Origin of the sequence: Aeromonas sp. S12(2024), from assembly GCF_041402305.1 — a bacterium.
GTDB classification, from domain to species: Bacteria; Pseudomonadota; Gammaproteobacteria; order Enterobacterales; family Aeromonadaceae; genus Aeromonas; species Aeromonas veronii.
In genome coordinates this window covers 1-57,671 of the sequence record NZ_JBGLRB010000021.1, presented here as the reverse complement: position 1 = coordinate 57,671, position 57,671 = coordinate 1, and the positions used below count along the sequence as shown (strand labels likewise).

50 protein-coding genes (1 of these 50 running past the window's edge) are annotated in these 57,671 nt (G+C 60.6%); 27 read left to right on the top strand and 23 right to left on the bottom strand.

Annotation, left to right across the window (positions count from 1 at the left end):
* The 23 genes from ACB035_RS17965 to ACB035_RS17855 all read left to right on the top strand — a co-directional run.
* Window positions 1-650 carry the 3' portion of a flagellar motor protein MotB gene (locus tag ACB035_RS17965; protein ID WP_106844513.1) on the top strand. 226 nt of this gene lie to the left of the window's left edge, so the window shows 650 of its 876 coding nt (coding positions 227-876); its start codon lies beyond the left edge, outside the window; it ends in the stop codon at window positions 648-650.
* 163 nt (window positions 651-813) lie between these two features.
* Window positions 814-2,952, top strand: coding sequence for a TonB-dependent hemoglobin/transferrin/lactoferrin family receptor (locus tag ACB035_RS17960; protein WP_371167840.1), 2,139 nt, complete (start codon window positions 814-816; stop codon window positions 2,950-2,952).
* Window positions 2,952-4,958 (top strand): prolyl oligopeptidase family serine peptidase, encoded by a 2,007-nt coding sequence (locus ACB035_RS17955; RefSeq protein WP_371167839.1) that lies wholly within the window; start codon window positions 2,952-2,954, stop codon window positions 4,956-4,958. The genes ACB035_RS17960 and ACB035_RS17955 overlap by 1 nt, the downstream gene beginning before the upstream one ends.
* Window positions 4,955-7,402, top strand: coding sequence for a proprotein convertase P-domain-containing protein (locus ACB035_RS17950; RefSeq protein WP_371167838.1), 2,448 nt, complete (start codon window positions 4,955-4,957; stop codon window positions 7,400-7,402). The genes ACB035_RS17955 and ACB035_RS17950 overlap by 4 nt, the downstream gene beginning before the upstream one ends.
* Before the next feature lie 59 nt (window positions 7,403-7,461).
* Window positions 7,462-8,901, top strand: a complete 1,440-nt coding sequence (locus tag ACB035_RS17945; RefSeq protein WP_111899620.1) for a DUF1566 domain-containing protein — start codon at window positions 7,462-7,464, stop codon at window positions 8,899-8,901.
* Window positions 8,902-8,914: 13 nt separating this feature from the next.
* The gene (locus ACB035_RS17940; protein ID WP_371167837.1) at window positions 8,915-9,484 is read left to right on the top strand and encodes a DUF1566 domain-containing protein; all 570 of its coding nucleotides are present in this window, start codon (window positions 8,915-8,917) and stop codon (window positions 9,482-9,484) included.
* 41 nt (window positions 9,485-9,525) lie between these two features.
* Window positions 9,526-9,762 carry a hypothetical protein gene (locus ACB035_RS17935; protein WP_371167836.1) on the top strand — a complete coding sequence of 79 codons (237 nt, stop codon included), beginning with the start codon at window positions 9,526-9,528 and terminating at the stop codon, window positions 9,760-9,762.
* A gap of 100 nt (window positions 9,763-9,862) precedes the next feature.
* Window positions 9,863-10,267, top strand: coding sequence for an NADH-quinone oxidoreductase subunit A (locus ACB035_RS17930; protein WP_005344919.1), 405 nt, complete (start codon window positions 9,863-9,865; stop codon window positions 10,265-10,267).
* A 29-nt stretch (window positions 10,268-10,296) separates the two neighbouring features.
* Window positions 10,297-10,971, top strand: coding sequence for an NADH-quinone oxidoreductase subunit B family protein (locus ACB035_RS17925; protein ID WP_005344917.1), 675 nt, complete (start codon window positions 10,297-10,299; stop codon window positions 10,969-10,971).
* Window positions 10,972-10,973: 2 nt separating this feature from the next.
* Window positions 10,974-12,779, top strand: a complete 1,806-nt coding sequence (gene nuoC, locus ACB035_RS17920) for an NADH-quinone oxidoreductase subunit C/D (RefSeq protein ID WP_371167835.1) — start codon at window positions 10,974-10,976, stop codon at window positions 12,777-12,779.
* Between the two features lie 80 nt (window positions 12,780-12,859).
* Window positions 12,860-13,402 carry an NADH-quinone oxidoreductase subunit NuoE gene (gene nuoE, locus ACB035_RS17915; protein WP_371167834.1) on the top strand — a complete coding sequence of 181 codons (543 nt, stop codon included), beginning with the start codon at window positions 12,860-12,862 and terminating at the stop codon, window positions 13,400-13,402.
* Window positions 13,399-14,784, top strand: a complete 1,386-nt coding sequence (nuoF, locus tag ACB035_RS17910) for an NADH-quinone oxidoreductase subunit NuoF (protein ID WP_005351112.1) — start codon at window positions 13,399-13,401, stop codon at window positions 14,782-14,784. The genes nuoE and nuoF overlap by 4 nt, the downstream gene beginning before the upstream one ends.
* Before the next feature lie 41 nt (window positions 14,785-14,825).
* Window positions 14,826-17,582, top strand: a complete 2,757-nt coding sequence (gene nuoG / locus ACB035_RS17905; protein ID WP_371167833.1) for an NADH-quinone oxidoreductase subunit NuoG — start codon at window positions 14,826-14,828, stop codon at window positions 17,580-17,582.
* Window positions 17,579-18,547, top strand: a complete 969-nt coding sequence (gene nuoH, locus ACB035_RS17900; protein ID WP_193859416.1) for an NADH-quinone oxidoreductase subunit NuoH — start codon at window positions 17,579-17,581, stop codon at window positions 18,545-18,547. Before nuoG ends, nuoH begins: the two co-directional genes overlap by 4 nt.
* A 10-nt stretch (window positions 18,548-18,557) precedes the next feature.
* Window positions 18,558-19,100, top strand: a complete 543-nt coding sequence (gene nuoI / locus ACB035_RS17895) for an NADH-quinone oxidoreductase subunit NuoI (RefSeq protein WP_005351100.1) — start codon at window positions 18,558-18,560, stop codon at window positions 19,098-19,100.
* A 10-nt stretch (window positions 19,101-19,110) separates the two neighbouring features.
* Window positions 19,111-19,662: an NADH-quinone oxidoreductase subunit J gene (gene nuoJ, locus ACB035_RS17890; RefSeq protein ID WP_371167832.1), complete on the top strand. Its 552-nt coding sequence runs from the start codon at window positions 19,111-19,113 to the stop codon at window positions 19,660-19,662.
* Window positions 19,659-19,967 (top strand): NADH-quinone oxidoreductase subunit NuoK, encoded by a 309-nt coding sequence (gene nuoK / locus ACB035_RS17885; RefSeq protein ID WP_005337247.1) that lies wholly within the window; start codon window positions 19,659-19,661, stop codon window positions 19,965-19,967. The genes nuoJ and nuoK overlap by 4 nt, the downstream gene beginning before the upstream one ends.
* Window positions 19,964-21,811, top strand: coding sequence for an NADH-quinone oxidoreductase subunit L (gene nuoL / locus ACB035_RS17880; protein WP_371167831.1), 1,848 nt, complete (start codon window positions 19,964-19,966; stop codon window positions 21,809-21,811). Before nuoK ends, nuoL begins: the two co-directional genes overlap by 4 nt.
* Window positions 21,812-21,909: 98 nt before the next feature.
* On the top strand, window positions 21,910-23,454 hold the full coding sequence (gene nuoM / locus ACB035_RS17875) for an NADH-quinone oxidoreductase subunit M (protein ID WP_371167830.1): 1,545 nt from the start codon (window positions 21,910-21,912) through the stop codon (window positions 23,452-23,454).
* Window positions 23,451-24,914, top strand: coding sequence for an NADH-quinone oxidoreductase subunit NuoN (gene nuoN / locus ACB035_RS17870; RefSeq protein ID WP_100646131.1), 1,464 nt, complete (start codon window positions 23,451-23,453; stop codon window positions 24,912-24,914). Before nuoM ends, nuoN begins: the two co-directional genes overlap by 4 nt.
* A gap of 232 nt (window positions 24,915-25,146) precedes the next feature.
* A complete protein-coding gene (locus ACB035_RS17865; protein WP_371167829.1) occupies window positions 25,147-26,283 on the top strand; it encodes an FIST signal transduction protein in 1,137 nt (378 codons plus the stop codon).
* On the top strand, window positions 26,280-27,737 hold the full coding sequence (locus ACB035_RS17860; RefSeq protein WP_139436439.1) for an HD-GYP domain-containing protein: 1,458 nt from the start codon (window positions 26,280-26,282) through the stop codon (window positions 27,735-27,737). Before ACB035_RS17865 ends, ACB035_RS17860 begins: the two co-directional genes overlap by 4 nt.
* A gap of 1 nt (window position 27,738) precedes the next feature.
* Window positions 27,739-29,283, top strand: a complete 1,545-nt coding sequence (locus ACB035_RS17855) for an HD domain-containing phosphohydrolase (RefSeq protein WP_371167828.1) — start codon at window positions 27,739-27,741, stop codon at window positions 29,281-29,283.
* 64 nt (window positions 29,284-29,347) lie between these two features.
* Here the strand turns inward: ACB035_RS17855 and purL are convergent, their stop codons facing one another.
* Window positions 29,348-33,271 (bottom strand): phosphoribosylformylglycinamidine synthase, encoded by a 3,924-nt coding sequence (gene purL / locus ACB035_RS17850; protein ID WP_371167827.1) that lies wholly within the window; start codon window positions 33,269-33,271, stop codon window positions 29,348-29,350.
* Window positions 33,272-33,420: 149 nt separating this feature from the next.
* On the opposite strand from purL, the gene mltF reads away from it, so the two are divergent.
* On the top strand, window positions 33,421-34,905 hold the full coding sequence (gene mltF, locus ACB035_RS17845) for a membrane-bound lytic murein transglycosylase MltF (protein WP_042080131.1): 1,485 nt from the start codon (window positions 33,421-33,423) through the stop codon (window positions 34,903-34,905).
* 372 nt (window positions 34,906-35,277) lie between these two features.
* Here the strand turns inward: mltF and ACB035_RS17840 are convergent, their stop codons facing one another.
* The 20 genes from ACB035_RS17840 to trmJ form a co-directional block, all read right to left on the bottom strand.
* Window positions 35,278-35,502 (bottom strand): zinc ribbon domain-containing protein, encoded by a 225-nt coding sequence (locus tag ACB035_RS17840; RefSeq protein ID WP_031227524.1) that lies wholly within the window; start codon window positions 35,500-35,502, stop codon window positions 35,278-35,280.
* A 124-nt stretch (window positions 35,503-35,626) separates the two neighbouring features.
* A complete protein-coding gene (gene der, locus ACB035_RS17835; RefSeq protein ID WP_005333794.1) occupies window positions 35,627-37,123 on the bottom strand; it encodes a ribosome biogenesis GTPase Der in 1,497 nt (498 codons plus the stop codon).
* 74 nt (window positions 37,124-37,197) lie between these two features.
* The gene (bamB, locus tag ACB035_RS17830) at window positions 37,198-38,382 is read right to left on the bottom strand and encodes an outer membrane protein assembly factor BamB (protein ID WP_088869218.1); all 1,185 of its coding nucleotides are present in this window, start codon (window positions 38,380-38,382) and stop codon (window positions 37,198-37,200) included.
* On the bottom strand, window positions 38,375-39,025 hold the full coding sequence (locus ACB035_RS17825; protein ID WP_088869219.1) for a tetratricopeptide repeat protein: 651 nt from the start codon (window positions 39,023-39,025) through the stop codon (window positions 38,375-38,377). The genes bamB and ACB035_RS17825 overlap by 8 nt, the downstream gene beginning before the upstream one ends.
* 3 nt (window positions 39,026-39,028) lie before the next feature.
* Entirely contained in the window at window positions 39,029-40,306 is a 1,278-nt protein-coding gene (hisS, locus tag ACB035_RS17820; protein ID WP_005351051.1) for a histidine--tRNA ligase, read from the bottom strand.
* A 138-nt stretch (window positions 40,307-40,444) separates the two neighbouring features.
* Window positions 40,445-41,560 carry a flavodoxin-dependent (E)-4-hydroxy-3-methylbut-2-enyl-diphosphate synthase gene (gene ispG / locus ACB035_RS17815; protein WP_088869220.1) on the bottom strand — a complete coding sequence of 372 codons (1,116 nt, stop codon included), beginning with the start codon at window positions 41,558-41,560 and terminating at the stop codon, window positions 40,445-40,447.
* Window positions 41,561-41,570: 10 nt separating this feature from the next.
* Window positions 41,571-42,539, bottom strand: a complete 969-nt coding sequence (rodZ, locus tag ACB035_RS17810) for a cytoskeleton protein RodZ (protein WP_257701278.1) — start codon at window positions 42,537-42,539, stop codon at window positions 41,571-41,573.
* On the bottom strand, window positions 42,529-43,320 hold the full coding sequence (gene tapF, locus ACB035_RS17805) for a PilW family type IVa pilus biogenesis/stability lipoprotein TapF (protein ID WP_085943024.1): 792 nt from the start codon (window positions 43,318-43,320) through the stop codon (window positions 42,529-42,531). Before tapF ends, rodZ begins: the two co-directional genes overlap by 11 nt.
* 11 nt (window positions 43,321-43,331) lie before the next feature.
* Window positions 43,332-44,435 (bottom strand): bifunctional tRNA (adenosine(37)-C2)-methyltransferase TrmG/ribosomal RNA large subunit methyltransferase RlmN, encoded by a 1,104-nt coding sequence (locus ACB035_RS17800; protein ID WP_005344856.1) that lies wholly within the window; start codon window positions 44,433-44,435, stop codon window positions 43,332-43,334.
* 167 nt (window positions 44,436-44,602) lie between these two features.
* Complete coding sequence (ndk, locus tag ACB035_RS17795; RefSeq protein WP_005333805.1) at window positions 44,603-45,031, bottom strand: nucleoside-diphosphate kinase; 429 nt, start codon at window positions 45,029-45,031, stop codon at window positions 44,603-44,605.
* A 267-nt stretch (window positions 45,032-45,298) separates the two neighbouring features.
* Window positions 45,299-46,582 carry an aminopeptidase PepB gene (gene pepB / locus ACB035_RS17790; RefSeq protein ID WP_371167826.1) on the bottom strand — a complete coding sequence of 428 codons (1,284 nt, stop codon included), beginning with the start codon at window positions 46,580-46,582 and terminating at the stop codon, window positions 45,299-45,301.
* Window positions 46,579-47,883, bottom strand: coding sequence for an aminopeptidase PepB (pepB, locus tag ACB035_RS17785; protein WP_042056142.1), 1,305 nt, complete (start codon window positions 47,881-47,883; stop codon window positions 46,579-46,581). Before pepB (ACB035_RS17785) ends, pepB (ACB035_RS17790) begins: the two co-directional genes overlap by 4 nt.
* 173 nt (window positions 47,884-48,056) lie before the next feature.
* Window positions 48,057-48,395, bottom strand: a complete 339-nt coding sequence (gene fdx, locus ACB035_RS17780; protein WP_005333808.1) for an ISC system 2Fe-2S type ferredoxin — start codon at window positions 48,393-48,395, stop codon at window positions 48,057-48,059.
* A gap of 1 nt (window position 48,396) precedes the next feature.
* Window positions 48,397-50,244, bottom strand: coding sequence for a Fe-S protein assembly chaperone HscA (gene hscA / locus ACB035_RS17775; protein ID WP_371167825.1), 1,848 nt, complete (start codon window positions 50,242-50,244; stop codon window positions 48,397-48,399).
* Between the two features lie 28 nt (window positions 50,245-50,272).
* A complete protein-coding gene (gene hscB / locus ACB035_RS17770) occupies window positions 50,273-50,791 on the bottom strand; it encodes a co-chaperone HscB (protein ID WP_005351031.1) in 519 nt (172 codons plus the stop codon).
* Window positions 50,792-50,909: 118 nt separating this feature from the next.
* Window positions 50,910-51,233, bottom strand: a complete 324-nt coding sequence (gene iscA, locus ACB035_RS17765; RefSeq protein ID WP_005333812.1) for an iron-sulfur cluster assembly protein IscA — start codon at window positions 51,231-51,233, stop codon at window positions 50,910-50,912.
* A 15-nt stretch (window positions 51,234-51,248) separates the two neighbouring features.
* A complete protein-coding gene (gene iscU / locus ACB035_RS17760; RefSeq protein WP_005333813.1) occupies window positions 51,249-51,632 on the bottom strand; it encodes a Fe-S cluster assembly scaffold IscU in 384 nt (127 codons plus the stop codon).
* Between the two features lie 41 nt (window positions 51,633-51,673).
* Window positions 51,674-52,888, bottom strand: coding sequence for an IscS subfamily cysteine desulfurase (locus ACB035_RS17755; RefSeq protein WP_013723838.1), 1,215 nt, complete (start codon window positions 52,886-52,888; stop codon window positions 51,674-51,676).
* 53 nt (window positions 52,889-52,941) lie between these two features.
* Complete coding sequence (gene iscR / locus ACB035_RS17750; RefSeq protein ID WP_026035025.1) at window positions 52,942-53,445, bottom strand: Fe-S cluster assembly transcriptional regulator IscR; 504 nt, start codon at window positions 53,443-53,445, stop codon at window positions 52,942-52,944.
* Window positions 53,446-53,537: 92 nt separating this feature from the next.
* Window positions 53,538-54,260, bottom strand: coding sequence for a tRNA (cytosine(32)/uridine(32)-2'-O)-methyltransferase TrmJ (trmJ, locus tag ACB035_RS17745; protein WP_371167824.1), 723 nt, complete (start codon window positions 54,258-54,260; stop codon window positions 53,538-53,540).
* A gap of 187 nt (window positions 54,261-54,447) precedes the next feature.
* Here trmJ and ACB035_RS17740 point away from each other — a divergent pair, with 187 nt between their 5' ends.
* Window positions 54,448-54,864: a hypothetical protein gene (locus ACB035_RS17740; protein WP_005359788.1), complete on the top strand. Its 417-nt coding sequence runs from the start codon at window positions 54,448-54,450 to the stop codon at window positions 54,862-54,864.
* Here the strand turns inward: ACB035_RS17740 and ACB035_RS17735 are convergent.
* Complete coding sequence (locus ACB035_RS17735; protein ID WP_371167823.1) at window positions 54,817-55,350, bottom strand: SCP2 domain-containing protein; 534 nt, start codon at window positions 55,348-55,350, stop codon at window positions 54,817-54,819. The genes ACB035_RS17740 and ACB035_RS17735 overlap by 48 nt on opposite strands.
* A gap of 189 nt (window positions 55,351-55,539) precedes the next feature.
* On the opposite strand from ACB035_RS17735, the gene ACB035_RS17730 reads away from it, so the two are divergent.
* Together ACB035_RS17730 and ACB035_RS17725 are read left to right on the top strand one after the other, a co-directional pair.
* Window positions 55,540-56,535 carry a peptidase U32 family protein gene (locus tag ACB035_RS17730; protein WP_371167822.1) on the top strand — a complete coding sequence of 332 codons (996 nt, stop codon included), beginning with the start codon at window positions 55,540-55,542 and terminating at the stop codon, window positions 56,533-56,535.
* A gap of 11 nt (window positions 56,536-56,546) precedes the next feature.
* Window positions 56,547-57,419 (top strand): U32 family peptidase, encoded by an 873-nt coding sequence (locus ACB035_RS17725; protein WP_371167821.1) that lies wholly within the window; start codon window positions 56,547-56,549, stop codon window positions 57,417-57,419.
* Window positions 57,420-57,481: 62 nt separating this feature from the next.
* Here the strand turns inward: ACB035_RS17725 and ACB035_RS17720 are convergent.
* A partial coding sequence (locus tag ACB035_RS17720) for an integrase core domain-containing protein (protein ID WP_371167820.1) occupies window positions 57,482-57,671 on the bottom strand: 190 nt, incomplete at its 5' end.

Below are 57,671 nucleotides of genomic sequence, written 5' to 3'. Positions count from 1 at the left end.
GGATTCTCGAACCGGAATCGAAGACCACGCCGAGCAGCCCGAAAGAAGAGACTGTACTGGAGAAAGATGCCCCCATGGCGGCATCGGACCCCTTCAACGAGACCATAGGTGCCTCTGAAAAACCGAGCGCCACCGAAGCCTGGCCCCACAAGACCAAGGAGCAGGAGTGGGTGCAGGTGACCAAGCAGAAGCTTGAGCAACAGCTAAAGGCCCAGATCGAATCGAAGGACCTGGAGGTCGAGCAGCTTGGCAGTCAGCTGGTGATCCGCATCGGCGAGAAGGCGCTGTTTCCCTCCGATTCGGCGTTCCTGCAGCCCCAGTTCATCCCGCTGGTCAACAAGATCGCCGGTATTTTGGCCAACATCCCGGGGCAGGTAGTGGTCACCGGTCATACCGACAACTCCCAAGCGCCGGTGGAGCTCTATCGCAACAACTGGGAGCTCTCGGTGCTGCGAGCCTCCTCCATCGTGCAGACCATGCTGACCAACCCCCAGCTGGATGCCAGACGAGTCATCGCTCAGGGTGTTGCCGACACCCAACCCCGCTTTGCCAATGACACCCCCGAACATCGCCAGGCAAATCGCCGGGTCGATATCACCCTCTCTCAAGGCAAGGCCGCAGAAGAGTCGCTGCAACTGCTCAAGCCCTGATCACCCCGCTCCCGCTTCGCGCGGGAGCCTCTTTTTTAAAAACAAATAACTCAATAATATCAAAACCATAAGCTCTTAATGATAATGATTGCCATTTATTGTCAAGTGGTCAGGCCTCTGCAATAATGCCGCCCTTCAGGCTTAAATAAAAACAATTATCATTATGAACAAACTGCTTCAGGCATGGCCGGCACTCCTGTGTGCCTCCGCTGGCGCGGCCGATCTTCCCCCTGTGGAGAAGGCGCGCAGCGACGATACCATCATTGTCACCGGGCAACGGGTACAACAGAAACTCTCCGATGTCTCCGGCTCCATCACCGTCATCACCCAGGAAGAGCTGGACCGTCAGGTCGCCAGCGAGCTGACTCATGTGTTTCGCAAGATCCCCGGTGTCTCGGTCACCGGCTCTGCCGGGCGACCGCAAAACATCAGCGTGCGCGGCATCGGGGGCAACCGTATCCTGCTGATCAAGGATGGGGTGCGCGTCAGCGACGGCTTTGGCGCCGACAACATCAATGACAAGGTGGGTCGCTTCAACTTCGACCTTGATGACATCAAGCAGATTGAGGTGGCCAAGGGGGCCGGCTCCTCCCTGCATGGCTCCGATGCCATCGGCGGCACCGTGGTGATGAATACCAAGCAGCCGGAAGATTATCTGCAACAGCAAGATAGCTTTCTGGCGGCCAAGACCCTCTACGGTGGCGACAGCAACAAGAAGAAGCTCAGCATGACCAGCGCGGTGCGGGCACTGGAGAGCGAACATCTGTTGCGCCTCTCCGGCTGGCGTGGCAACGAAACCGCCAACTTTGAAGAGAACCGCATTCCGGCGGATCTGGATGGCATGAGCGCCTCCACCAGCAGCCGCCTCCCCCTCAATGCCCATCACGCTCTGCGGCTGGAGCTGGACTACTACGAGGATCACGCCAAACGCCAGATGGGGCCCAAAGCGGTGCCCCAACCCGATGGCAGCTGGGACGTGGTCGGTTTTCAGGAAGATGGCGATCAGCGCACCCAGGGCGGCAAGTTCAGCTGGGAAGCCAGCGATCTGGGCATGGTCGATACCCTCAACTGGAGCCTGTTTGGCAACCAGTCACGCAACGAAGCCAACCAGCGCCAGCTGCTGCGCAACGATGCCCTGAGCGGCTATCCCAGATATCGCAGCCAGCGCACCCTCTCCACATTCGAGGAGCTGCGCCTTGGCAGTGAGCTGGAGCTGCAGAGCAAGCTGAGCACCGGCTCGCTGGATCACACCTTCAGCTACGGTGTGGAGCTGGAGCAGGCCAACCACAAGCGGCCGGTCAGCAATCTGACCCTGGAAGATGGCATCACCACCCAGGGACAGAAAGCCCCCTTCAGCAAGGCCGAGACCCGCCGCGATGGCATCTGGCTGAGCGATGTGATCGATCTGGGCAACTGGCAGTTTACCCCGACCCTGCGCTTTGACCGCCAGCGCCTGCGCGCACCGGACAGCAATCTGGCCGAGAACCACAGCGACCACATCTCCCCCAGTGTGGCGGCCAGTTACCGCTTCAACGAAACATGGCGCAGCTGGCTCAGCTATGCCAACGGCTTCCGCGCCCCCGCTTACGATCAGGTTTACGGCAACATTCCTCACTACTTTGCCATGCCGCCGTTCGAGATCATTGCCAACCCCAACCTCAAGGAGGAGACCAGCCACAGTCTGGAGTGGGGAGTGAATGGCCAAAGCGACAACTGGAGCGTCAAACCGGCCATTTTCTACAACCGCTACTACAACTTCATCGACTGGCGCCAGACCGGTTTTCGCCTCGATGACGGTGTCTTCCTGCGCCAATATCGCAACGTTGCCAAAGCAGAAACCTGGGGCGCCGAGCTGGCCGCCAGCCTCTGGCTGAGCGACGAGTGGGAGCTTTCGACCAATCTGGCCTGGATGGATGGCAAGGATCACCGCGGTGAGCCGCTGCGCACCCAGACACCGCTGGAAGGCAACACCACCCTGCGCTGGCAACAGCTCGACTGGGGGGTTGAGCTCAGTGGCAACTATGCCGCCGCCATGACCAAGGTGCCCCAGTGCGCCAATGCGCAGACTGGCTACAACGGTGCCTGCCAGAGCAGCGCAGGCTGGTTCAGTCTGGATCTCACCGGCGACTGGCAGATCACCGAGGCGCTCAAGGTCAATGCCACCATCGGCAACCTGCTCGATACCCGCTATGTCCGCTATCAGGATGTGGCCGGACTCCCGGCTGGCAGCGACACCTCCCTCTACAGCCAGAGCGGCCGCTACCTGTCAGCCAGCCTCAGCTACCGTTTCGTGGGGATGTGATGAAGCATCATGCAATCATGGCGGCCCTGTTGGCCGCCCCGTTGTCGTGGGCGCAAGAGGCCCTGCCACCGCCCATCCCGGCCCAACCACACCTGATTTCAGGCAATCCCGTACGCCAGGATCCCTACTTCTGGTTGCGGGACGAGAGCCGTAGCAACCCGGCCATTCTCGCCCTGCTCAAGCAGCAAAATCGCTGGAGCGAGCAGCAACTCGCCGCGCAGCAGCCGCTGGAAGCAACCTTGCGCGCCGAATTTGCCCGCCATCCGGCGGGGGAATCTGTGCCAGAGAACTGGCTTGTCCGCGGCGATCAGGCATGGCAGCTGCGCCCGGATGGCTCACTCTGGCAACGCCACGGGGGCAAGGTGCTGCAGCGGCTTCCCGCCAGAGCGGGTGAGGGTTATTACGAAGCGGGCGGCTGGGCCCTGAGCCCGGATAACCTCACACTGGCCATCGCCGAAGACAGGCGCGGCGATCTCGACTATCAGGTCACCCTGCTCGATCTCCAGAGCGGCAAGGTGCTGGCCAGTTTGGTGCAGCGCAGCGCTGATCTCGCCTGGTCACAAGATGGTCGCACCCTCTACACCATCGCCAACGAGCGCGACACCCTGCGCCCCTGGCAGCTGCGCGGCTGGCAGGATGGCCAGGAGCAGACTCTCTATGAGGAGCAGGATCCCGCCTGGCTGCTCAGCCTCTATCGCACCACGGATGGCCAGCATCTGGTGTTGCAGGGCAACAACCACGATAGCTCGGAGCAATACCTGCTCGACTCGGGCAAGCCGCAGCAGGTCAAACCCCGCCAGTGCGGGGTGGAATACTATCTGGACAGCCAATCCGGCTGGGTGATCAAGAGCAACCGGGAGGGGGCATTTGCCCTCTACTCAGCCAGCACGCCGCTCGGTGAGTGGCAGCGCCTCTGGCCCAGCGCTGGGGAAGATCTCGGCGATCCCGATAAGTGGCGACTGTTTGATCGCCATCTGGTGGTGCAGTTTCGCCAGCAGGGGGAGGATTGGCTCGCCCTGCTCGATCGCAACGGCCATGAACGCCAGCGCCTGCCGCTGGCCAGTGGCGCCGGTACCGGCTGGCTGCAAGGAGAACATGACCCGGCCAGCGACCGCATTCTGGTGCGCAGTCAGGGCTTGAGCCAGCCCCCCGGCCAGCGCTGGCTGGAGTTGACCAGCGGCCACTGGATCAACGACCAGCACACCGCAGGCAATAAAGCATTGCCCTATCAGAGCGAGCGGCGCTGGATCACTTCTGCCGATGGCACCCGGGTGCCTGTCTCGCTGGTGTGGCGCAAGGATCTGGCCCCTCGCGCCGTACTGCTCTACGGCTATGGCGCCTATGGCACGCCGATGCGCCCCTACTACCAGAAAGAGCTGTTGAGCCTGCTGGATCGGGGCTTTGTCTACGCCATCGCCCATGTGCGCGGCGGCGGCATGCTGGGGGAGCAGTGGACCCGCGACGGACGGGGCATCAACAAGCAGAACGGCATCAGCGACTTTATCGCAGCCGGTCACACCCTGCGCCACTGGTCGCCCGACTCTGCTCCCCTGCCCCTGTTTGCCATGGGGGGCAGCGCGGGGGGCACGCTGGTTGCTGCGGCCCTCAACCAGCAACCGACACTCTTTAGCGGCGCCGTGTTGCAGGTTCCCTTCGTCGATATGCTCGGCACCATGAGCGATCCTGCCCTCCCCTTGACCCGTCAGGAGTATCAGGAGTGGGGCAATCCGGCCAAGCCCGCAGAGTATCAGGCGATGCGCCGCATCAGCCCCTACGACAACCTGCACCGCGCCCCCTACCCGCCCCTGCTGGTCACTACCGCCCTGCACGACAGCCAGGTCCCCTACTGGGAGCCGGTCAAGTGGCTGGCCCGCCTGCGGGAGCACAGCACGGGCTCCGGCCCCTACCTGCTGCTGACCGAACTGGAGGGAGGCCACCGCGCCGGTGGTGGCGATCGGGCTCGTGAATTTGCCTTCTTGTTGCATCTGGCGGGGATCAATCAATGACCCTGCCGCTGATTGGGAGTACCACTATGAAACCCCTGTTGCCCGCCCTCTTGCTGGGGCTGGCTGGCTTTTCCACTCAGGCCGCCGAACTGCGTTTTGTCGAACAGGACGCCCCGGCCGATACCCACCTCTGGCTCGAACAGCAGCTCGGCGTCACCCTGAGTGATGCCCCGGCCTATCAGCGCCAAGGCAAGCTGGGCCACTATCTGCATTATCGCCAGCAGCTCAATGGCGCACCGATCGCCGGCCTGATGGCCGCCGTCAGTCTCGATGAGCAGGGTCGCCCGTGGCGCCTTTATCACAATACCCGGCTGATGCAGGCACAGGCGACGCCATGTGATGAAGCAAGCCGCGCCGGGGTGGATGCCTATACCGCCACGCTGGATGGTACGGTGTGGCAATTCGCTAGCCGTGACGAGGCCCAGCTCTGGTACTGGCAGGATGGCAACACCCTGACCCCCGCTTGGCGTCTGCTGGCGGTGGAAAGTCAGCCAGGCAACAGCAAAAGCAGCCACTGGCAGTTGTTTGTCACCTGCGATGGCAGCGCCCTGCTGGGGCGCACGCTGCAAGAGGCCAATACCCGTGCCGAAGCGGCACCGCTGGCAGGGGAAGCGGCCACGGTGCAGGCCCGCATCTTTGCCCTCGACCCACGCACCCAGCTACAAGATGGCAATTTGCTGTGGCGCCACGATCTGGTGCTGGACAACGGGGCCTATCGCACCGTGCCGCTCACGGTACAAAAGGTGGATGACACCTACCAGCTGAGTGGCCCACGCGCCCGGGTCGTGGATGGCACGGCGCCGGAAACTGCCCCCTTTAGCAGCCCTGATGCCGATGGCTTCCAGCTGGATCACCAGCAGCCCGCCTTCCTCGATATCAATGGCTACTACCATCTGGATCTGGCCCAGCGCCATGTGGAATCCCTGGGCTACCCGACGCTGATGGGCGGCCCCCTGACCATCGATACCGATGCCGGGGAGCAGGACAACTCTCTCTATGACCCCTTCCTGCGCCGGTTGGAAATTGGCCGGATAGGGGTGCCCGATGCGGAAGATCCCATGGTGATCTGGCACGAGTTTGGCCATGCGGTGCAGCACCATATCCTGCCCGACATGGGAGAAGAGGGTGACTGGGGCGCCATCGGCGAGGGCTTTAGCGACTATCTGGCCGCCAGCTGGCGCCAGCGTAGTCCAGAGGCTCGCCAGTTCGAGCCTTTCATGGTCTTCAACTGGGATGCCAGGATCAGCGGCCGGACGCCCCGTCAGCTCGATGATCTGCGGGCGCGCTATCATCCGGGCTTCCTCTATCCGGCTCACCTCACTATCAACGGTAGCAACGGCGACCAGCTGTGGGGCACTCCGCTCTTCACCGCGCTGCGCCAGGCCGTTGAACAGTATGGCGAGGTAGCCCGTGACGAGTTCGATACCCTGCTGATTGAATCCCACTTCGGCCTCGGCCCGCAGGTGCGGATGCCCCAGCTGGCGCGCGTCACCGTGGATACCGCCAACCGCCTCTATCCGGACCGCAGCTATGGCAAGCTGCTGGAGCAGGCCTTCCGCCACCACGCCCTGCTGCCCACGCCCATCGCGGCCCGCCTTGCCGATGACAGCTACCTGTTACCCGGGGAGAAAAAGAGCCTCGCCATCGAATTGACCAACCAGAGCGGCCGCCCCCTGACCGTGGCTGACGCCAGCCTGCTCCCGAGCAAGGGGCTCATGGGTGACGGTCACTGGCAGGGAGAGCTCAACGCCGATGGCACCGCCCGCTGGACCCTGCCGCTGGAAGCAGCGAGCAACCTGACCTGTGGCGAGGCAGTCACCTTGCCGCTGCAGTTCCAGCTCACCCTGCCCAGCCCCACCGAGCGCCAAACCCGCCTTGACCTGCAACTGCCGATCGGTGAACCGCTCTGGCAACGGGCCATCGGCCAGGGTGGCCAGATCAAGGATGCGGTGAGCGATGAGCGGCACGGCCTGTCCCGCTTCACTCTCACCCTGCCCGAGAGCAAGGCCCGCATCGACAGCGGATTCGTGGTCGCCCTCGATCTGGAGCACAGCAAGCTGGAGCAGCTGGAGATCTGGCTCACCTCCCCTTACGGCACCCGGATCAGCCTGTGGAACAAGGGCTACGCCAGCCATACCCGGCTCAAGGGGGAGTTTCCCCGTGAACTGGTACCGTTCGAATCACTGGACAAGCTGCACGGCGAACCGCTCGCTGGCCGCTGGCTGCTGGAGATCAACGACACCAGCGCCGGTGACACCGGTCAGTTGCGCAACTGGCGGGTAGCCCAGCAAGTCGGCGCCCGCTGCGACAAGGATGAAGCCCTGCCCAACACCGGCATCATTCCCCTTGAGCAGGATGAAGGGGGTGGCGGCACGACTTCCCCCCTGCTGCTGTTGCTGGCCCTCTGGCCCCGCCTCTGGCGCCGGAGCACCCCGCGCCGTTGAATCCTGCACCACGGGGGTTACCGCCCCCGTGAACCTGTGACCGAATCAAGGAATGTGAAGTGAAACCATCCGTACTGGTTATTGCAACCCTCTCAGCCCTGCTCAGCGCCTGTGGCGGCGGGGAAGATAACGCACCACTGGCGATCCCGGACTACCGGGTCGATGTCGCCCTGCCGACTGCCGGTACCCTGTGCGCCGATCTGGATCAGAACTGGCAATGTGATCCTGCCGACCCTGCCGTCAGCGGCGAAGGAGCTGTGGCCCTGGTCAGCCGTTCGGCCAACATCGTCAACTCGCCTCTGCTTTTCGTACCGAGGAGCGGAGGCCTGCTACTGGCACATCCGGCCGCCAAAGGGGATCCACAACGGCTGCAACCAACCCTGCTCAGTACCCTGTGGCAGAGCCGCATTGCCGAAGGGGTGGCCGCCGATCGCGCTCTGTCACTGCTGCTGGCCGATCTCGCGCCACTGCAACCGGGCAGCGACCGCGCCGCCCTCGCGGGCCTCGGCCAGTTTGATCAGGCGCTGCAGCAGGTGGCGATCAGCTTGCAGCAACAGGCCCGCGCACGACTTGCCAACGCCAAGGAGACCCAGTTGCTCACCACCAGCTATCGCGCCATCAGCCTGATGCTGGCGCAATTGGCTCAGGAGTGGCAACGCAACGGCCAGTTTGCTGAAGAGACCCAAAGAGAGCTGCTGGCCCTGCTGGTGCAGCAGCAGCCACGCAACCTGCTGACCGTCACCGGCGTCACCACCTTTAGCGATGGCAACGACCCGCTGCTGGAACAGGAACCCGCCGACTATCCGGGACAAGATGCCAGCTGGAATCGCACTCGTCCCCAACTTGCCTATCGCAAGCTCGATGATCGCGGTCAGGTGCTCCCCGACAACGCGCCGAGCTGGCAGTGCGTCAAGGATCTCAATACCGGTCTGGTGTGGGAGGTCAAATCGGATGATCCCTTGAGTCCTGACTGGAAAAGCAGACCCTTTGCCTATGAGGATGAGCAGTTCAAGGCGACCGCAGGCGAGCAGCAAGAGGCCTACCAGCATATTCATAAGAGGATCGAACAGCTCACCGCCGAAGGAGATCTGGCGGCCCTCGCCCGGGCACAGGCGCTGACCACCATGCTGACCACCCGCGCGTATCAGCAGTGGCTCAATGGCGAGCAGCGCTGCGGCATCAGCCAGTGGCGGCTGCCCACCATGGGTGAGCTGATGTCACTGATGCACTACGGTAGCCTGGCCAAGGACCCGCTGGGTCAGCGCATCATCGTGGATACCCGTTACTTCCCGGATATCGCCTCCTCGGAAGATGACACCTACCATGGCTACTACTGGAGCGCCACCAGCAACACCGCCCAGCGCTTCTCCGGTGGCCCCATCAGCAAACGCACAGTCCTGCTCTTGGGAGAAGATGCGGGCACCACCTATCCCGCGCGAGTGCAGCAAGATGAATATATCGAGCTGATGCAAGTACGACTGGTCGCTACTCCCCAATAATCCGAGGAATATCATGAGCCTTTATCGCTTTTCGTTCGCCATGATGGTACTGATGGCCCCCCTGGCCCACGGTGCTGCCATTTGTGATGACACCATGGATCGCACCGCCCCCTCTGCCCGTTTTCTTGACCATGGCAACGGCACCGTCACGGATCAACACACCGGCCTCACCTGGATGCGATGCAAACTGGGGCAGACATGGAGTGGCAGCAGTTGCCTGGGTGAACCGACCGTTTACTACTGGCAGCAGGGGCTGCAAGTGGCGGAGCGGATCCGCAGTGACAGCAGCCATGCACTCTATCACTTCGGCGGTATCAGCCAGTGGCGCCTGCCCGACATCAAGGAGCTGGCAACCCTGGTCGAGCATGCCTGCTACCAGCCCTCTCTCAATGAAGCCATTTTCCCGCGCGCCATGGCGGGGGGCGGTAAAGAGGTCAATGAGGGCTATGTCTATCTGATGAGCAGCACGGTGACCTCCGCCAATGGTCAGCGGGCGTATCTGGATATCACCTCGGGAGATATCGGTCTTCGCGCCATTGGCGCCTACCCAGACCAGGTCTTGCTGGTCGCCAATAAACCCTGACCGCCCCACGCTCGACACCGGAACGCGATGACAGGAGAGGCTTGAAAGCCTCTCTTTTTATTGCTCTTGCCGCCCCCTACCTAACCCGCCATCACGCTCTTCTCCCGCCTGTGCCCCCTGCCCGCGATACCGACCTGATCCGGCTTCGCCCGCGGCATTTACCCCTTTCAGGTGATGACGAGGAGCAGCTCTCTGCGCTTTCCAGGCCTTTCCCACCCGCCATAACCAGCAAAAAAGTGCGCTTCTTAACAAAATTTAATTACCGGTTAACCGATTAATAATTAACCCGTAAAAATGACATGTAAATCAGTGCGAAAGTGTCATAATGCGTAACATTATTGTTAAGTCGCTTGATTAATTTGGTTAGGAAAAACCTCTATGTTTGCTGATATTTCTGCTCAACATTGGGCTTTTGCCATTTATGTCATCGGTGCCATCACCATCTGTCTGGTGATGATAGGCCTCGCCGCCCTGCTGGGAGGTCGCGCCTACGGCCGCACCAAGAACAAGCCATTTGAATCTGGTGTCGACTCGGTCGGCAGTGCCCGCCTGCGTTTTTCCGCCAAGTTCTATCTGGTCGCCATGTTCTTCGTCATCTTCGACGTCGAGGCGCTCTACCTGTTTGCCTGGTCTGTCTCCGTGCGGGAGAGCGGCTGGGTCGGCTTTATTGAAGCCACCATTTTCATCGGACTGCTGCTTATCGGCCTGATCTACCTCTGGCGCATCGGCGCACTGGACTGGTCACCGCGCAAACCGCAGTTGAACAACAAAAACAGTGATTGAACCACAGACCCTTTCCTTGAGGCTGCACCATGAAGTACACCCTGACCCGGATTGACCCGGATGCACCCGTTGAGCGCTACCCCCAGGAGCAGCGCCAGACCGTCGATGACCCACTGGCGCAAGAAGCGACGCGCGGCATCATGATGGGCCGCCTCGAGGAGGTGCTGCAAGACACAGTCAACTGGGGCCGCAAAAACTCCCTCTGGCCTTACAACTTCGGCATCTCCTGCTGCTACGTGGAGATGTGTACCGCCTTCACCTCCCCCCACGATGTGGCCCGCTTCGGCGCCGAAGTTATCCGTGCCTCGCCCCGTCAGGCCGATTTCATGGTGATTGCAGGGACCCCCTTCATCAAGATGGCGCCAGTCATCCAGCGCCTGTATGAACAGCTGCTCGAACCCAAGTGGGTGATCTCCATGGGGGCCTGTGCCAACTCCGGCGGCATGTATGACATCTATTCCGTGGTGCAGGGGGTGGACAAGTTCCTGCCGGTCGACGTCTACATTCCGGGTTGCCCGCCCCGTCCCGAAGCCTTTTTGCAAGCCCTGATGCTGCTGCAGGATTCCATCGGCAAAGAGCGCCGCCCCCTCTCCTGGGTGGTGGGCGATCAGGGGATCTACCGTCCCCAGATGCAGGCCGAAAAAGAGCGCAAGCGCGGCGAACGGATCAATGTGACCAACCTGCGCACGCCGGATGAGATCTGACCATGAAACTGACTCGTGATTTTCCCAGCAATTACGCCATGGCCCAGTGGCAGCCCAGCGACCACAAGGATGCCAAAGTCATTGGCGAACTGTTTGCCCACTTCGGGGCCGAGCACTTCACCGTGCAGACCACGCGCACCGGCGTGCCGGTGGTCTGGCTTCCCCGCGAACTGCTTCAGGATGTGATGGGCTTTTTGCGCAAGGTGCCCTCCCCGTTTGTGATGCTGTTTGATCTCAGCGCCACCGACGAGCGGCTGCGCAGCCATCGCGACGGTCTGCCCCAGAGCGATTTCACCGTCTTCTATCACCTCATCTCCATCGACCGTAACGCCGATGTGATGTTGAAAGTGGCGCTGGCCGAGAGTGACCTGCATCTGCCCACCATCACCAACCACTTCCCCAATGCCAACTGGTACGAGCGGGAAGTGTGGGATCTGATGGGCATCACCTTCGATGGCCACCCCCATCTGACCCGCATCATGATGCCCAAGAGCTGGCAGGGTCACCCGCTGCGCAAGGATTACCCGGCGCGCGCTACCGAATTCGATCCCTTCATGCTCGATGCCGCCAAACAGGACATGGAGCAGGAGAACCTGCTGTTCAAACCGGAAGAGTGGGGGCTGGCCCGCGGTAACGAGAATGAGGACTACATGTTCTTGAACCTCGGCCCCAACCACCCCTCTGCCCACGGTGCCTTCCGGTTGGTGTTGCAGCTCGATGGCGAGGAGATCCGCAACTGCGTGCCCGATATCGGCTATCACCATCGCGGTGCCGAGAAGATGGGTGAGCGCCAGTCCTGGCACAGCTACATCCCCTATACCGACCGGGTCGAGTATCTGGGCGGGGTGATGAACAACCTCCCCTACGTGCTGGCGGTCGAGAAGCTGGCCGGCATCAAGGTGCCGCAGCGGGTCGACATGATCCGGGTGATGATGTCGGAGCTGTTCCGCATCCAGAGCCACCTCTTGTTCCTCGGAACCTATATTCAGGACGTGGGGGCCATGACCCCGGTCTTCTTCACCTTCACCGATCGGCAGAAGATCTACACCATCATCGAAGCGATCACCGGTGCCCGCATGCACCCGGCTTGGTTCCGCATCGGCGGTGTGGCCCACGACCTGCCGAAGGGATGGCAACGGCTGGTGCAGGACAACCTGCTGAGCTGGCTGCCCAAGCGGCTGATGGATTACGAAAAAGCGGCGATGCGCAACAGCATTCTGCGCGGTCGAACCATAGGCGTCTCTGCCTACACCACCGAGCAGGCGTTGTCCTGGGGCACCACGGGGGCTGGCTTGCGCGCCACCGGCCTCAACTTCGACATACGCAAGTGGCGCCCCTACTCCGGTTACGATCAGTTCGACTTTGAAGTGCCGGTCGGCAGCAATGGCGATGCCTACGACAGAGCCACCGTGCGGATCGAGGAGATCCGCCAGAGCATGTCGATCATCGAGCAGTGCATGAAGAACATGCCGGAGGGCCCCTTCAAGGCGGATCACCCCCTCACCACCCCGCCGCCCAAAGAGCGCACCCTGCAGCACATCGAGACCCTGATCAACCACTTCTTGCAAGTGTCTTGGGGCCCGGTGATGCCCGCTGCCGAGTCGTTCCAGATGATTGAGGCGACCAAGGGGGTCAACAGTTACTACCTGACCAGCGATGGCTCCACCATGAGCTACCGGACCCGGATCCGCACCCCGAGCTTTGCTCACCTGCAGCAGATCCCCTCGGTGATCAAGGGCAGCATGGTGTCGGACCTCATCGTCTATCTGGGCAGTATCGATTTTGTTATGTCGGATGTGGACCGTTAAGTGATCCGCTCTCCCGGCCATGGCCGGGAATCGGGATCGCCGGACGAGCAGTAAAAGGACAAGCCACCAAAGGTCAAGTCATGAGCCAGCAATGTCAGTGTCACAATAATCAGACCCCACAGGGGCAAGGGGCATGCAGCAGCAAACGGGACGACTTCGTTCTGAGCCAGGCTGAACGCGATGCCATCGAACACGAGAAACACCACTACGAAGATCCCCGCGCCGCCAGCATCGAAGCGCTCAAAATCGTGCAGCAGGCCAGAGGCTGGGTACCCGACGGCGCCATTCACGCCATCGCGGCCGAGCTCGGCATTGCCGCCAGCGACGTGGAGGGGGTTGCCACCTTCTATAGCCAGATCTTCCGCCAGCCGGTAGGGCGTCACATCATCCGCGTCTGCGACAGCATGGTCTGCTACATCAATGGCCATGAAGATCTGCTGGCCGGTCTCAAGGAGGTGATGAACCTCGGCCCCGGTCAAACCACCCCGGATGGCCGCTTCACCCTGCTGCCGGTCTGCTGCCTTGGCAACTGCGACAAGGGGCCAGCGATCATGATCGATGACGACACCTATGGCGGCCTCGATCCGGTGATCTTGCTGAAAACCCTGGAGGCTTACCCATGAGCCTGCCGCAGAACAAAATCCTCGCCTCTCTTGGCACCGCCAACCGCACGGCCCGCACCGCCGAGACCCACCCGCTCACCTGGCGGCTGCGGGATGATGGCCAGCCGGTATGGCTGGAGGAGTATCAGGCCAAACAGGGCTATGAAGCCGCCCGCAAGGCGCTCGGCCAGATGAGCCCGGACGAGATTGTCAGTACCGTCAAGGATGCCGGTCTCAAGGGGCGCGGCGGTGCGGGCTTCCCCACTGGCGTGAAGTGGGGGCTGATGCCCAAAGACGAGAGCATGAACATCCGTTACCTGCTCTGCAACGCCGACGAGATGGAACCCAACACCTGGAAAGATCGCCTGCTGATGGAGCAACTGCCCCATCTGCTGATCGAGGGGATGATCATCAGTGCCCGGGCGCTCAAGGCCTATCGCGGCTATATCTTCCTGCGCGGCGAATACGTTGATGCCGCCATCCACCTGCGCCGTGCGGTGGAAGAGGCCAAGGCCGCCGGTCTACTGGGCAAGAACATTCTGGGATCCGGTTTTGACTTCGAGCTGTTCGTCCACACCGGCGCCGGTCGCTACATCTGTGGCGAAGAGACGGCCCTTATCAACTCGCTGGAAGGGCGCCGTGCCAACCCGCGCGCCAAACCCCCCTTCCCCGCCGTCTCCGGCGTCTGGGGCAAACCCACCTGCGTCAACAACGTCGAAACCCTCTGCAACGTCCCCGCCATTATCGGCAACGGAGTCGCCTGGTATCACGGGCTGGCGCTGCCGGGCTCGGAAGATCACGGCACCAAGCTGATGGGCTTCTCCGGCAAGGTGAACAACCCCGGGGTTTGGGAGCTGCCCTTTGGCATCACCGCCCGCGAGTTGTTTGAAAATTACGCCGGCGGCATGAAGAGCGGCTATCGCCTGAAAGCCTGGCAACCGGGCGGCGCGGGAACCGGTTTCCTGCTGCCGGAGCACCTCGATGCCCAGATGTATACCGCCGGTATCGGCAAGGTCGGCACCCGGATGGGGACCGGCCTCGCCATGGCGGTGGATGACTCCATCAGCATGGTCTCCCTGCTGCGCAACATGGAGGAGTTCTTCGCCCGCGAGTCGTGTGGCTGGTGCACGCCCTGTCGCGATGGCCTGCCCTGGAGCGTCAAGCTGCTGCGGGCACTGGAGCGTGGCGAAGGGCAATCCGGCGATCTGGCGACTCTGGAACAACTCTGCGGTTTCCTTGGCCCGGGCAAGACCTTCTGCGCCCACGCACCGGGCGCCGTCGAGCCGCTGGCCAGCGCCATCAAATATTTCCGCTCCGAATTCGAGGCCGGGATCAAAGGCAGCGGTGATAACCGCAAGCCGGTCAAAGGGATCCAGCCCAATCTGCTGGGCGAGCGCTGGTAACGACACCACAGATTTCACAAAACAGGTTTCAGGGAAGTTGTATGGCAACCATTTATGTAGACGGCAAAGAGTACGAGGTAGACGGGGCAGATAACCTGCTGCAAGCCTGTCTGTCGCTGGGTCTGGACGTCCCCTATTTCTGCTGGCATCCAGCGCTGGGTAGCGTTGGCGCCTGCCGCCAGTGTGCGGTGAAACAGTATCAGAATGCCGATGACAAGCGCGGCCGTCTGGTCATGTCCTGCATGACCCCGGCCACCGATGGCAGCTACATCGCCATCGAGGATGAAGAGGCTAAAGAATTTCGCAAGAGCGTGGTGGAGTGGCTGATGACCAACCACCCCCACGACTGCCCGGTGTGTGAAGAGGGCGGCGCCTGCCACCTGCAGGACATGACGGTGATGACAGGCCACAACAGCCGTCGCTACCGTTTCACCAAACGCACCCACCAGAATCAGGAGCTGGGCCCCTTCATCGGTCACGAGATGAACCGCTGCATCGCCTGCTACCGCTGCGTCCGTTACTACAAGGATTATGCCGGTGGCGAGGATCTAGGGGTCTACGGAGCCCACGACAACGTCTATTTCGGGCGGGTCGAGGATGGCACCCTGGAGAGCGAATTTTCCGGCAACCTGGTGGAGGTCTGCCCCACCGGCGTCTTCACCGACAAGACCCACTCCGAGCGTTACAACCGCAAGTGGGACATGCAGTTTGCCCCCAGCATCTGCCAGCAATGTTCCGTGGGCTGCAACATCAGCCCGGGTGAGCGTTATGGCGAGCTGCGCCGCATCGAAAACCGCTTCCACGGCAGCGTCAACCACTACTTCCTCTGTGACCGTGGCCGCTTTGGCTATGGCTACGTCAATCTGGCGGACCGCCCGCGCCAACCGCTGCTCAAAGATGGCAACGACCAGCTGACCATCACGGTCGATGGCGCCCTTAACCGCGCCGCCGATGCCCTGCGCACGGCCCGCGACCTCATCGGCATCGGCTCGCCCCGCGCCTCGCTGGAGAGCAACTTTGCCCTGCGCGAGCTGGTGGGTGAAGCCAACTTCTACGCAGGCGTCGAGCAGGCCGAGTGGGCCTGTCAGCTGAAGATGCTGCAGATCCTGCAACAGGGCGGCGTGCCGACTCCAAGCCTGCGGGACATGGAAGAGGCTGACGCCATTCTGGTGCTCGGCGAAGATGTCACCATGAGCGCTGCCCGTATCGCGTTGGCGCTGCGCCAAGCCGTCAAGGGCAAGGCTCGCGAGCTGGCCCGCAAGATGAAGGTGGATCTGTGGCAAGTCGCCGCCGTTCAGACCCTGGGTCAGAACGAGCGCTACCCGCTGCTTATCACCAGCCTCGACACCACCCGTCTGGACGATGTGGCAGCCGACACGCTGCACGCCCCCTATGCCGATCAGGCGCGCCTTGGCTTTGCCATCGCCAACCTGCTCGACCCGGCCGCACCGGCCGTGAGCGACCTCTGCCCCGAACAGCGGGCACAAGCGGCTCGCTGGGCCGAGCTGCTCGGCAACGCCAGGAAGCCGCTCATCATTGCAGGCTCCAGTGCCCGCGATGTGGCGCTGCTTGAGGCGGCCAGCAACATTGCCCGCGCCCTGAAAGGCCGAGGTCTAGAAGCCAGCATCGCGCTGGTTGGCCAGGAGGCCAACTCGCTGGGGCTGGCCATGCTGGGTGCTCAAACCTTGACAGACAAGCCACTCGAAGCCGCCCTTGCGCGTATCGAGGCCGAAGAGGGGTTGGCGCTGGTCACCCTGGAGAACGATCTCTACCGCCGCGCGCCGCGTAACCGGGTGGATGCTGCGCTGGCACGGCTGCAGCACCTGCTGGTCATCGACCATCAGGCGACCCCGACCGCCAACAAGGCAGATCTGGTACTGCCAGCGGCCAGTTTTGCCGAAGCCGATGGCACGCTGGTGAACATGGAAGGGCGCGCCCAGCGCTTCTTCCAGGTCTATGCGCCCGCCTTCTACAACGCCGATATTCAGGTGCGTGAAGGGTGGCGCTGGCTGGCAGCGCTGCAAGGGGCGATAGAACGCAAGCCGCTGCGCTGGCAGAACTTCGACCAGGTCAATCATGACTGCGCCACCAGCAATCCGCTGCTCGCTACCATGCTGGAAGCAGCGCCCAACGCAGGCTTGCGGATCCGTGGCATGCGACTGGCCCGTGAGCCGCATCGTTACAGCGGTCGCACCTCCATGCTGGCGGATCAGAACGTCAGCGAGCCGCGGGTAGCGCAAGATCCCGACTCCCCCTTCAACTTCTCCATGGAAGGGTATGCCGGAGCCCGTCAGCCGCTGCCGCAAGTACCGTTCGCCTGGGCGCCGGGCTGGAACTCTCCCTCCGCCTGGAACAAGTTCCAGGATGAAGTCGGTGGTCATCTGCGTGCCGGCGATCCGGGTCGCCGCTTGCTGGAAGCAACAGACCCGCAGGCAGAAGGCAAGGAGTCGCTCGGCTGGTTCGCCACCATCCCCACCCCCTTCAAGGCATCAGAGGCGCTGCAGGTGGTCAATTATGCCCAGCTGTTTGGCGGCGAGGAGCTCTCCGCTCGCAGTCCGGTCATTCAGGCCCGAATGAACGAACCCGAGCTGGTGCTCAATCCCCTTGATGCACAGCGTCTAGCCCTCCACGGGGGCAGTCAGGTCTCCTTCTCCTGGGGCGGTAGCCACTGGCAACTGCGTCTGCGGCTTAGCGAGCAGCTGAGCGCCGGTCTGGTGGGGCTCCCCCTTGGGGTGAACGGCCTGCCGACAGCCCTGCAACAAGCCTCAATCACTAACCTGCAGGAGGTGATCGCATGAGCGAGTCGCTGATCGATCTGTTGCTGGAGGTGGGCAAGGCACTGGTCGTGCTGGTGGGGATCGTGGGGGCTGGCGCCTTCATGAGCTTCATCGAGCGCCGTCTGCTGGCCCTGTGGCAGGATCGCTACGGCCCCAACCGGGTGGGGCCGTTTGGTCTGCTCCAGCTGGCCGCCGACATGATCAAGATGTTCTTCAAGGAGGACTGGATCCCGCCATTCGCTGATCGGCGGATCTTTATCCTGGCCCCCATCATCGCCTTCACCGCCTTTATTCTGGCGTTTGCGGTGGTGCCCATCACCCCCACCTGGGGCGTGGCGGATCTCAATGTGGGGCTGCTCTACATCCTGGCCATCGCAGGGCTGGCGGTCTATGCGGTGCTGTTCGCCGGCTGGTCGAGCAACAACAAATACTCATTGCTCGGCAGCTTGCGCGCCTCGGCCCAGACCCTCTCCTACGAGGTATTTCTCGGGCTCTCCCTGATGGGGATCGTGATCCAGACCGGCAGTTTCAACCTGCGGGATATCGTCGAGGCACAGGCAGATTTGTGGAACGTGGTGCCCCAGATCCTGGGCTTTGTCACCTTCCTGTTTGCCGGTGTCGCCGTCACCCACCGTCACCCGTTCGATCAGCCGGAAGCCGAGCAGGAGCTCGCCGACGGCTATCACATCGAGTATGCGGGGATGAAGTGGGGTCTCTTCTTCGTGGGCGAATATATCGGCATCGTGCTGATCTCCTCGCTCATCGTGACCCTCTTCTTCGGTGGCTGGCACGGCCCCTGGCTGCCCCCCTTCATCTGGTTTGCCCTGAAGACCGCCTGTTTCATGGTGTTCTTCATCCTGCTGCGGGCCTCCCTGCCTCGCCCGCGCTTTGACCAAGTGATGTCGTTTGGCTGGAAAGTCTGCTTGCCGCTGACTCTGATCAATATGCTGGTCACCGCGGCAGTTGTACTGATAAGTACGCAGTGAGGCACTCAATATGAAAATTGTTAGCATTATTCAGGGTGTCGGCACCCAGTTACGCAGCCTGGCCATGGTCTTCTCCCATGCCTGGCGGCCCCGTGAAACCCTCAACTATCCGGAGCAGGCAGTCTATGCCGCCCCCCGCTACCGCGGTCGCATCGTGCTGACCCGTGACCCCGACGGGGACGAGCGTTGCGTAGCCTGCAACCTCTGCGCAGTTGCCTGCCCGGTCGGCTGCATCTCGCTGCAAAAATCCGAGCGGGATGATGGCCGCTGGTATCCGGAGTTCTTTCGCATCAACTTCTCTCGCTGCATCTTCTGCGGCCTGTGTGAAGAGGCTTGCCCCACCACCGCCATCCAGCTGACACCGGATTTCGAGATGGGTGAGTATCGCCGCCAGGATCTGGTGTACGAGAAGGAAGATCTGCTGATCAGCGGGCCCGGCAAATACCCGGACTACAACTTCTATCGCATGAGCGGGATGGCCATCGACGGCAAGCCGAAAGGGGATGCCGAAAACGAAGCCAAGCCCATCGATGTCAAGAGCCTGCTGCCCTGAGGAGTCAATCATGGAACTGGCATTTTATGCCTCGGCCCTGGTGGCCATTTACAGCACGCTGCGGGTGATCAGCACCAGCAATCCCATGCATGCGCTGCTCAATCTCATCATCTCCCTCATCGCCGTGGCCATGATCTTCTTCTGCCTGGGTGCCGCCTTTGCGGGCGCCCTGCAGGTGATCGTCTACGCCGGCGCCATCATGGTGCTGTTCGTGTTCGTGGTGATGATGCTGAACCTGGGAAGTGCCCAGGCGCAGGAGAAAAAGTGGCTCACCCCCATGACCTGGGGGGGCCCAGCCCTGCTCTCGCTGATCCTGCTGGGCTTTCTGGCCCACGGCATTCTCGGGGTGACCGGGGGCCTGATCGGAGTGACCGAGGTGACAGCCAAGCAGGTGGGTGTCGAGCTCTTTGGCCCCTATGTGCTGGCGGTGGAGCTTGCCTCCATCCTGCTGCTGGCGGGTCTGGTAACCGCCTATCACCTGGGTCGGGAAGAGAAGAGCGGTGAAGTGCTCTCCGCCCCGCGCTCTGCTTCCCGCTCTGCACAAGAAGGAGGTCAGCAATGAATGGAATCCCTATGGAGCACGGCCTCCTGCTGGCCGCGGTGCTCTTCTGCATCGGCTTGTGCGGTCTGCTGATCCGCCGCAACCTGCTCTATATCCTGATGAGTATCGAAATCATGATGAATGCCTCGGCACTGGCGTTTGTGGTGGCGGGTAGCCGCTGGGCCCAGGCCGATGGCCAGATCATGTATATCCTGGTGATTTCTCTGGCGGCAGCGGAGGCCAGTATCGGCCTTGCCCTGTTACTGCTGCTCTATCGTCGTTACCACACTCTAAACGTGGACACTGTGAGCGAGATGCGCGGATGAGCCTCTTATATCTGACTTTTCTATTTCCGCTGCTGGGATGGCTGGTGCTGGCCTTCTCCCTCGGCCGGTTTGGCGAGCGTACCTCTGCAATGATCGGGGTGGGCTCCATTGGCCTGTCGGCCCTCACTACCCTGTGGGTGGGCATCGACTTTCTGGGCAACCCGCCCGAGGGGGGCGTCTATATCCAGCGCCTGTGGCAATGGATGGCGGTGGGCAACTTTACCCCGAGCTTCTCGCTGGCACTGGATGGCCTGTCGCTGACCATGCTGGGGGTGGTGACCGGGGTCGGTTTCTTTATCCACCTGTTCGCCTCCTGGTATATGCGTGGAGAAGAGGGTTACTCCCGCTTCTTTACCTACACCAACCTCTTTATCGCCAGCATGCTGTTTCTGGTACTGGCCGATGACCTGCTGTTTGTCTACCTCGGCTGGGAAGGAGTGGGGCTGTGCAGCTATCTGCTGATCGGCTTCTACTACAAGGATCGCAGCAACGGCGCAGCGGCCCTCAAGGCATTTGTCGTGACCCGGGTGGGTGATGTCTTCCTCGCCATCGGCCTGTTTATCCTCTATCGGGAGCTGGGCACCCTCAATATCCACGAGCTGCTGGTGCGCGCACCGACCCTGTTTGCCGAGGGCTCCCCTGCCCTGTCGCTGGCCTGCCTGATGCTCTTGGGCGGCGCGGTCGGCAAATCGGCACAGCTGCCGCTGCAAACCTGGCTGGCGGATGCGATGGCAGGCCCGACCCCTGTCTCAGCGCTGATCCACGCTGCCACCATGGTGACCGCCGGTGTCTACCTGATTGCTCGTACCCACGGCCTGTTCCTGCTGGCGCCAGAGATCCTCCATCTGGTCGGGCTGGTTGGCGCCATCACGCTAGTGCTGGCAGGCTTTGCGGCGCTGGTTCAGACCGATATCAAGCGGATCCTTGCCTACTCCACCATGAGCCAGATTGGCTACATGTTTCTGGCTCTCGGTGTCGGCGCATGGGAAGGGGCCATCTTCCACCTGATGACCCACGCCTTCTTCAAGGCGCTGCTGTTCCTCTCCGCCGGTGCCGTGATCAACGCCTGCCACCATGAGCAGAACATCTTCAAGATGGGTGGCCTGCGCAAGAGTTTGCCGCTGGTCTATGCCTGCTTCCTGGTGGGGGGCTCGGCGCTGGCGGCGTTGCCGCTGGTCACTTCCGGTTTCTACAGTAAGGATGCCATCCTGTGGCAAGTAGAAGCCTCTGGCCAAAGCGCGCTGCTGTGGGCAGGTCTGGTAGGGGCATTCCTCACCTCGCTCTACACCTTCCGGCTGATCTTTATCGCCTTCCATGGCAAAGAGCAGACCAAAGCCCATGCGGGCCACGGTCTGGCTCACCATCTGCCGCTGCTGGTGCTGCTGGTGCTCTCCACCGGCATCGGCGCGCTGATCACCCCGCCACTGGCAGGTGTACTACCCGCAGGCCCGGGGGACCATATCGAAGAGGGTCGCCATGCGCTGGAGGTAGCCTCTGGCATCATCGCCATCGCTGGCATTGTGCTGGCTGCATTTCTGTTCCTTGGTGAGCGCCGTCTGGCCACCTCCATTGCCAACAGCGCGCCGGGTCGCCTGCTCAGCACCCTCTGGTTCAATGCCTGGGGCTTTGACTGGCTCTATGACCAGCTGTGGGTCAAGCCCTATCTGCTGGCGACCCGACTGCTTGCCCGAGACCCGCTGGACTGGATGATGGGCCTGCCCGCCTGGCTTGCTCTGCGTGGCAACCAGCTGCTGGCCTGGACCGTGACCGGCAAGTTGCGCTGGTATGCCGCCTCCATGGGGATCGGTGCCGTGCTGGTGCTGGCGCTGTTGCTGCTGGGGTAACGCGATGAACAACCGGACAATCATACAGCCAGGCTGTTTGCTCTCCCTGATGGAACAGGGAGCGCAATCTCATATGAACTTGAACGAGAGCTGATACCGTGACCTTACTCTGGATCTTGCTAATTCCTTTTATCGGCGGCTTGCTCTGCTGGCAGATGGAGCGTCTCGGCGGGCAGTTTGTCCGCTGGGTAGCCCTCATCTCCATGAGCGCCAGCCTGCTGCTCTCCTGTGCCATCTGGCTAAGTGGAGACTTCTCCCTTGCCACCACTGGCCTCGACAGCGCGGGCGTCTCCGGTGCTGCCTCCGCCTGGGCCGCTGAGTGGCGCCTGCCGTGGATCCCCCGCTTCGGCATCTCTTTGCATCTGGCGGTGGATGGCCTGTCGCTCTTGATGGTTATCCTCACCTGCTTTATCGGGGTACTGGCCATTCTCTGTTCGTGGAAAGAGATCGTGCAGCGCATCGGCTTCTTCCACCTCAACCTGCTCTGGATCCTGGGCGGCGTGCTCGGGGTCTTTATGGCGCTGGACCTGTTCCTCTTCTTCTTCTTCTGGGAGATGATGCTGGTCCCCATGTACTTCCTGATTGCGCTCTGGGGCCACTCGGTCACTGACGGCAAATCACGGATCAACGCCGCAACCAAGTTCTTCATCTACACCCAGGTGAGCGGCCTTATCATGCTGGTGGCCATCATCGGGCTGGTGCTGACCCACCAGCATGCCACCGGAGTCTTCACCTTCAACTATCTGGAGCTGCTCAATACCCCGATGAGCAAGGGCGTTCAATGGCTGCTGATGCTGGGCTTCTTTATCGCCTTCGCGGTCAAGATGCCGCTGGTGCCGCTGCACGGCTGGCTGCCGGATGCCCACAGTCAGGCGCCGACCGCAGGCTCCGTGGATCTGGCCGGTATTTTGCTGAAAACCGCCGCCTATGGCCTGCTGCGCTTTGCCCTGCCACTCTTCCCCGAAGCCTCCGCCGAATTTGCTCCCTACGCAATGGTGCTTGGCCTGATCGGGATCGTGTATGGCGCCATCGTGGCCTTTGCCCAGACCGACATCAAACGGCTGGTAGCCTACACCAGCATCTCCCACATGGGTTTTGTGATGATCGCCATCTACTCGGGTAGCGAGCTGGCCCTGCAGGGCGCCGTGGTGCAGATGATCGCCCACGGTCTCTCGGCTGCCGGCCTCTTTATCCTCTGCGGTCAGCTCTACGAGCGGTTACACACCCGGGATTTGCGCCAGATGGGCGGCCTGTGGGGACGCCTGCGCTATCTGCCCGGCGTGATGCTCTTCTTCTCGGTGGCGTCGCTTGGCATGCCGGGCACCGGCAACTTTGTCGGCGAGTTCCTGATCCTGGTCGGCAGCTTCCAGGTTGCCCCTGTCATCACGGCAGTCGCCACCTTCGGTCTGGTACTGGCCTCGGTCTACTCCCTCATCATGTTGCAGCGCGCCTGCTTTGGCCCCGCCAAGGATGAGAGCATGCTCAAGGGGCTGGATCGCCGCGAGCTGACCATGATGATGGTGATCGCGGGCCTGCTGGTTCTGCTTGGCCTCTATCCCCAACCCGTGATTGACACCGCCAGCAGCAGCCTTATCAACGTGCTGCACTGGTATCTGCTGCCGACTGCTGGAGACCTGCAATGACTTTCTCCGCTTCCCAACTGCTGGCACTGCTTCCCCTGCTGTTGACCACCGGGGCCATGGCGGCCCTGATGCTGGCCATCGCCTGGCGCCGCTGTGTCACTACCGCCTTTACCGTGACCATTGTTGGCCTCAACCTTGCTCTGTTATCGCTGCCCATCGTGATGGCGCAAGGGGATCAGGGGGTCACCCCGCTGCTGCAAGTGGACAGTTACGCCGTCTTCTACATGGGTCTCGTACTGATCGGCGCCCTGGCCACCTGCACCTTCGGTCAATCGTGGCTGAAAGCCTACCCGGACAACCGGGAGGAGTTCTTCCTGCTGCTGCTGATCGCCACCGCTGGTGGTCTGGTGCTGGCCAGCTCTCGTCACCTCGCCTCTCTCTTTATCGGGATCGAGATGCTGACCCTGCCAATGTTCGGTCTGGTGGGTTACGCCTACCGCGAGCGCCACTCGCTGGAAGCCGCGGTGAAATACATGGTGCTCTCTGCCGCCGCCACCGCCTTCCTGTTGTTTGGCATGGCGCTGCTCTATGCGCAGGCAGGCAGCCTGAGCTTTGCAGCCCTGGGGCAGACCCTGGCCGAGAGCCCGGCTCACCATCCGCTGCTGATGGGCGGTTTGGGGTTAATGCTGGTCGGCTTTGCCTTTAAACTCTCCCTGGCCCCCTTCCACCTCTGGACCCCGGATGTCTACGAAGGTGCCCCGGCACCGGTCGCCACCTTCCTCGCCACCGTCAGCAAGGTGGCGGTCTTTGCCGTGCTGCTGCGTTTCTATCTGGCGGTACCGGCGGCGAGCGATCCCATGATCCACTGGCTGCTGGCAGCCATGGCGGTCATCTCCATCCTGGTCGGCAACCTGCTGGCCCTGGTGCAGACCAACATCAAGCGGATGCTGGGTTACTCCTCCATCTCCCACTTCGGTTACCTGCTGGCGGTGATCGTGGCGAGCCGATTCGGCCAGATGCCGGTGGAAGCAGCCGGGGTCTACCTGCTGATGTATCTGTTCACCAGCCTGGGTGCCTTTGGGGTGGTGAGCATGATGTCGAGCCCCTATCGCGGCAAGGATGCCGACTCCCTGCACAGCTATCGTGGTCTGTTCTGGAAGCGCCCCTATCTGACTGCCGTACTGACGGTGATGATGTTGTCACTCGCGGGCATCCCGATGACCCTCGGCTTTATCGGCAAGTTCTACCTCATCGGCGTCACCGTCGAGGCGCAGCTCTGGTGGCTCTCCGGTGCCATCGTGCTCGGCAGCGCACTGGGTCTCTACTACTACCTCAAGGTGATGGTGACCCTCTATCTGCGCGAACCGGGCATGCAGCAGCGCGATGCCAGCGCCGACTGGGCGCTCTCCTCCGGTGGTGTGGTGGTACTGCTCTCTGCCGCTCTGGTGGTGTTGCTGGGGCTCTATCCCCAGCCGGTCATCAGCCTGGTACAAGGGTTTCAGCACGTGGTGTTGCAGTAACCTTTACCGTCGCTCCCCCTCATTACCCGCAAAACCGGCAGCCTTGGCTGCCGGTTTTCTATTTCCGGCCCGACAGCATCGCGCACTCCACAGGCCAGCAAATGACAGATCAGTCAGCGAGGGTGATGCCCATCATGGTTTTTGCCATACAACCAGAACCGGGCGAGATCCTCATACCCTCTTGAATTCCTTATTGATATATTGGTTATATTCTGGAATGGAGTTCAGATTGATGAAGCAACACTACGTTTGCCAATTTAACCCGACAGAACTGGCCGCCACGCTGGCACCCTTGCAAGGAGGCAAGCTGACCATACTGCTGGCCGAACAGGATTGCGCACAGGTTCCCCTGTTGCAGCAGTTGTGCCGCGACTTCAACATCGCCCTGGATGGCGCCATTTTCCCCCAGCTGATCGGTGCGCAAGGATTGTTGCCGCAAGGGGCCTGGCTACTGCCCAGAGCCAACCCCTATCACGCCACACTGCTGCCCCTGACACCGCAGGCCAGCGCAGCATCCCTTGCCCAACTGATTGCGGAACAGGTGGAGAGCATGCTGGCCACCTGGCCAACCCCTTCGCCGCCACCAACCCTTTTTCTGACCTTCGACAACCTCATTCCCAATATCGCCTCCATTCTGGATGCGCTTTATCTGCAACTGGCCAATCGCGTCAACTATGCCGGCGCCAACGCAGGCAGCGGCAGCTTCACCCCCCTTGCCTGCCTGTTCGACAATCAACGGCAACTTGCCTACGGGGTCACCTGCACGCTGCTGCCCAGCAACAGCTTTCCCTTTCTGGAACATGGTTATCAACTCTCGGCCCAACCAATGCTGGCCACCAGCAGTGAAGCGAACCAGATTGCCTACATCGACTGGCAACCGGCCTTTCAAAAATATCAGGGGCTGATCCGCCAGCAATTCCAGCACGCTATGGTGCGCGAGGAGCTCTACCGTTTCGTGGTGCACATGCCACTGGGCCTGCTGCGGGCCAACGGGGATGTGATTGTCAGGATCCCCGTCGAGGCAAACGATGACGGCGCCCTGCTCTGCGCCGGCGAGGTCGCGGAGCACAGCATCCTCACCCTACTGAAGGCGCCAGAGAGTGCCACCGAACATGCCTGCTCACTGGCCAGGCGCCTCAACCAGCAACAAACCCTCACCCAAGCACACTTGCTGGAGGTCTACTACTGCGCAGGACGCCAGCTGCACTTCGACCAGCAGACAGTGACCGAGCTGCACACCCTGCTGACCCACTCGGGGGCCGGCGATCTGGCAGGAGCCCTCTCCCTTGGCGAAATTGGCAGCGTGCGCCACGGGGATTACCCCCAATGTCATAACGGCGCCATTCTCTGTAACGGGGCATTGATATGAACAACGACCACGCCATGGCCATCGTCTGCGATCTGGCGCTCTGCATCGGGCGTGAAGTCACGCTGGATGCGCTGCTCACCAAGGTACTGCAACGTTTTATGCATCACTGCGCCACGCCGGTTGGCGCGGTATTGCAGCAACAACGGGAGGGATACAAGCTGCTCAAGGTGATCGGCGACGAGCAGTTGCGTCAGCACACCGGCACCACCCTGACCCTGCCTGGGTGGGTCAGCGAGGAGGAGCACTGCCTGCTGCAACAGACGCTCCCCCTGCCGGGCAGCCGCCCCTACCAGTTTGCCTATCGGCTCAAGGTTGAAGGGGGTTATCTCATCTTGCTGCTCGCCCCCCAGCCACATCAGCAGATCGTACCGGTCTGCCATCTGTTCAGCCCGGTGCTCGGCAACCTGGCCCGCGCCATTTCCCTCTGCAAGGACAGCGAGCTTCTCGCCCTGCGTCAGCAGGCCGAACTGAAGGATCTGAAACACTTCAACGAATCCCTGCTCAAGGCCATCCCGATCCCGGTGTTCTACAAAGATATCGAAGGGCGATTTCTGGGCTGCAACCAGGCCTTCAATCAGGTGATCGGCATCGGCAAGGAGGCGCTGCTGGGTCGACGGGTCGAGGAGCTGCTGCCAGTCGGGCTTGCCGAGGCCTACAGCATGCGGGAAGCCGAGTTGCTGCGAAGTCGCCAGCCCCAGTGCATCGAACAGCAGTTGCATGATCGCAATGGCATGCGCTATCAGGTCATCTGTTTCAAGGATCTCTTCTATGACCATCAGGGGATGGTTGCCGGCATCATCGGCACCCTGGTCGACATCACCCGCCTCAAGGAGAGCGAGCGTCACCAGCGTGACCTGCTGTTCCAGACCATCAGTGCCCTCGCCAGCGCCATCAGCCACAAGGATCGCAACAGTGCGGGCCATGAGCTGAGGGTGCGCGATTTGGCACTGGCCATCGGGCAGGCCATGCAACTGCGGCAAGAGCGGCTGGATGCGCTGGGACTGGCGGCCATGGTGCACAATATTGGCCTGCTGCAGATCCCCACCGAGATCATCACCCGCCCACGTGAATTGCGGCCGGTAGAGTTCGAACTGATCAAGCAGCACCCCCAGGCCGGCCACGATATTCTCAAACAGATCGACTTCCCCTGGCCCATCGCCACCATAGTGCTGCAGCACCACGAAAACCTCGATGGCAGCGGCTATCCACAGGGGCTGGCGGGCAACGCCATTACCCTGGAGGCGCGCATTATCCGGGTGGCCGACTCGCTGATCGCCATGACCTCCCATCGCCCGTTCCGCCGGGCCATGCCCCTGAGTGACGCCTTTGCCGAACTGACCCGCTATGCCGGGATCCATTACGATGAAAAAGTGGTCAACAGCTGTATCGTGCTCTGGCAGACCGGCTACCACTTCGGTCCTCCCATCAGTCAACTTGCAGACAAGGCGGGATAAGATGTCCGAACTCCTCACCTCCTGTGCACTCCCCCACCCACTGACCGATGCACTCCCCTCCTCGGCGCTGTTGCTGACCCAGGTGATGGATCAGCTTCCCTATCGGGTGCTGCTCAAAGACACCCGATTCAGCTACATCGCGGGCAACCGCCTGCTGGCGGCGGATCTCGCCCTCTCACCAGAGGCACTGGTGGGCAAGAATGACTGCGACTTCTTTCCCCCCGAACTGGTACAACGCTATCGGGAGGATGACGCCAGAGTCATGCGCGAGGGAATACACCAGCACATCGAAGAGCCCTATCTGAAGGGGGGAGAAGCCCGCTGGCTCAGCACCACCAAGTTTCCCCTGCGTGATGAGGCGGGGAGTATCGTGGGGGTCGGCGTCTTCTTCGAAGACATTACCGAGCAGAAGTGGCAGCAGGAGAAACTGCAACAGTACAGCTGGACCCAGCAGGCGATCAGCCGCGCCCACCACGCCCTGCTCAAACCGGGCGATGAGCCGCAACTGCTGCAGGATATCTGCGATGCCATCGCCGTCGATGACCGTTTTCCGCTGGTGGCAGTGCTGCAAGGCCAGCCCGAACTCGCCCACCCGCCGAGGATCGTGGCGCAGGCAGGCAGTGCCGATGCCTCGGAACAAACGCTGTGGTTGAACGATGAGGCCCTCACCCAGGCCATCCTCCACCAGCGGCGCCTCAATCAGGTGATCTTCCACGAGCGGCCCCATACCGGCCGCCACCCGTTGCGCTCCCGCCTACTGATCCCCTTGCCACTGCAGGAGGATCAGGCCGGTGCGCTGATCATTCACAGCGACCAGCCACGGTTGTTCAGCCAGGAGGAGGAGCAGCTCTTCATCCAGCTGACCGACTACCTCACCTATGGCCTGCAGGCGCGCCATACCCAGCAGGCTTATCTGCGCTCGCAACAGGAGAAGATCTTCCATGCCCGCCAGCTGGAGCTGGCACTGGAAGATGCGCTGGGTGCCATCGCCGCCGTGCTGGAGCAGCGCGATCCCTATACCGCTGGCCATCAGAAACATGTGGCCAAGCTGGCCCAAGCCATCGGCCGGGAGCTCAGGCTGGAAGAGAAGCGGCTGCGGGGGATCTATCTGGGCGCCATGGTGCACGATATCGGCAAGATCCAGGTACCGGCCGAAATTCTCACCAAACCGGAACGCCTCACGCCACTGGAGTTTGAGCTGGTCAAGGAGCACCCCGCCATCGGCTACCTGGTGCTCAAGGATATCGACTTCCCCTGGCCCATCGCCCGGATGATCCACCAGCACCACGAGTATCTCGATGGCTCCGGCTATCCGCAGGGGCTCAAGGGAGATGAGATCCTGCTGGAGGCCCGCATCCTCACCGTCGCCGATATCGTCGAATCCATGTCCTCGGATCGCCCCTATCGCGCCGCCCTCGGCATTCCCCAGGCCCGTGAGCAGATCATCCAGATGCGCGGCCATCAGCTCGATGCGGATGTGGTGGATGCCTGTCTGCGGATCCTCGACCGGGGAGACTTTATCCCCCAACCGCTCGGCAAGCCGTAACGACACGGATAAAAAAACCGGCCAATTGGCCGGTTTCTGTTTTTATGCGCTGGCGCTGTCTCTATTAACCCAGACGAACCCGGGCGTTGCGGAACATCCGCATCCAGGCGCCGTCCTCGCCCCAGTTGTCGGGGTGCCAGGAGTTGGCCACGGTGCGGAACACCCGCTCCGGGTGCGGCATCATGATGGTGGCTCGGCCATCGGTGGTGGTCACGGCGGTGATACCATCCGGCGAGCCGTTCGGGTTGGCCGGGTAACGCGAGGTCACGCTGCCGCGGTTGTCGACAAAGCGCAGCCCTACCAGACCGCTCTGCTGTAGTGCGTTCAGGTGAGCGGCATCACGCACCTCGACACGCCCTTCCCCGTGGGAGACGGCAATGGGCATCACGGAGCCTGCCATGCCGGCGAAGAAGGCCGACGGGGACTCCTGCACCTGCACCAGGCTGAAGCGCGCCTCGAAGCGCTCGGAGCGGTTGCGTACAAAGCGCGGCCAGAGATCGGCACCCGGGATGAGTTCTCGCAGGTTGGACATCATCTGGCAACCGTTGCAGACACCCAGAGAGAGGGTATCGCCGCGCTCGAAGAAGCGCTGGAACTGCTCGCGGGCGTTGTCGTTGAACAGGATGGACTTGGCCCAGCCTTCCCCCGCCCCCAGCACGTCACCGTAGGAGAAACCGCCACAGGCCACCAGGGTCTGGAACTCCTCCAGCTTGATGCGACCGGAGAGAATGTCGCTCATGTGCACGTCCACTGCCGCGAAACCGGCACGATCGAACGCCGCCGCCATCTCCACATGGGAGTTGACCCCCTGCTCGCGCAGCACCGCCAGACGGGGGGAGACCCCGCGGGCAATGTAAGGGGCTGCCACATCCTCGGACGGGTTGTAAGTCAGCTTGGCATGCAGACCCGGATCGGTGGCGTCCTGACGGGCCGCGTGCTCACTGTCGGCGCACGCCGGGTTGTCGCGCAGGCGCTGCATCTGCCAGCTGGTCTCGCCCCAGATGGTGCGAAGAGCGGTACGGCTGGCACGATAGACCTCCTGACCGCCCCGCTGCAAGGTGATGAGATCCCCTTCGCGCACGGTACCGAGCACATGGGAGCAGGCTGCCAGACCGTGACCGGCCAGCAGGGTCATCACCGCCTCTTTATCTTCACGACGCACCTGAATGACGGCGCCCAGCTCTTCGTTGAATAGCGCCGACAGCAGCTCGCCGCCGATGCGATCGAGCTGGATGTCGAGGCCGCAGTGGCCGGCAAACGCCATTTCGGTCAGGGTGACGAACAGGCCACCGTCGGAGCGGTCGTGGTAGGCGATCAGTTTGCGATCAGCCACCAGCGCCTGAATGGCGTTGAAGAAGCCCTTGAGCTGGACCGGATTGTCGAGATCCGGCGCCTTGTCACCCAGCTGGCGATAGACCTGCGCCAGCGCCGAGGCGCCGAGGCGCTGCTTGCCATTGCCAAGGTCGATGAGGATAAGGTCGGTTTCACCGAGATCGGTACGCAGTTGTGGCGTGACTGTGTTGCGCACATCCTCGACCCGGGCAAAGGCGGAGATGAGCAGGGAGAGCGGCGAGGTGACGCTGTGCTCCTTGCCATCCTGCTGCCAGCGGGTCTTCATGGACATGGAGTCCTTGCCCACCGGAATGGTGATGCCCAAGGACGGGCAGAGCTCCTCGCCCACCGCTTTGACCGCCTCATAGAGACCGGCATCTTCCCCAGGGTGACCGGCAGCGGCCATCCAGTTGGCAGAGAGCTTGACCCGCTTCAGCGACCCGATATGAGCCGGTGCCAGGTTGGTGAGCGCTTCCGCTACCGCCATGCGAGCGGAGGCGGCGTGGGAGAGCAGCGCCACCGGGGTACGCTCGCCCATGGACATGGCTTCGCCGTGATAGCTGTCGTAGGTGGCAGCGGTGACGGCGCAATCGGCCACCGGGATCTGCCAGGGGCCAACCATCTGGTCGCGATTGACCAGACCGGTCACGCTGCGATCGCCGATGGTGATAAGGAAGGACTTCTCCGCCACGGTCGGCAGACGCAGAACCCGCTCGGCCGCATCACTCAAAGTGATGCCATCGAGCTGGAGCGCTTTGCCCTGTGCTGGGAGGCTCACCACGTCACGGTGCATCTTGGGCGCCTTGCCGAGCAGCACGTCCAGCGGCAGATCGATGGGCTGATTGTCAAAGTGGCTGTCAGAGAGGGTCAGATGCTTCTCTTCGGTCGCGGTGCCGATCACGGCATAAGGGGCGCGCTCGCGCTCGCACAGCGCCTTGAACAGCGGCAGCTTGTCCTGCGCTACCGCCAGCACGTAACGTTCCTGGGATTCGTTGCACCAGATCTCCAGCGGGCTCATGCCCGGCTCGTCGCTCTGAATGGCGCGCAAATCGAAACGACCACCGCGCTCACCGTCGTTGACCAGCTCCGGCATGGCGTTGGAGAGACCGCCCGCCCCCACATCGTGGATAAAGACGATAGGGTTGTCGTCACCCAGCTGCCAGCAGCGATCGATCACCTCCTGGCAACGGCGCTCCATCTCGGGGTTATCACGCTGCACCGAGGCAAAGTCGAGATCTTCGGCTGACTGGCCGGAGGCCATGGAGGATGCGGCACCACCACCCAGACCGATGTTCATGGCCGGGCCGCCCAGCACGATCAGCGCCGCACCGACCGGGATCTCCCCTTTCTGGACATGTTCGGTGCGGATGTTGCCGATGCCGCCAGCCAGCATGATGGGTTTGTGGTAGCCACGCACCTCGACGCCGTTGTGGCTCGGCACCTCCTCTTCGAAGGTACGGAAGTAGCCGAGAATGGCCGGACGGCCGAACTCGTTGTTAAACGCGGCGCCGCCGAGCGGCCCCTCCTGCATGATGTCGAAGGCACTGACGATACGGCTCGGCTTGCCGAAATCCTGCTCCCAGGGCTGCTCGAAGCCGGGAATGCGCAGGTTGGAGACGGAGAAACCGACCAGACCCGCCTTGGGCTTGGCACCGCGACCGGTGGCACCCTCGTCGCGGATCTCGCCGCCGGAGCCGGTGGCTGCGCCCGGGAACGGGGAGATGGCGGTCGGGTGGTTGTGGGTCTCCACCTTCATCAGGATGTCGACCTGTTCCTGGTGATACTGGTATTCGCCGTTGGCCGGGCTCGGGAAGAAGCGGCCACCCTGGCTCCCTTCCATCACGGCGGCGTTGTCTTTATAGGCAGAGAGGACATGATCCGGCGTCTGCTCGAAGGTGTTCTTGATCATCTTGAACAGCGACTTGGGCTGCTGTTCGCCATCGATGGTCCAGTCGGCATTGAAGATCTTGTGACGGCAGTGCTCGGAGTTCGCCTGGGCGAACATGTAGAGCTCGATGTCGTTGGGGTTGCGACCCAACTTGGTGAAGTTCTCCACCAGATAGTCGATTTCGTCGTCGGCCAGCGCCAGACCGAGCGCCACGTTGGCTTCGGCCAGGGCTGCGCGACCACCGCCCAGCACATCCACCTGGGTGAAGGGGCGCGGCTCGTGGTGAGCAAACAGGGCGGCAGCTTCGCTCATCTCGGCAAACACCACTTCCATCATCCGATCATGGAGCACGGCGGCAATGGCGCTGCGCTGGGCGGCACTCAGCTCACCCTGCCCCTTGATGGTCAGGTAATAGGCAATACCACGCTCCAGCCGCTTGACCTGTTTCAGGCCGCAGTTGTGGGCGATGTCGGTTGCTTTGGAAGACCAGGGGGAGATAGTGCCGGGGCGGGGGGTAACAAGAAACAGCTGACCGCTGGGGGTGTGTTCGGGGATGGTCGGGCCGTAGCGCAAGAGCTGGCCCAAGGTCGCTCGCTCGGGGGGAGAGAGGGGGCTTGTCAGCTCGGCAAAGTGCACATACTCGGCATAGACATCCTCTATCTCTACTCCGCTCTCTACTCCACTCTCGTTTCTCATCTGTGCGAAGCGTTGCAGCAGTTTTTGGACACGAAAATCAGACAGTGCTGGGGCACCACGCAAGATATCCATATGACCTTTCTCACCAAGTTTTAAAGTGGGGGGGAATTGAGACGCGCGTATTATAGGGATCTGGCTCACAGCGGACAAACGTTTTTCTCACTTCGTGCAGTGTGACTCTGCGCACACTCTCTGGTATAAAGGTGCCTCTTTTTTGACAAATGCCGATTTTTTCAACAAAGGTACTCACCTACTTGCGCTGCATTTTTCGACTGTTTATCGGGCTGTTGTTGACGCTGACGCTGGTTGGCTGCGACTTCTATAGCCCCTCCAGCCAGCTGGAGCAGATCCGCCAGCGAGGCGAGATCCGGGTTGGCACCATCTATGGTCCCACCTCCTATTACCAGCGTGACGACCTCGCCCAGGGGTTCGATTACGAGCTGGCGCAAAATTATGCCGACTGGTTGGGGGTGAAACTCACCATCATCCCGGTCGACACCACTGACCAACTGGTCACCCTGCTGAAAAAGGGCAAACTCGATCTGGCGGCTGCCGCCATCATGGTCACCCCAGAGCGACGCGAGCTGTTTCGCTTCGGCCCGGGCTTCTATCAGGTCTCTCCCAAACTGGTCTACCGCAACGGTAAACCCAAGCCTGCCTCATTGAACGATATCAAAGGCAAGCTGGTGGTGGCCGCCGGCTCCACCGGTGAAGATCTGCTCAAAGAGATGAGCAAGGACAATCCGAAACTAGCCTGGAGCACCAGCGACAACGCCGATGTGGAGGAGCTGCTCAAGCAGGTGGTGGATGGCAAGATTGACTACACGGTGGTGCAGGATACCGTGCTGGCCCGTACCCAGCGCTACTACCCGGAGCTCACCGAGGGGCTGACCCTGGCCCAGAAGCAGACCGTTGCCTGGGCCATGAGCAAGCTGCCCGATGACAGCCTCTATGCCAGCGTGATCGACTTCTTCGGTCAGCGCTTTATGGATGGTGCCATTGCCAAGCTGGACGAGAAGTACTTCGGCCACGTGCAGAACTTCGACTTTGTCGATACCCGCACCTTCCTCAAGCGCGCCAAGAGCCTGCTGCCCAAGTACCAGCCGCTGTTCCAGACTCACGCCAAGAATATCGACTGGCGTCTGCTCGCCGCCATCAGCTATCAGGAGTCCCACTGGGACCCGCAGGCCCGCTCCTACACCGGCGTGCGCGGCATGATGATGCTGACCGAGCCCACTGCAAAAGCGATGGGGGTCAACGACCGGCTTCATCCGGAAGAGAGCATCAAAGGTGGCTCCCTCTATCTGCAACAGATGATGGAGAAGGTGCCGGATTCGGTGCCCGATGACGAGAAGGTGTGGTTTGCCCTTACCGCCTACAACATCGGTTACGGCCACATGATGGATGCCCGCCGCCTGACCAAAGAGCTCGGCAAGAATCCCGACGCCTGGAGCGACGTGAAAGAGGTGCTGCCGCTGCTGCAGCAAGCGCGCTGGCACCGCAAGGTGCGTTATGGCTATGCCCGTGGCAGCGAGGCGCGCAACTATGTCAACAACGTGCGCCAGTATTACCAGAGTCTGCTCTGGCTCGACAACGAGCAACAGAAGGCACATCAGCGGGAGAGTCTCGACAACGACAGCGAGCCCGAGCTGGCCGAGCGCCCCACCGCCATCGCCGAAGTGGTCAATCAGATCACCATGCGCTAACCAGCCATTATTCGGCTGTTTTCACGCAAACTTCTCTGTTACCATCGATTCACATCGGAGCCTATCCGAAATCGCATTGTTTTCATTATGTTGAGAGATTAAATAACAGCAATTTCGGATGGGCTCCATCAATGACCCAAGGCCGGGATGGCCAACTGAGTTGGGAGGAGACCAAGATGCAAAAACGTAGAAAAATCAGTCTGGTCAGAAAAGCGAAGTGCAGCTGGAGCCCCAGACGCAAACTCAAGCTTAATGACATCAAGCGCAACCTGTGGCGCAGAAATCGATCCTATACCCTGCTTATTGCAGAGCACACAGCATAAACCCGGCATTCGCCGGGTTTTTTATCTTCTTTCTCACCTGAATACTGTCTTACACCAGCGCCGCCTTGAACTGTACCGACCGCTTGGAGATCAGCGAGTTGCAGTGGTTGCAGAAGTAATCCACCGCGCCGCACGCCTTGAGACGTTCCAGCTCCTGCTGGCAGGTGGGGCAGATGGCCGTGACGCGAACAGGGGCCTGGCACTGGCCACAGGTTTGCTCCTTGCTGCGGGTATCCAGTTCAGCCTGGCATGATGGACAAAGCAGGACTTCCATAATCAACTCCTCGAAAAGTAGATCTGCCATGGTCTTGTTCCATGGCAGATCCCCCTCCCCTTATTCCTCACCTTAACATGGCGAGGATAACAAAGCGGCTGCCGGTGAGGGCAGCCGCAAGGACTTATTTCTTCTTCATTTTCAGCAGGCGTTTGCGCTGACGTTCCTGACTCAGGGTCATGGTGTTCTTCTTCCCTTCAAACGGGTTGACCGACTCCTGGAACTCGACCCGGATCGGCGAGCCCATGATCTTGAGGGACTTGCGGAAATAGTTGATCAGATACCGCTTGTAGGAGTCCGGCAAGTCGTTCAGCTGGTTGCCGTGGATCACGATGCGCGGCGGGTTGTAACCACCGGCGTGAGCATACTTGAGCTTGACGCGGCGACCATTGACCATCGGCGGCTGGTGATCTTCCTGCGCCATCTGCATGATGCGGGTCAGCATGGCCGTGCTGGTACGACGGGTGGCGGACTGGTAAGCCTCCTGAATGGATTCAAACAGATGGCCGACACCGCTGCCGTGCAGGGCGGAGATGAAGTGGACGCGAGCGAAGTCGATGAAGCCCAAGCGACGATCCAGCTCGTTCTTCACATCCTCTTTCACCTTCTGATCCAGACCATCCCACTTGTTCACCACCAGCACCACGGAGCGACCGGCGTGGAGCACATAGCCAAGGATGCTCAAGTCCTGATCGGTGATGGTCTCCTGGGCGTCGATCACCAGCAGGCAGACGTTGGCATCTTCGATGGCTTTCAGGGTCTTGATAACGGAGAACTTCTCCACCGTCTCATGCACCTTGCCACGACGACGTACACCGGCGGTGTCGATGACCACATACTTCTGCTCGTCACGCTCCATTGGAATGTAAACGGAGTCACGGGTGGTGCCTGGCATGTCATAGACGATGACCCGATCTTCACCCAGCATGCGGTTGGTCAGGGTAGATTTACCGACGTTGGGACGACCAACGATGGCGAACTTGATGGGCAGGTCGGCGAACGGGGTCTCCTTGGTGTCCTCTTTGGTATCGAGTTCACCGGCAGCCACCATGCGCAGCAGGGCTTCTTCGTCGAAGTCCTCCTCTTCCTCATCCTGCGCATCTTCATCGGTAGCGGAGTCGACCAGGGTCTCCAGATGGGGAGCCAGGGCCAGTTCCAGCAGGCTCAGCACGCCACGACCGTGGGCGGCCGCGATCTGATAGACCTCGCCCAGCGCCAGACCGTAGAACTCGGAGACCGCGGAATCACCGTCGATACCGTCGGTCTTGTTGGCCACCAGAAATACCTTCTTGTGGGCCTTGCGCAGGTGCTCGGCAATGGCTTGATCCGCCGCGGTCAGGCCGGCACGGGCATCCACCATGAACAGCACGACGTCCGCTTCTTCGATGGCCAGCAGAGATTGCTCGGCCATCTTCAGCTCGATCCCCTCTTCGGTGCCATCGATACCACCGGTATCGACCACGATAAATTCCAGCTCGCCCAACTTCGCCTGACCGTATTTACGGTCCCGGGTCAGACCGGGAAAATCGGCAACCAGGGCATCCCGAGTACGGGTCAAGCGGTTAAACAGGGTGGATTTCCCCACGTTGGGGCGGCCCACCAGGGCTACTACAGGAGTCATAAAAGCCTCATTCTCAAGACGACAAAGGCTCCGGGTCCGAAGACCAGGAGCCGGATATTCACATTATCGGACGATCAAGGACGCTTGAGGGCGTACAACTTGCCGTCACGGCTCTGCACATACAGGGTCTCGCCATCCACCAGCGGGGCGGCATAGAGACCACTGCTATCGAGCTGCTGCATCGCCTTGATGGTACCGTCGGTACGATCAAGCCAATACAGGTATCCTTCCACATCACCCACCACCACATAGTCACCGAAGATGACAGGTGCAGTGACGGTACGATTTTCCAGCTGGGTGTTGGACCACAGCTCCAGACCGTTGCGACGGTCGATGGCAAACAGATGGCTGCGGCTGTCGGTCAGCACGATGGCATTGCCAGTCATCGCCAGATCGCGATAGCCGGAATACTTGCGCTTCCACACTTCATCGCCGGTCATCAGTTTGCGCGCCATCAGCTGACCGTTGTAGGCGATGGCATAGAGCTCATCACCAGCAATCAGCGGGCTGGCATCGACGTCAACCATGCGGTCCAGCTCGGTGGCACCGCGCGGATCAGCCACCTTGGACTGGCGCACCGGCTGGCCGTTGCTCAGCAGGGCGATGCCCACCTTGCCATCGGCACGACCGTAAATCACGGCGCCGTTGGTGATCACCGGTGCACCGGCACTGCGCAGGGTCAGTGGCGGCTGCTCTTCGGAGAGCGACCACTGCATCTTGCCTTCATCAGTGTCGAGGGCGATCAGGCGACCGGAGGTGGTCAACACCACCACGCGGCCATCTTCCACCGCGGGGCTTGCCACCACTTCGCCGGGCACATTGGTCTGCCACAGCACTTCGCCATTCTCTTCGTTCAGGGCGTAGACCACCCCGTTCTCGGAGCCGAGGAACAGCTTGCCGTAACGGGAGACCAGACCACCGGAGAGACGAGCGCTACGCTTGTCGGCGTTGACCGGCAGGTCGGCCAGATCGACGGTCCAGAGGCGATCGCCACTGGCACGGTCAAAGGCGCTGACATCGCCGTCGCGGGCCGCCGCGTAGATGCGATCCTCTTCCACCACCGGCTTGAGCTGGGAGTAGAAGTCACCGATGCCATCACCCACATTAGATGACCATGCGGTGTCGGCAGTGAAGGCAGATTCAACCTTGGGCAGCGGCGCCATCGGGTTGAGATCCTCTTCGGAACTGAACAGGGAGCAACCCTGCAGAGCGAAGGAGACCGCAGCCCCCAGCGCCACCATCTTGAATAGATTACGCATCCGGTGCCTCACCAGTCGCAACGGCCGGCAGGGCCAGATCGTCCATTTTCAGCTTGAGCTCGGCGCTACCCTGCAGGCCGCCGGCATCCGCCGCCGCCTGATAGGCATCACGAGCCTCTTCGGTCTTGCCCTGCTTTTGCAGCACATCACCACGGGCTTCGGCTACCTGCGCCTTGAAGGCTTCATTCTGGATGGTCGCCAGCTTGGCCAGCGCTTCATCTTCCTTGCCCTGATCATTCAGCACACGGGCCAGACGCAGCGCCGCGATGGGACGAATGCTCTCGTCACCCGTGGTCGCCACCAGCTCCAGCTGCTCGGCAGCCAGATCCAGCTTGCCCGCCTTGACGGCAGCGGCAGCCAGTTGCAACGCGGCCAGTTCACCGTAGGAGTCACCCTTGTTGGCGGTGACAAACTGCTGTGCCTGCTCGAAACCGGCGGCATCGCCCTTGGCCAGCTGCTCAATCACCTGGTTGTAAGAGTGGGAGGAGGCCTCCATGGTCTCTTGCTGGTGCTGGTTGTAATAGCGCCAGCCGAACAGACCGACCAGACCGATCACGGTCCCGGCAATCACCGAGGTTCCGTTCTCTTTCCACCACTCCTTGATAACCTCAACCTGTTGTTCTTCGGTGGTATAGACTTCCACAGCTTACTCTCCTTTGGCTGCCAGCAGGGCAATGGCGGCGTCAACCTTGACGGTCTGTTGCTCGGCCTGACCACGCAGATATTTGATAGTGATCTCCCCGTTTTGCACCTCGGTCTCACCAAGGATCAGGGCGATTGCCGCGCCGCTCTTGTCGGCACGTTTGAGTTGTTTCTTGAAGTTGCCACCACCGCAGTGGCTCATGAGGCGCAGGTCCGGCAGGGCATCGCGCAGACGCTCGGCCAGCTGGAAGCCAGCCTGTTCGGTCCCCTCGCCCACCATCGCCAGATAGACATCCACCGCCGGGCGGATATCGGCGTTGAGCTCGAGAGTTTCCAGCATCAGCACCAGACGCTCCATGCCCATGGCAAAGCCCACGGCCGGGGTCGGTTGACCGCCCAGCTGCTCTACCAGACCATCGTAGCGGCCACCGGCACAGACGGTGCCCTGGGCACCCAGACTGCTGGTGACCCACTCGAACACGGTCAGGTTGTAGTAGTCAAGACCACGCACCAGACGCTCGTTCACTTCGTATTTGATACCGGCAGACTCGAGCAGGCGCTTGAGCCCCTCGAAGTGGGCCAGGCTCTCTTCGCCCAGATGGTCGAACAGACGCGGGGCACCCGCCAAAATGGCCTGCACCTTTTCATCCTTGGAGTCGAGCACCCGCAGCGGGTTGCTGTACATGCGGCGCTGGCTCTCTTCGTCCAGCTGCTCCTTGTACTGCTCCAGATAGGCCACCAGCGCATCGCGGTAAGCGGCACGCTCGGCGCTCTGACCCAGGGTGTTGAGCTGCAGGGTGACATGCTCGCTGATGCCAAACAGACGCCACAGACGGTGGGTCAGCATGATCAGCTCAGCGTCAATGTCCGGCCCGTTGATGCCAAACAGCTCGACACCGAACTGGTGGAACTGGCGATAACGGCCCTTCTGGGGACGCTCGTGACGGAACATGGGGCCCATGTACCACATCCGGCGTTCCTGGTTGTAGAGCAGACCGTGTTCGATACCGGCACGGACGCAGCTGGCGGTCCCTTCCGGACGCAGGCTCAGGCTGTCGCCGTTGCGATCTTCAAAGGTGTACATCTCTTTTTCGACCACGTCGGTCACTTCACCGATGGCGCGCTTGAACAGATGAGTCTGCTCGACAATCGGCATGCGCACTTCGCTGTAGCCATAGCTGGCAACGACCTGGCGCAGGATCTGTTCAACCTTCTGCCATACCGGGCTCTGCTCCGGCAGGCAATCATTCATACCGCGAATAGCTTGGATCTGTTTTGCCACGTTGATACTCGAGAAAAAGAGGTAAAATTTGGCCGCATTATAGGGATTTTCCCCCCCAAGGTAAAATCAGGGAATCCGGATGCGGGATTTAAAATCAGTCACCTGGAAAAAGGGCCACCCAATGTGGCCCTGTTTCGCTCACTCCTTGTCCATCGGGATCCGGTTGGCGGGATCCAGCATGGCGGCGCGGGCGCGAATGCGGCGCTCCAGAGTTGGAATGAGATCCTTGTTGTCGAGCCGATCGACCCGCTGGCCCCCTTCATAGAAGGCACTCTTGTTGGCGGCACCCGCCAGACCAAGGTCGGAGACCAGCGCTTCACCCGGCCCGTTCACCACACAGCCGATGATGGAAACATCCATCGGTGTGATGATGTCTTCGAGCCGCTCTTCCAGCGCATTGACGGTGGCGATCACATCGAACTCCTGCCGTGAGCAGGATGGGCAAGCGATAAAGTTGATGCCACGGGAGCGAATACGCAGGGATTTGAGGATATCGAAACCGACCTTCACCTCCTCCACCGGATCCGCCGCCAGCGAGATACGCAGGGTATCGCCGATGCCGTCGGTGAGCAGCATGCCCAGACCGATGGCAGACTTCACCGCACCGGCACGGAAACCGCCCGCTTCGGTGATGCCAAGGTGCAGCGGCTGCTCGATCTGCTTGGCCAGCAGGCGATAGGCACCTACAGCCAGGAACACATCGGATGCCTTGACGCTCACCTTGAAATCCTGGAAATCGAGACGATCGAGATAGTCCACGTGACGCATGGCGGACTCTACCAGCGCCTCTGGGGTCGGCTCGCCGTACTTCTCCTGAATATCTTTCTCCAGCGACCCGCCATTGACCCCGATACGGATCGGGATATTGAGGTCGCGCGCGCAATCGACCACCGAGCGCACCCGCAGCTCATTGCCGATGTTGCCCGGGTTGATACGCAGGCAATCGGCACCGTACTCGGCCACTTTCAGGGCGATGCGATAGTCGAAGTGGATATCGGCAACGATGGGGATGCGGGTCTGCTGTTTGATCAGCCGGAAGGCTTCCGCCGCTTCCATGGTGGGCACGGAGACACGGACGATATCGGCACCGACCCGCTCGATCCGCTGGATCTGCTCGATGGTGGCGGCGACATCTGTGGTCTTGGTGTTGGTCATGGTCTGCACGGTAATGGGGGCATCGCCCCCAACCGGTACATTACCAACCATGATCTGTCTGGATTTACGACGAATGATGGGTGATTCGTGAGAAGACATGGGAAACAGATTACTCCTGCGGCAGTGAGAAGCGGGCTGTACGACCGTTGTTGTAACGGCTCATATCAAACGACTGACCCTTGTAGTCAAGCTTGACGGCCATGGGCGCGCCAATGATGAACTTCAGGGGCTCGGCGCCTTCCAGCACCAGCTCGTCGTTGGCCTTCTTCAGACCACTGAACAGGGTCTTGCCGTTGGCATCCTTCACATCAAGCCAGCAATCGGCGGTGAAGCTCATCTTCAGTTGCGGCGCCGTCGCCGGATCAACGACAGCCTCTTCAGATTCGGTGCCATTGGCGCCGGATACCGCTGCATCGGTCGCAGTGCCGACAGCCGCGCTAACATCGTCCGGGGCAACAGCCGCAGAAGCAGGCGCCAGGGTAGCCGTCGCATCAGAGACCACTGCAGGGGCAGCCACGTCCGTGGCGGCCGGTGCGATGGTAGCGCCTTCCACCGGAGCGGTGTTGATCGCATCGGGCGGCGTGATAGCAGGTTCAGCCGGAGTCGAACTGGTTGCACTCATCTCGGTGGCTGCCAGCGCTTCATCACCGGCGGAGCGACGGGAAGTACTCTGCCACCACCAGGCGACCGAGAGCGCAATCAACACCAGGATCACCAGCCAGGTCACCACCTTGAGCCGACTGTCGTTGGCTTGCTGGCGGGAGCGACGAGAGAAGCTCTGCATGTCGATATTGTCAGGAGGGGTCAGACCCAGCTTGTCGTAAGCGGCCAGAATGGTCTCGTCGGGGATCCCGACCAGCTTGGCATAGGTACGCAAATAGCCCCGAATAAAGGTATGGGACGTGTGCTTGTCGTAGGTATCCGATTCGATAGCGGCGATCAGGGTCAGACGAAGGTGAATGCGGGACGCAACCTGTTCTCGTGTCCAGCCAAGCTGTTCACGGGCGTTGCGCAGCAATTGGCCTGGGCCTACTGCCTGGGAGTCGTCTTGGAAATCGTGTTGCTGTTCAATAGTCATTGGCTAAATAACGCTTGGCTTGTTGCGAAGTGGGATATTGCCTTACCAGCTCAGTCCCGAATTGGTGAAGTAATGCCGGCTTGTCCATCGCCTGTGCCAGCCGAAGTCTCAACCAGAGACTCTCCTCGTTCTCGTCTGACACATCGGCAAAACGGGCGAGGTAGGACTGCACATCAGGCAGCTTGCCATCTTTCATGGAAAGCTCGGCCAAGTCCAGCAATAACCCTGGATTGCGGGGATTATACCCCAAGGCCAGGCGATAGTACTCGCCTGCTTTATCATTTCTGCGATTTTGCAGCGCACAAAGTGCCGCATTTTCATAGGTATCGGCAATTTTTACATAGCCTGGCTGAATAACAGCCTGGTTGAACGCCTGATCTGCCTCGGCATACCTGCCGCGATCACAGAGGAAGGCACCATAGTTGTTCATTGCGTCAGCATTGGACGGATCCATGGCAAGGGCGTTCTTGTAATGGGTCTCGGCTGCCTTGAAATCTCCTACCTTCTGGTAAAAGTAGGCAAAACCGATCTGGATCTGGGGGTTGGAGGGGTCATACTGGAGGGCGCGGTCAAGATTGAACTTGGCCTGCTCGGCATTGCCCTGACGCAGGTACTGAATACCCAGGTCGAGGCGGGTTTGGGCAGCCGCCTTGAGGTCAGGACCCACTTCACGCTGGGTCGAGTTCTGGCCAGCGTAAGTGGTCTCGGTCACACAGCCTGGCAGCGCGCAGAGCGCTGCCACTACGATCAATGTACGTGTATCCATTCCCTGTCTATACAATGGCTTAGCATTTAAACCATTTTGACGGAAATCCCATCCTGTTGCATCCGATTTTTGATAGTTCGCTTGGTACGGTCAATCACGTCACCCACCAGCTGACCACAGGCGGCATCGATGTCATCACCACGGGTCTTGCGGACAATCACGGTGAAACCGTACTCCATCAGCACCTTGGAGAAGCGATCGATACGGCTGTTGCTCGGCTTGCCGTAAGGGTTGCCCGGGAAGGGGTTGAACGGGATCAGATTGATCTTGCTCGGGGTATCCTTGAGCACCTTGGCCAGCTCGTGAGCATGCTGCATATCGTCATTGATATGATCGAGCAGCACATATTCGACGGTCACCCGACCACCATTGGCATTGGATTTGGCCAGGTAACGACGGACACCGGCGAGGAACTCCTCGATGTTGTACTTGTCGTTGATCGGCATGATCTCTGAACGCAACTTGTCGTTCGGGGCGTGCAGGGAGATAGCCAGCGCCACGTCGATCTGGTCACCCAGCTTGTCCAGCGCAGGTACCACGCCAGAGGTGGAGATGGTCACCCTGCGCTTGGAGATGCCAAAGCCGTAGTCATCCATCATCAGACGCATGGCGGGCACCACGTTGGCGAGGTTGAGCAGCGGCTCGCCCATCCCCATCATCACCACGTTGGTGATGGGACGCTTGCCACCGACCACGCGGGCCGCACGCCACACCTGACCGATGATCTCGGAGACTTTCAGATTGCGGTTGAAGCCTTGTTGAGCCGTGGAGCAGAACTTGCACTCCAGCGCACAGCCAACTTGAGAGGAGACGCAGAGGGTCGCGCGGTCATCTTCCGGGATGTAGACGGTCTCTACCTCCTGATCGCCCACCTGCAGAGCCCACTTGATGGTGCCATCGGCAGAGCGCTGCTCGCGGCTGATCTCGGGCGCCTTGATCTCGGCGATCGCCTTGAGGCGCTCTTTGAGCACCTTGTTGACGTTGGTCATCTGATCGAAATCATCACACCCAAAGTGATAGATCCACTTCATGACCTGATCTGCCCGGAATGGCTTCTCGCCCAGTTCGACGAAAAAGGCACGCATGGCATCCCGATCAAGATCCAGCAGGTTGATTTTTGTTTCGCTCATCAATGGCCTCAGTTCAAACACTTCATCAATTATTGGCTGACGACGTCAGGGGGCGGCATTGTACAAATAATGGGTCTGGCTTTCCACCTGGAGAATAGAGGGATATTGCTTAAACGGCGAAAACAACAAAGGGAGCCGAGGCTCCCTTGGGTCATCATCCACAAAAATCAGCCGCGCGGGCAGATCTCGTTGTCAGAGAAGAAGTAGGCAATTTCGCGGGCAGCGGATGCCGGTGCATCGGAGCCATGTACTGCGTTGCGATCGATGCTCTCGGCATAACAGGCACGCAAGGTACCAGCCAGCGCCTCTTTCGGGTTGGTAGCACCCATGATCTCGCGATTGCGACGGATGGCGTCTTCCCCTTCCAGCACCTGCACCATGACAGGGCCAGAGGTCATGAAGCTGACCAGATTGTCATAAAAAGGCTTGCCCTGATGCTCGGCATAGAAACCGGCAGCCTGTTCACTGCTCATGTGCAGCATTTTGGATGCCACCACTTTCAAGCCTGCGCTTTCGAAACGGCTATAGATGGCACCGATCAGGTTCTTGCTGACAGCATCCGGTTTAACGATAGAGAAGGTACGTTCGATGGCCATTGATATCTTTCCTTAACTACAGAGTTTTATTGTTAGAATCCATGTTCGCTGGCGATTATACGTAAACAAAAACCGGAAAAACACACAAACGAGCAACTTTTTATTAAACATCACTCCCTTGCAATCAACATCCACACTCATCTTGACCGAGCAGAGCCGGAAAATATGTGCGCTTGCGCACGATAGTTACCTTAAGCCGCCAAAACCCCATCTTTTGTTCACAATTCGAACAGCATGAAAAAGGCACCCGAAGGTGCCTTGTCTCGCCTATTTGGCTTCCGCCAGCAAGGCCCGCGCTATGGTGCGCATCCCCAGGGTATTGGCCCCCGGCGCCCAGAGGGCATCGCCGTTGTCACTGAAGCAGGCGGCCAGATCGATATGCAGCCAGCCCATCCCTTCGTTGGCAACGAAACGGGAGAGGAAACCTGCCGCGTTGGAGGCGCCACCCGGCCCGCCCCCCTTCACCGGACGGCTGTTGGCCGTGTCGGCATAATGGGAGGGGCACTGCTGGCGGTGCCAGAGCTCCAGCGGCAGCGGCCAGGCAGGCTCATGCTCGGCATCGGCATAGGTCATGGCCCGGCTTACCAGCCCTTTATCGAGGCCAAATAGGGCATTGTAGCGCCCACCCAGCGCCATCACGGCAGCGCCGGTCAGGGTCGCGGCATCGATGATCAGCGGTGCGCCGGACTCGCTCGCCAGTTGCAGGCCGTCGGCCAGCACCAGCCGTCCCTCGGCATCGGTATTCACAATCTCGACCGTGGTGCCGTTCTTGTAGGTGAGGATGTCGCCCAGCTTGTAGGCGTGGCCGGAGACCAGGTTCTCAGCGCAGCAGAGGATCAGCTTCACCCGCTTATCGAGCCCGCGCAGCATAGCCAGCGCCAGCGCACCGGTGACAATCGCCGCACCACCCATGTCGCACTTCATGGTGAGCATCCCCTCGGAGCTCTTCATGGAGTAGCCGCCGGAGTCAAAGGTGATCCCCTTGCCCACCAGCGCTGCCGCTACCGGCGCCTTGGGGTCACGCCCCGGGTTGAAGTCGAGCTCCAGCAATACCGGTTCACGCACACTGCCGCGGCCCACCTGATAGAGGCCGACCCAGCCCGCCTGTTGCAGCGCTTCGCCTTTCAAAATGCGATGACTCACCTTGTCCGGCGCCAGCTCGGTAATAAAGGAGGCCGCTTCCACCGCCAGCTCCAGCGGGCCCAACTGCTCCGGGGTGGCATTGGTCATCTCGCGCACCCAGCGGCCGCAGAGCCAACGCGCTTCCAGCTCCTCTCTGTCCTCTTCCGAGGACATGGCCCACTGCAGTTGCACCTCCGCCTTGGGGGTTTGCAGCCCTTGGGCAAAAGCCCACTGCTGTTCACGCTCCCAGTGACCAGCCAGGGTCACTTTCTGGATCCCCTGCTGGCAGAGGCGACGGGCCGCCTGCTGGATATCGAGCAGCGGATTGGCCGTCACCAGATGGATCACCATGCCGTCGGCACGGTGAGAGAGCAGCGCCCCCTCCCCCCACTCGGCCGGTGCAAATTCACGACTCAGCCAGACATTCATGCGGTCACCTCCTGCAGCCAGCGGGCGATGGTACGCAGACCGTGCCCCTTGGCGCCGGTCGCCCAGAGATCATTGCCCGATTTCTGATAAGAGGCTGCCAGATCCAAGTGCACCCAACCCTTGCCCTCATCACGTACGAAACGGGAAAGGAACGCAGCAGCCGTGGTGGCACCGGCCGTGCCTTCTGCCGAGGCGACGTTGCCCAGATCGGCAAAGGCCGAGGTGAGCTGGCTGGCATGCCAGGGCTCCAGCGGCAGCGCCCACGCCTGCTCGTTTTCCACCTTGGCGGCGGCCAGCGCACGCTGCTGTTCGGTCTCATCGAGGGCAAACACCGCATTATAATCGCGCCCCAGCGCCATCTTGGCGGCGCCGGTCAGGGTGGCTGCGTCAAGGATATAAGCCGCACCGCTGTCGGAGGCCGCCATCAGGCCATCTGCCAGCACCAGACGACCTTCCGCATCGGTGTTCTGGATCTCGACCGAAACCCCATTCTTGTAAGTGAGGATGTCGCCCAGCTTGAAGGCGTGGCCGGAGACCAGGTTCTCGGCGCAGCAGAGAATGAGCTTCACCCGCTGGTTCAGACCGCGGCTGATAGCCAGCGCCAACGCGCCGGTCACCATGGCGGCACCGCCCATATCGGACTTCATCGGCAGCATGTTGTCAGAGGACTTCATGGAGTAGCCACCGGAATCGAAAGTGATCCCCTTGCCCACCAGCGCCGCCACCACGGGCGCATTGCGATCACCGGTCGGGTTGTAGTCTAGCTCCAGCAGCACAGGCTCGCGCTCGCTGCCACGGCCAACCGACCAGATCCCGATATGGCCGGACTCGCGCAGCGCTTCACCGGCGGTGATGCGGGCAGTAACCTGATCCCCGGCCAGACCACGAATGAGCAACAGGGCCGATTCCGCCAAACTCATGGGGTAGATCTCTTCCGGACAGCCATTGGTGATGTCACGTACCCAGCGAGCCGCCTTGAGCAGCGCATCCAGTTCACGGGCTTCCGCGTCGCTCTGCTGGCCAAAATCCAGTTCACGCGCTCCCTTGGCGGCGTAGAACCCCTGGGCGAACGCGTAGCGACGCTCCAGATCCCAGCCTTCACCGACCAGCGTCACCCGCTTGATCCCGCTCGATTCGAGGCGACGGGCGGCGCGCTGAACGGTGCGCAGAACATCCTTCTCCTGACCGGCGGCACCAAGATGGATCAGTGCCTCGTCGCCATTGAAACTGAGCTGGGCGCCCTCGCCCCAATAGGCGGCCGCAGCCTGGGTGGATAACGCTACCTTCATCATGTCAGCCATCGTGTTTGCTTCCTTTTTACTGGCACTATGTATAAGCACTCTTTATGGGAAAGAGCTTATTGGCAAAGAGAGAATAACGAATACAAAAAAGGCCGTGCCCCCGAGGGTCACGGCCTTCCACCATATCACTGAAGCACCACAGGATGCTGCACGTGCAATTCACTCATGTGTAATTAATGGCGTTCAGAGGCAAGGTTCAGGGTGTACTTGGGCAGTTCCACCACCAGATCCTCGTCCGCCAGTTTTGCCTGGCAGCTGAGGCGCGATTCCGGCTCCAGCCCCCACGCTTTGTCCAGCATGTCGTCTTCCAGCTCGTCACTTGGCTCGAGCGAGTCAAAGCCCTCGCGCACCACGCAGTGGCAGGTAGTGCAGGCACAGGATTTCTCGCAGGCATGCTCGATTTCGATACCGTTGCGCAGCGCCACATCCAGAATGGTCTCGCCGCTTTGCCCCTCGAGGGCGGCGCCATCCGGACAGAGTACGGGATGAGGAAGAATGATCAGTTTTGGCATATTACACCTTGTTGACGTTTTGTCCGGTCAGCACCTTGCGGATGGAGGCGTCCATCCGGCGGGCTGCAAACTCGCCACTGACAGCATCGGCTGCCTCAATGGCTTCTTTGATTTGATGGGTTGCGCCGCTGTTGCGCATGGTCAGCAGATGGGCGATGGCGGCATCAATCTCGGCACGCTCGGCAGCATTTAGCAGGGCATCGCCATCGGCGGCCAGCGCCGCATTGAGACTCTCGACCACCCGGTCGGCTTCAACCTGCTGCTCGGCCAGCATGCGGGCATCCATATCCTGCTGGGCGTTCTCGATGGAGGCACTCAGCATGTTGAGGATATCCTGCTCCGCCAGCCCGTAAGAGGGCTTGACCTGGATCTCGGCCTGCACGCCGGAGGATTTCTCCATGGCGCTGACCGAGAGCAGACCATCCGCATCCACCTGGAAGGTGACGCGAATATGGGCGGCACCGGCGGCCATCGGCGGAATACCGGTCAGGGTAAAACGGGCCAGGGAGCGGCAATCGGCCACCAACTCACGCTCGCCCTGCACCACGTGGATGGCCATCGCAGTCTGACCATCCTTGAAGGTGGTGAACTCCTGGGCGCGGGCCACCGGTATGGTGGTATTGCGCGGGATCACCTTCTCGGCGAGCCCCCCCATGGTCTCAAGACCCAGGGAGAGCGGGATGACGTCCAGCAGCAGCATCTCGGCATCGGGCTTGTTGCCCACCAGAATATCGGCTTGAACAGCGGCGCCGATGGCCACCACCTTGTCGGGATCGATACTGGTGAGCGGCGTGCGACCAAAGAACTCGCCCACCATCTCGCGCACCAGCGGCACCCGGGTGGAGCCTCCCACCATCACTACCTCCAGCACTTCCACCTGCTCGAGACCCGCATCGCGCAAGGCGCGGCGGCAGGCCAGCAGAGTGCGTTTCACCAGCGGCTCAATGAGTTCATCAAACTGGCTACGGCTCACTGAACCCTGCCAGCCGGCAAAGGTGCACGCCACCTGCTCGGCATCGGTCAGACCGTGTTTGACGGCAGCGGCCACATCCAGCAGCTCGCGCTGCAGATGGGCATCCAGCTCACAGGAGAGGCCCGCCTGCTCCTTGATCCAGTCCGCCAGCAGGTGATCAAAATCATCACCGCCGAGGGCGGAATCGCCGCCGGTCGCCATCACTTCGAACACACCGCGGTGCAGACGCAGGATGGAGATATCGAAGGTGCCGCCCCCCAGATCGTAAACCGCGATCACCCCTTCCTGACCGGAGTCAAGGCCATAGGCGATCGCGGCCGCGGTCGGCTCGTTGAGCAAACGCAGCACGTGCAGACCGGCCAGACGGGCCGCATCCTTGGTGCCCTGACGCTGGGCATCATCGAAATAGGCGGGCACGGTAATGACCACGCCATCGAGATCGCCCCCGAGTGTCTGGGCGCCACGCTCGGCCAGCTTTTTGAGAATTTCGGCCGATACCTGCACCGGATTGACCAGCCCCTGACGGGTTTGCAGTTGCGGCATGCCATTGTCGGCGGCAACAAACTGGTAAGGCTGCTGGCGGGTATCGATATCGGCCAGCGCCTTGCCCATCATCCGTTTGACCGAGACGATGGTGTTGTGAGGATCGAGTGCCGCTTCGCGCTTGGCATCAATCCCCACTCGAATGGCGTCGCTTTGATAGTGCACGACTGACGGGAGCAGGTCGCGCCCTTGCTCATCGCAAAGGGTATCGGCGTGACCACTGCGAACCGCAGCGACGAGAGAGTTGGTGGTGCCGAGATCGATGCCGACGGCACGTTTGTGCTGATGAGGAACAGCGCTCTGGCCGGGTTCGGCGATTTGCAGTAATGCCATGGGTAATGAAACTTCCAGCGTTAAAGGATCAAGACTCGAGAAGCGAGTCTTCGAATCGTTCCAGCTCTTCGAGGAGCTTGTCGACAAACTTGAGTTTGCGAACGCAATCAGCGGCAACGAGATCTCTGCCGGCGGCAAGAGACTCGGTCAGCTGCTGCATCAACATCTGGTGATCATGCCTGATCTCGCTGCGAAAATCCTTGATGGCGCGCTCAGGGTCTGCGTCATCTTTCAGATCGGCCAGACGCTCGCGCCACTCCAACTGCTGCATCAGAAATGCGGTATCTTGCAGAGTCTGCTGTTCACCACGGATATCAGTGCCACGCAGGGAGAGCAGATACTCGGCACGGCGCAGCGGCGCCTTGAGGGTGGTGAATGCTTCATTGATCTGGGCGGCACGTTGCACCGCAGCCAGCTGCTCCCGTTCGGGGGCGGTGGCAAAACGATCAGGATGGAATTGGGTTTGCAGCTGGCGGTAGGTATCAGCCAACTGACGGGTATCGAGCTCGAAGCCTTCAACCAGCCCAAACAGCTCGAAATGATTCATGCAAACCTCTTGGAAACGTTCGCCACAACCTCACTCGCCCCTGGCAAATGAGATGTGGTTGAACGGGTCATGGGCAACCCGCTCAACCACAGACGAAGGATCATTGACGTCAAACAGCTCAGACACTGAAGCTTTCGCCGCAACCACACTCGCCTTTGGCGTTGGGATTGTTGAACTGGAAGCCCTCGTTGAGGCCCTCCTTGACGAAATCCAGCTCGGTGCCATCCAGATGGATCAGGCTCTTGGCATCGACAATAATCTTGACGCCCTGCTGCTCGAACACCTGATCCTCATCGGTCAGTTCATCAACGAACTCAAGCACGTAGGCCAGACCGGAGCAGCCAGTGGTTTTGACGCCGAGGCGCAGGCCAATGCCCTTGCCCCGGTTAGCCAGAAAAGAGGAAACCCGTGCCGCGGCGGCATCTGTCATGGTAATAGCCATACTGCTCTCCGGCGCTTAGAGACCTTTCTTCTGCTTGTAATCGGCGATGGCGGCCTTGATGGCGTCCTCGGCCAGAATGGAGCAGTGGATCTTCACCGGTGGCAGGGCCAGCTCTTCGGCGATATCTGTGTTCTTGATGCCAGCCGCTTCGTCCAGGGTCTTGCCCTTGACCCATTCGGTCACCAGGGAGCTGGAGGCGATGGCAGAACCGCAGCCGTAGGTCTTGAACTTGGCATCTTCGATGATGCCTTCGTCGCTGATCTTCAATTGCAGCTTCATCACGTCGCCACAGGCGGGCGCACCGACCATGCCGGTTGCAACGCTGGGATCATTCTTGTCAAAACCACCGACGTTGCGAGGATTCTCGTAGTGGTCGATTACTTTTTCACTGTAAGCCATATCTCACTCCTGCTAATTCTGTTGCTCACTGACCAGATAGATCAGTGATGAGCCCATTCGACCGTGTTCAGATCGACGCCGTCTTTGTACATCTCCCACAGAGGGGACATCTCGCGCAGACGACCGATGGAGTCACGAATAAGCTTGACCGCGTAGTCAATCTCTTCCTCGGTGGTGAAGCGACCCATGCTGAAACGGATGGAGCTGTGTGCCAGCTCGTCGTTCAGACCCAGTGCGCGCAGCACATAGGAAGGTTCCAGGCTGGCGGAGGTACAGGCCGAACCGGAAGAGACCGCCAAATCTTTCAGCGCCATGATGAGGGATTCCCCTTCCACATAGGCAAAGCTGACGTTGAGGTTACCCGGAACACGTTGCTCCAGATCGCCATTGATGTAGACGGCTTCAATATCCTTGATGCCATTCCACAGACGCTGGCGCAGAGCCAAGATGCGCTCGCCTTCACTCACCATCTCTTCTTTGGCGATGCGGAAAGCTTCGCCCATCCCGACTATCTGGTGGGTCGGCAGAGTACCGGAACGCATGCCGCGCTCGTGGCCACCGCCGTGCATCTGGGCTTCCAGACGAACGCGGGGTTTGCGGCGAACAAACAGTGCACCGATCCCTTTCGGACCATACACCTTGTGCGCAGAGACGGAGAGCAGGTCCACTTTCAGTGCTTCCACATCTACCGGGATCTTGCCCACGCTCTGAACGGCATCCACGTGCAGCAGGATCTTGCGGGAACGGCACAACTCGCCGATGGCGGCAATGTTCTGAACCACGCCGATTTCGTTGTTCACATGCATGATGCTGACCAGGATGGTGTCATCACGCATGGCATTCTCGATCATCTCGATAGTGAACAGGCCGTTTGGCATCGGCTCAAGATAGGTCACCTCGAACCCTTCACGCTCCAGCTGGCGACAGGTATCGAGCACCGCCTTGTGTTCGGTCTTGGAGGTGATGATGTGCTTGCCCTTGCTGGCATAGAAGTGGGCAACACCCTTGATGGCCAGGTTATTGGATTCGGTCGCACCGGAAGTGAAGACGATCTCGCGGGGATCGGCACCGATCAGATCTGCCACTTGATTACGGGCCAGATCCACCGCCTCTTCGGCTTGCCAGCCAAAGCGGTGAGAACGGGAAGCCGGATTGCCGAACAGGCCATCCATGGTGAGACACTGCATCATTTTTTCTGCGACACGCGGGTCCACCGGACAGGTTGCCGAATAATCAAGGTAAATAGGCAGTTTCATGTTTTTCTCCGTCACAGTCCGGGTCATACAGAGTCCCGCTGTGGAAAGCACGTTTATAGTTGGACTTTCAAGCTCACATCGCCGTGTTCTGCCCGATCAACCAGGGACAACACGGTCTTCATTTGTTCATCTTGCTTGCCGGCAATGCGGCGCACATCGGCCTGGCGTACCAGCTCGGCCAGGGTGATATCCCCGAGGAAGCTGGAGATCCGCTCACTCAGATCACGCCACAGGGAGTGAGTCAGGCACTGGGTACCGCCGTGGCAGCCGCCCTTGCCGAGGCACTTGGTGGCATCGACCGACTCATCGACCGCGGTGATCACCTGACCAACCGAAATCTCGCCTGGTGCCAACCCGAGGCGATAACCACCGCCCGGGCCACGCACACTGCTCACCAGACCATGTTTGCGCAGGCGGGCAAAGAGCTGCTCGAGATAGGACAACGAGATGCCCTGGCGCTCGGAAATATCGGCAAGGGGGACGGGCCCCTGCTCTGCATGCAGCGCCACGTCGAGCATGGCGGTTACAGCGTAACGTCCTTTTGAAGTCAGTCTCATGTGCCTTACCGTCTTGCGAAGCAATTTAATGGGGCACATGGTCACATACCCGACCAAATCAGTCAAGTATATGGTTGAGTAAATCAGTCGGATTAATCCGGTACGCGCGCTTTCTGCACCGAGGTCAGAATACCGCGCAGAATGTTGAGCTCAGCTGCTTCCGGCCGAGCCCGATTGAACAGGCGACGCAGCTTGCTCATCACATGACCCGGATGGTCATCAGCAATAAAACCGGTCTTCATCAGGGTTTGTTCCAGGTGCTGATAAAACCCTTCCAGCTGGGCGGCACTCGGATAGACCATCTCATCTTCAGACTCGGCGGCCTGCCCCTGCAGCCAGCGCATCCGCACTTCGTAGCAGAGAGTCTGCACCGCCATGGCCAGATTGAGGGAGCTGTAATCGGGATTGGCCGGAATGGCCACGTGGTAGTGGCACTTTTGCAATTCATCGTTGGTGAGACCGGTGCGTTCACGGCCAAACACCAGCGCGACCGGGTGCTGCATCCCCTCGACTACCGACTTTTCGCCGGCCTCACGGGGATCGAGCATCGGCCAGCTCAGGGTTCGCGAGCGGGCGCTGGTGCCAATCACCAGACCACAATCGGCGATCGCGTCGTCCAGTGTCGGGACGATACGGGCATTGGCAAGCACATCGCAGGCACCAGCCGCCAGGGCGAAGGCATTGTCATCCGGCACGGCTTGCGGATCAACCAATACCAGCTGGGTCAACCCCATGGTCTTCATGGCGCGGGCCGCAGACCCCATGTTGCCGGTATGAGAGGTGTTTACCAAAACGATACGAATCTGATCCAACATGCCCAGTCAATCTTCAGTCAAAAATGGCGCGCAATTGTAACATAAGAGAACACGATGTTGGCACCGTAAAAGCCGAGCCATTTCAGAACAAAACCACCCGTTTGTATAACAAACCAGCATGAGGGAAGTGAGAGGGGGGGACTAAACTTGATGGATATCCGATAAACGGCACAGGAGACACCGCGCCATGCTTCCTCCTTTTATCTATGAGAGATTGCCCAGCCTCTATCTGCTGGCAGCCATTGCCATTATTACGTTGAGTGATCAGCCCCTGCTCTGGTTTGCAGGCGCCTTACTGTTTATCGCCGGAGCTGTGACCTGGATGATGCGCTCTAGCTACCGACGTACCGATCTGATTATCTTTCCGAGCAAACGCTGGCTACAGCCGGAGTGGCTGTATGAAGCGCAGCCCTTCATCTGGCTGGCTGCGGGGCTGGCCATGTCACAGCTGCCCGCCCCTGCGGCACTCATCGCCTTGGTGCCCTGTCTGTGGGCCTGTCGTTGCCTCTGGGCACGGCACCATTATCGTCGCCATGCCCATGGGGTGATTGTCCACTTAAGACGGGATCCCGCCCGGCGCCGTCTGCACCGGAGCCTGCGCTGACGCGGTACGGGCGCGTTCGATAAACGTCGCCAGATCCATCAGGGGATACTTCATCAGGCTTGGCAAGCCATCGAGATCCAGACTGTCCATCAGGTTTTTCACCTCAAGGCCCAGTTCGGTATCCCCTTCTATCTTCAGCTTGCGCTGGAAAAAGAGCGAATCCGGATCCTCTTTGCGACCAGCGATGAGGATCAGGTCGTTGGCGGTACCGCTGAAGCAGACACCGGCCTTGTCACACTCGCGAGCCACCACCAGCTGGCCATTCTGCTCACTGATAAACCAGCACAGCTCCAGATCAGAGACTTCGACTTTCAGCCACTTGTCTGCCAGAAACTCGAAATCACCATCTTCGATAGCCTCTTTGAAAACCCGGGCCAGCAAACTCTCCATCAGCTGCTTTTGCAGATTGAACGGAACCAGCTTGAGGGGATGGCGCAAGAAGCGCGGAGCCTGTTCGACCAGGCGGCATTGCAGTTGTTGAAACACGATAAACTCCCTTTTTTGCGCATTCAAACACAGGGAGAGTGGCAAGATCCTGTTGGAAATCAAACTTGTGCAGGGTTACCTCAAGAAGGGTAAAGCCACACAAAGCTGCCTCAGGTCAAAAAGCGGGAGTGCATGGCTGCATACAATCAGGGCTCGTTTGCCCTTCATATGCACTCTCGGAGCGTACCAATGGAATTACTCTGTCCGGCAGGCAGTTTGCCGGCACTGAAAACCGCCGTGGATAACGGGGCCGATGCCGTTTATATCGGTTTCAAGGATGACACCAATGCCCGCCACTTTGCCGGTCTCAACTTTACCGACAGCAAACTGGAGAAGGCGGTAGATTATGTGCATCAACATGGTCGCAAGCTGCATATTGCCATCAATACCTTTGCCCATCCCGGGGCCGATACTCGATGGAAACAGGCGGTTGATCGCGGGGTGGCCCTCGGCGCCGATGCGTTAATCATCGCCGATCTCGCCGTGCTGGAATATGCCAGCCGCCACTACCCCGAGATGGAACTCCATGTCTCGGTGCAGGCCAGCGCCACCAATGCCGCCGCCATTCGCTTCTATCAGCAGCAATTCAATGTTACACGGGTGGTGCTGCCCCGGGTGCTCTCCATGCATCAGGTCAAGCAACTGGCCCGCGAAACCGATGTTGGCCTTGAGGTGTTCGCCTTTGGCAGCCTCTGCATCATGGCCGAGGGGCGCTGCTATCTCTCCTCCTACATGACTGGCGAGAGTCCCAACACCGTCGGCGCCTGCTCACCGGCCAAGTTCGTCCGTTGGGAAGAGACCCCGAATGGTCTCGAGTCGCGGCTCAACGAGGTGCTGATCGACCGCTATGGCCCGGGCGAAAATGCTGGCTATCCGACCCTCTGCAAGGGGCGTTTCGACGTGGATGGCCAGACCTACCACGCGCTGGAAGAGCCCACCAGTCTCAATACCCTGGGTCTCCTGCCCGAGCTGTTCAAGACCGGGATCCAGTCGGTCAAGATTGAAGGGCGCCAGCGCAGCCCCGCTTATGTGGAGCAAGTGACCCGGGTCTGGCGTGCAGCCATCGATGCCTATCAGGCCAATCCCGAGGCCTATCAGGTTAAAGCTGATTGGGATGCCCAGCTAGCCCGCGTCTCCGAAGGTAGCCAGACTACCCTCGGCGCCTACCATCGTCAGTGGCAATAAGGAGTCCACCCATGCAATTTTCTCTCGGGCCTCTGCTCTTCTACTGGCCCAAAGCCGATACCGAAGCCTTTTACCATGCCGCTGCCGACAGTCAGGCCGACATCATCTATCTGGGGGAGACCGTCTGCAGCAAACGGCGCGAACTCAAAGTCGATGACTGGATTGCGCTGGCCCGTCAGATGGCCTGCTCCGGCAAGCAGGTGGTGCTCTCGACCCTCGCCCTTATCTCCGCCCCCTCCGAACTCAAGGAGGTGAAGCGGCTGGTCGACAATGGCGACTTGATGGTCGAAGCCAACGATCTCGGTACGGTGCAACTCGCCTGGGAGGCAGGGATCCCCTTCGTCTGTGGTCCCGCCATCAACGCCTATAACGCCGATGTGCTGCGCATGCTGCTCAAACAGGGGATGAAACGCTGGGTCATGCCGGTGGAGCTCTCCCGTGACTGGCTGATCCAGCTCAATCAGGATCTGGGCTCCTTGCGCGACCAATTTGAGGTGGAGGTGTTTGCCTACGGCCATCTGCCGCTCGCCTACTCGGCGCGCTGCTTTACCGCCCGATCCCTCGACAAACCGAAAGACAACTGCGAGCTCGCCTGCATCAACTACCCCACCGGACGACTGGCCAACAGCCGCGAGGGGCAGCGGGTGTTCAATCTCAACGGGATCCAGACCCAGTCCGGTTACTGCTACAACCTGGGTAACGAGCTGGCTGGTATGGAAGGTCTGGTAGATGTGGTCAGGCTTTCGCCGCAAGGGATGGAGACGCTGGAGATGGTGGCTCGCTTCAAAGCCAACCGGCAGGGCAATCAGCCCCTCGTTCTGCAGCAGGATCGCGATTGCAACGGCTACTGGCGTCAGATCCCCGGCATGAGCCTGGTGGAGTAAACCCGCCATTCGCTGTCTAGTCCTGAAATAGGTTTACACATTTTCAACTAGCATTTCTCTACTCAGAACCCCCTATGTACCGCATCGGGGGTTCTGTATTTCAACGCATGATGCGGCCGCTCCACGTTGTAAATATCCACCGCTTCACGCACCATTTCCCGCGCTTGCGTCAAATCCTGCGGGCTTTGCAACAATAACTCTCCTTTCAAAATCCCGTTCACCCGCTCCGCCAACGCATTCTGGTAACAGTCA

Bases quoted from the DNA above. Each gene is read 5' to 3' on its own strand.
- ACB035_RS17755 (WP_013723838.1), bottom strand. From the start codon at position 52,888: ATGAAACTGCCTATTTACCTTGATTATTCGGCAACCTGTCCGGTGGAC.
- ACB035_RS17930 (WP_005344919.1), top strand. From the start codon at position 9,863: ATGTTTGCTGATATTTCTGCTCAACATTGGGCTTTTGCCATTTATGTC.
- bamB (WP_088869218.1), bottom strand. From the start codon at position 38,382: ATGCGTAATCTATTCAAGATGGTGGCGCTGGGGGCTGCGGTCTCCTTC.
- mltF (WP_042080131.1), top strand. From the start codon at position 33,421: ATGCCGATTTTTTCAACAAAGGTACTCACCTACTTGCGCTGCATTTTT.
- ACB035_RS17860 (WP_139436439.1), top strand. From the start codon at position 26,280: ATGAACAACGACCACGCCATGGCCATCGTCTGCGATCTGGCGCTCTGC.
- nuoI (WP_005351100.1), top strand. From the start codon at position 18,558: ATGAAAATTGTTAGCATTATTCAGGGTGTCGGCACCCAGTTACGCAGC.
- iscR (WP_026035025.1), bottom strand. From the start codon at position 53,445: ATGAGACTGACTTCAAAAGGACGTTACGCTGTAACCGCCATGCTCGAC.
- ACB035_RS17740 (WP_005359788.1), top strand. From the start codon at position 54,448: ATGCTTCCTCCTTTTATCTATGAGAGATTGCCCAGCCTCTATCTGCTG.
- pepB (WP_371167826.1), bottom strand. From the start codon at position 46,582: ATGAATGTCTGGCTGAGTCGTGAATTTGCACCGGCCGAGTGGGGGGAG.
- nuoK (WP_005337247.1), top strand. From the start codon at position 19,659: ATGAATGGAATCCCTATGGAGCACGGCCTCCTGCTGGCCGCGGTGCTC.
- ACB035_RS17955 (WP_371167839.1), top strand. From the start codon at position 2,952: ATGAAGCATCATGCAATCATGGCGGCCCTGTTGGCCGCCCCGTTGTCG.
- nuoH (WP_193859416.1), top strand. From the start codon at position 17,579: ATGAGCGAGTCGCTGATCGATCTGTTGCTGGAGGTGGGCAAGGCACTG.
- rodZ (WP_257701278.1), bottom strand. From the start codon at position 42,539: ATGACTATTGAACAGCAACACGATTTCCAAGACGACTCCCAGGCAGTA.
- ACB035_RS17960 (WP_371167840.1), top strand. From the start codon at position 814: ATGAACAAACTGCTTCAGGCATGGCCGGCACTCCTGTGTGCCTCCGCT.
- ACB035_RS17865 (WP_371167829.1), top strand. From the start codon at position 25,147: ATGAAGCAACACTACGTTTGCCAATTTAACCCGACAGAACTGGCCGCC.
- nuoN (WP_100646131.1), top strand. From the start codon at position 23,451: ATGACTTTCTCCGCTTCCCAACTGCTGGCACTGCTTCCCCTGCTGTTG.
- ispG (WP_088869220.1), bottom strand. From the start codon at position 41,560: ATGTCTTCTCACGAATCACCCATCATTCGTCGTAAATCCAGACAGATC.
- der (WP_005333794.1), bottom strand. From the start codon at position 37,123: ATGACTCCTGTAGTAGCCCTGGTGGGCCGCCCCAACGTGGGGAAATCC.
- nuoF (WP_005351112.1), top strand. From the start codon at position 13,399: ATGAGCCTGCCGCAGAACAAAATCCTCGCCTCTCTTGGCACCGCCAAC.
- ACB035_RS17925 (WP_005344917.1), top strand. From the start codon at position 10,297: ATGAAGTACACCCTGACCCGGATTGACCCGGATGCACCCGTTGAGCGC.
- ACB035_RS17840 (WP_031227524.1), bottom strand. From the start codon at position 35,502: ATGGAAGTCCTGCTTTGTCCATCATGCCAGGCTGAACTGGATACCCGC.
- ACB035_RS17940 (WP_371167837.1), top strand. From the start codon at position 8,915: ATGAGCCTTTATCGCTTTTCGTTCGCCATGATGGTACTGATGGCCCCC.
- nuoC (WP_371167835.1), top strand. From the start codon at position 10,974: ATGAAACTGACTCGTGATTTTCCCAGCAATTACGCCATGGCCCAGTGG.
- pepB (WP_042056142.1), bottom strand. From the start codon at position 47,883: ATGGCTGACATGATGAAGGTAGCGTTATCCACCCAGGCTGCGGCCGCC.
- ACB035_RS17800 (WP_005344856.1), bottom strand. From the start codon at position 44,435: ATGAGCGAAACAAAAATCAACCTGCTGGATCTTGATCGGGATGCCATG.
- nuoE (WP_371167834.1), top strand. From the start codon at position 12,860: ATGAGCCAGCAATGTCAGTGTCACAATAATCAGACCCCACAGGGGCAA.
- iscU (WP_005333813.1), bottom strand. From the start codon at position 51,632: ATGGCTTACAGTGAAAAAGTAATCGACCACTACGAGAATCCTCGCAAC.
- purL (WP_371167827.1), bottom strand. From the start codon at position 33,271: ATGGATATCTTGCGTGGTGCCCCAGCACTGTCTGATTTTCGTGTCCAA.
- iscA (WP_005333812.1), bottom strand. From the start codon at position 51,233: ATGGCTATTACCATGACAGATGCCGCCGCGGCACGGGTTTCCTCTTTT.
- fdx (WP_005333808.1), bottom strand. From the start codon at position 48,395: ATGCCAAAACTGATCATTCTTCCTCATCCCGTACTCTGTCCGGATGGC.
- ACB035_RS17730 (WP_371167822.1), top strand. From the start codon at position 55,540: ATGGAATTACTCTGTCCGGCAGGCAGTTTGCCGGCACTGAAAACCGCC.
- hscA (WP_371167825.1), bottom strand. From the start codon at position 50,244: ATGGCATTACTGCAAATCGCCGAACCCGGCCAGAGCGCTGTTCCTCAT.
- ACB035_RS17725 (WP_371167821.1), top strand. From the start codon at position 56,547: ATGCAATTTTCTCTCGGGCCTCTGCTCTTCTACTGGCCCAAAGCCGAT.
- hscB (WP_005351031.1), bottom strand. From the start codon at position 50,791: ATGAATCATTTCGAGCTGTTTGGGCTGGTTGAAGGCTTCGAGCTCGAT.
- trmJ (WP_371167824.1), bottom strand. From the start codon at position 54,260: ATGTTGGATCAGATTCGTATCGTTTTGGTAAACACCTCTCATACCGGC.
- ndk (WP_005333805.1), bottom strand. From the start codon at position 45,031: ATGGCCATCGAACGTACCTTCTCTATCGTTAAACCGGATGCTGTCAGC.
- nuoL (WP_371167831.1), top strand. From the start codon at position 19,964: ATGAGCCTCTTATATCTGACTTTTCTATTTCCGCTGCTGGGATGGCTG.
- nuoJ (WP_371167832.1), top strand. From the start codon at position 19,111: ATGGAACTGGCATTTTATGCCTCGGCCCTGGTGGCCATTTACAGCACG.
- ACB035_RS17855 (WP_371167828.1), top strand. From the start codon at position 27,739: ATGTCCGAACTCCTCACCTCCTGTGCACTCCCCCACCCACTGACCGAT.
- nuoG (WP_371167833.1), top strand. From the start codon at position 14,826: ATGGCAACCATTTATGTAGACGGCAAAGAGTACGAGGTAGACGGGGCA.
- ACB035_RS17950 (WP_371167838.1), top strand. From the start codon at position 4,955: ATGACCCTGCCGCTGATTGGGAGTACCACTATGAAACCCCTGTTGCCC.